Raw genomic sequence first — 49,973 nt, 5'->3', positions numbered from 1 at the left:
ACGGCCGCACCCGCGTCAGCCAGGGCTTCGGCGACTGCAGAGCCGATACCTCCCGCGGCACCAGTGACCAGCGCTGCGCGGCCGGACAAATCGAAATACCGGCTCACCTAGTAGCTCCTCGGCAGTTTGAGCGTGTGCGATCCCAGGTAGTTCAGGATCATTTCCTGGCTGACCGGCGCGATCTTCATCAGCCGGGCTTCGCGGAAGTAGCGGGCGACGTTGTACTCCTCGGCGTAGCCCATACCGCCGTGGGTTTGCAGGGCCCGGTCGGCGGCGGTGAACCCGGCATCGGCGCACAGGTACTTGGCGGTATTTGCCTCGCGCCCACAGGGTTTGCCGTTGTCGTAGAGCCAGGTAGCCTTGCGCAGCATCAACTCGGCCGCGTCCAGCCGGGCCAGCGAGTCGGCGAGCGGGAACTGGATGCCCTGGTTCATGCCGATCGGCCGGTTGAAGACTTCGCGCTCGTTGGCGTATTTCACCGCCCTGTCCAGCGCAACTCTGCCAATCCCGAGCGCCTCGGCGGCGATCAGCATCCGTTCCGGGTTCAGGCCGTCGAGAATGTAGTGAAAGCCCTTGCCTTCCTCGCCGACTCGGTCCTGGACCGGCACCTCGAGATTGTCGATGAACAGCTCGTTGGAGCTCACGGCGTTGCGCCCCATCTTGCGGATGGGCCGGATGTCGACCCGGCTGCGGTCGAGGTCGGCGAGGAACAACGTCATCCCGTCGGTCTTCTTGGCTACCTCGTCGTAGGTCCGTGTACGGGTCAGCAGCAGGATTTTCTCCGACTCCATCGCCTTGGAGATCCACACCTTCCGCCCGTTCACGACGTAGTGGTCGCCCCGGCGTTTGGCGAAGGTGGTGATGCGTGAGGTGTCCAGGCCGGCACCGGGTTCGGTCACCCCGAAGCAGACGTGCAGATCGCCGGTAGCGACGCGGGGCAGTGTGCGTGCCTTGAGGGCCTCGGAGCCATGCTTCACCACCGGCTGCATGCCGAAGATCGACAGGTGGATCGAGCTGGCGGCGTTCATTCCGCCGCCGGACTTGGCGACCTCCTCGGCCAGCAGGGAGGCTTCGGTGATGCCCAGGCCGTGACCGCCGTATTCGACCGGGATCGTCATCCCGAGCCAGCCACCGTCGGCGACGGCGCGGTAGAACTCGGTCGGGAACTCGTGCGCCTGGTCGCGCTCCATCCAGTAGTGATCGTCGAACTTGGACGCCAGTTCGGCCACCGACCTGCGGATCAGCTCCTGATCGTCGGTCAGCTCAAAATTCATTCCGCTGCCGGGCACCTCAGTCCGTATTGCCGCTCAACGATTTCGCGCTGGCTGCGAACTCCGCGAACGACGAGCCCGACCTCTCCTTATGGTGGCTGAGCGCCTGAATGGAAACGTCGTGCCCCTCAGCGGCCTTGCGCAGCGCGCCCACCGTGGCCTGTTCACGCGAGATGTGAGCGAACGGATCGAAGGAGTACCAGCGCATCGCGTTTTCGTGGGTCATCTTGTTGATCTCGTCGTCGGGCACGTTGTTCTCGGACAGGACGTCCCACAGCTCCTCGGGCGCGCCCGGCCACATCGAGTCGCTGTGCGGGTAGTCAGCCTCCCAGCAGATGTTGTCGACGCCGATCATCTTGCGCAGCGTGACGCCGACCGGGTCGCTGATGAAGCAGGTCAGGAAGTGGTCCCGGAACACCTCGGACGGCAGCTTGCCGCCGAAGTTCTGGTGTGTCCATGTCGAATGCATCTCATACGTGCGGTCCACCCGCTCCAGGAAATACGGGATCCACCCGGTGCCTCCTTCGGACAGCGCGATTTTCAGATCCGGGTACTCCTTGATCGGCTTCGACCACAGCAGATCCGCGGCAGCCTGGACAATGTTCATCGGCTGCAGCGTGATCATTACGTCCATCGGCGCATCCGGAGCGGTGATCGCCAGCCGGCCCGACGACCCGATGTGCACGTTGAGCACGGTGTTGGTGTCGCACAACGCCTTCCACAGTGGATTCCAGTACTCGTTGTGAAAACTCGGATAGCCCATCGCCGCCGGGTTCTCGGTGAACGTCAGCGCGTGCACGCCCTTCTTGGACACCCGCCGCACCTCGTCGGCGCACTTCTCGGCGTCCCAGATCACCGGCAGCGCCATCGGGATGAACCGCGCCGGGTAGGCTCCGCACCACTCGTCGATGTGCCAGTCGTTGTAGGCCTGCACCAACGCCAGCGAGAAGTCTTCATCCTCGGTGGCGAACAGTCGCCCGGCGAAACCCGGGAAAGACGGGAAGCAGATCGAGCCCAGAATGCCGCCGGCGTTCATGTCCTTGACCCGCTCGTCCACGTTGTAGCAGCCCTTGCGAATCTCGTCGAGGCCCTGCGGCTCCAGCCCGTATTCCTCCTTGGGACGACCGGCCACCGCGTTCAGCGCGACGTTCGGAATCACGGTGTCGCGGAATTGCCAGGTGTCCGAGCCGTCCGGGTTGTGCACGAGCCGGGGGGCATCGTCGATGTACCTCTTCGCCAAGTGGTTGTTGAACATGTTCGGCGGCTCGACGATGTGGTCGTCGACGCTGATGAGCGTCATGTCGTCCTTTTTCACTGGCCGTCCTCTCTCGGTGCGTCCTCTCTATGGAAATTATCTTCTCAGATCGCGAGAATCAACATCTTGCGGATACTGCAACCGCAGCACCGGCTTGGTCGGGCCACCGTCTCTGCGGCCTGTCGCCGCGTCGTTTCTGCAGGTGTTAGCGCCGGTATTGACCAATCCGCCGGTTCGTGGAAACGTATTGGCCGAATATGAGAATATGATTCTCCAAACTGAGGAGGCAGCTATGCGTCTGTCCCCGTTACCGGCGGACCAATGGGACGACGCCGCCCGGCACGCGGTGGCCGGGATGCTGCCCGAAGAGCGACGAAACCCGCGCGACGCCGGCAACCTGCTGGCCACGCTGGTGCACCATCCCGAACTGACCCGCGCCTTTCTCCGGTTCGGCGGCTACCTGCTGACCAGTTCCACGCTGCCGCCACGCGTCCGCGAGCAGGTCATCCTGCGGGTCGCACACCGGCGCGGCTGCGCCTACGAATGGGAACACCACGTCAAGATCGCCAGGTTGGCCGGACTTGCCGACGCCGACATCGCCGCCACCCAATCAGGTGATGCAACCGACGAGTTCGACCGCGTGGTGCTGGGCACCGTCGACGAACTCGACGAGAAATCCAACCTCTCGGATGCGACCTGGGCCGCTCTGGCCGAGCGGCTCGACGAACGACAACGGATGGACCTCATCTTTACGATCGGCGGCTACACCGCGCTCGCGATGGCGCTGAACACCTTCGGCGTCGAAGTCGAACACGAGAGGTAAACCAGTGGCACACTTCCCCAAGCCGGCTGCCGGCAGCTGGACGACGAACTATCCGGAACTCGGCACCGGGCCGGTCGACTACACGGACTCGATCGACCCGGTGTTCTTCGAAGCCGAGCGCGAGGCGATCTTCAGGCGGACTTGGCTCAACGTCGGTCGGGTCGAGCGGCTGCCGCGCACCGGCAGTTACTTCACCAGGGAACTGCCGTCGGCCGGTCCGGGTACGTCGTTGATCGTCGTCAAGACCAAGGACGGGTCCGTCAAAGCGTTCCACAACGTGTGTCGGCACCGCGGAAACAAGCTGGTGTGGAACGACTACCCGCACGAGGAAACATCCGGCACCTGCCGGCAGTTCACCTGCAAGTACCACGCCTGGCGCTACAGCCTCGACGGCGAACTGACCTTCATCCAGCAAGAGGATGAGTTCTTCGACGTCGACAAGACCCAGTACGGGCTGGTGCCGGTGCGCTGCGAGGCGTGGGAAGGGTTCATCTTCATCAACCTCGACCAGAACGCGCAGCCGTTGACGGATTACCTGGGCTCATTGGCCAAGGGCATCGAGGGCTACCCGTTCCACGAGATGACCGAGGTCTACTCCTACAAGGCCGAGGTCGGCAGCAACTGGAAGCTGTTCATCGACGCGTTCGCCGAGTTCTACCATGCCCCGGTACTGCACCAGGGGCAGTACACGAAGGAAGAAGCCGCCAAGATAATCAAGCACGGCTTCGAGGCGTTGCACTACGAGGTGGCCAGCCCGCACGGAATGATCTCCGTGTGGGGGGGTCAGGCCCCGCCCGCAGACCTGAACATGGTCAAGCCCATGGACCGGGTGCTCCGCAGCGGGCTGTTCGGCCCCTGGGACCGTCCCGACGTCATCCAGCAACTCGATTCGCTGCCGCCTGGCGTCAACCCGGCCGGAGCGTCGCAGTGGGGCATCGATTCGTTCCACTTCTTCCCCAACTTCATGCTGCTCATCTGGGCCCCCGGCTGGTACCTGACCTACCACTACTGGCCGACTGCCGTGGACAAGCACATCTTCGAGGGGACCTTGTATTTCGTTCCTCCGAAGAACGCCCGTGAACGGTTGGCCCAGGAGCTGGCGGCGGTGACGTTCAAGGAGTACGCGCTACAGGACGCCAATACGCTGGAAGCCACCCAAACCATGATCGGCACCAAAGTGGTCCGCGACTTCCTACTGTGTGACCAAGAAATCCTGCTGCGCAGCCTGCACAAGGTAGCCAGTGACTTTGTAAAAGATTGGACGAAGGAGAACAATGGCTCTGCCCGCTGAGTTCACCGATCTCGAGCCCCACCTGGATTGGGACCTCGCCACCGAACCCGAGCGTTACGCCAAGCGGCTCGCCTCGTCCATGGCTGAGATGCAGGCCTTTTACGACGCCGCGTTTCCACGGCTGGAAGACGTGATCGCCTATTGCGACAAGTTCCCCTTGGACGACCTGCCCGAGGACGCCCGGACGCTCATGCACATGATGCAGTCGCTGATCAACGTATCGTTCCCCATCGAGGCATGGAAGCAACCCAAGGTGCCCGACAGTGGCGCCACCTACCTCGACTGCATCCGGGAGCCGGTGATCTGAGACGTGTTGACACTCAAGGCGGCCGGACTGCTTGACGTCGACGCAGGCGAGATCGTCCGACCCGGAATCCTGCGGATCCAGGACGACCGCATCGCCGGCGTCGGCGGCGCACCCGACGGCGAGATCTTGGACCTGGGCGATCAGATCCTGCTGCCCGGGTTGATGGACATGGAGGTCAACCTCCTGATGGGCGGGCCCGGCGAAAAGCCCGGGCTGTCCCAAGTGCAGGACGACCCGCCGACGCGTGTCTTGCGCGCAGTGGGCAACGCACGGCGCACGTTGCGCGCCGGGTTCACCACGGTGCGCAACCTCGGGCTGTTCGTCAAGACCGGTGGATATCTGCTCGACGTCGCGCTGGGCAAGGCCATCGACGCCGGCTGGATCGACGGCCCGCGGGTGGTGCCGGCCGGGCACGCGATCACCCCGACCGGCGGGCACCTCGATCCCACGATGTTCGCTGCGTTCGCACCCCACGTGCTGGACCTGACGGTCGAGGAGGGCATCGCCAATGGCATCGATGAGATTCGCCGGGCGGTGCGGTATCAGATCAAGCACGGCGCCCAGCTGATCAAGGTCTGCTGCTCGGGTGGTGTCATGTCGATGACGGGTCCGCCTGGCGCGCAGCATTATTCGGACGACGAGCTGCGCGCGATCGTCGACGAGGCACACCGGCGCGGGTTGCGCGTCGCCGCGCACACGCACGGTGCCGATGCGGTAAGGCATGCGGTGGCAGCGGGGATCGACTGCATCGAGCACGGCTTCCTGGTCGACGACGACGCGATCGCGGCGATGGTCGAGCACGGCACATTCCTGGTCACCACTCGGCGCCTGACCGATGCGATGGACGTCTCCCATGCCCCACCCGAGCTGCAGGCCAAGGCCGCCGAGATGTTCCCTCGGGCACGCAAATCGGTGCTTGCCGCCTACGAAGCCGGTGTGAGGATCGCCGTCGGCACCGATGCTCCGGCGATCCCGCATGGCCGCAACGCCGACGAGCTTGTCACTCTGGTGGAGTTGGGCTTGCCACCACTGGCCGTGTTGCGGGCGGCGACAGTGACCGCAGCCGAGCTCATCGACGTCACCGACCGAGGCCGCCTCGCTGCGGGGTTATTGGCTGATGTCATCGGCGTTCCGGGAGACCCATTGCGGGACATCGCCGTTACCCAGAACGTGCGGTTCGTCATGAAGGGCGGCAAGGTTTATGGCGGCAAGAACTGACGACCTCGTCGAGATCCAGCAACTGCTGGCCCGGTATGCGGTCACCATTACCCAGCAAGACATCGACGGGCTGATCAACGTTTTCACACCCGACGGAACGTACAGCGCATTCGGCGACACCTATTCGCTGGACCGCTTTCCGGGGCTGGTGGAGGCCGCCCCGAAAGGGTTGTTCCTCACCGGGATTCCGGTGATCGAGTTGGCCGGGGACAGCGCAACCGGGACGCAGCCGCTGTGCTTCATCGACCACGCCACCCATGACATGCGCATCGGCTATTACAACGACACCTACCAGCGCACACCGAACGGCTGGCGGCTGAAAACCCGTGCGATGACGTTTATCCGGCGCAGCGGAGCGCACGACTCGGGCCGCCCCCACGCGATGGGGCGTCCACCTGCATGAAGGTCGATCAATTCCGGGCCGATCTGTGCACCTGGCTCGACGACCACGACCTGGCCCCCGGACCGGATCACTCCCTGGAAGGTCATATCCGCCAACTCGCCCGCGTGCACCGGGCGCTTTACGACGCCGATTGGATGCGGTACGGCTGGCCGGAGGAAGTCGGTGGATTGGGCGGGCCCGCAATGCTTCGCGCGATCGTCGGGGAAGAGGTCGTCGGCCGCGGTCTCGCCGAGCCCGGGCCGTACTCGATGGTCGAGGTCCTCGCACCCACGATGATCGATTACGCGCCCAAGGAGCTCGCCGCGGAAATGGTGCCACGGCTGCTGTCCGGTCGCGAGCAATGGTGTCAGGGCTTTTCCGAACCGGGATCCGGCAGCGACCTGGCATCGCTATCCACCCGCGCCGAACCGCGCAGCGATGACTGGATCGTCAACGGCCAGAAGGTCTGGACCAGCTTCGCGCAGTACTCGACCCGGTGTGTGCTGCTTACCCGCACCGCACCCGGCCGGTCAAGCCCCCATGAAGGCATCACCGCGTTCTTGGTCGACATGGACACCCCGGGCATCACCATCCGGCCGCTGCGCACGATGCACGGCGTCGACGAGTTCTGCGAAGTCTACTTCGATGACGTGGTGATCCCGGCAGGCCGGATACTCGGCAAGCCGGGAGATGGCTGGCGACTCGCGATGGACCTGTTGCCCTTTGAGCGGTCCACCTGTTTTTGGCAGCGGATCGCTTACCTCTACTCACGATTCGATCGGCTGATCGCCACTGAAAGCCGAGTGGACGACTCAGACTTCGACCTCGGGTCGGCCTATCTCGCGCTGCATACGGTGCGTTGCCGGTCGCGCGCCACCCAGCACCGGCTGGCCGAAGGTGAGCGGCTGGGTCCGGAGACCTCGATCGACAAGGTACTGCTGGCGACCGCCGAGCAACGACTGTATGAAACTGCCCGCGACCTCCTGCCCGGGGCGATCGAACTCGACGAGTCGCAATGGCGCACCGAGTACCTGTACTCGCGCGCGGCGACCATTTACGGCGGCACGGCCGAGATTCAGCGCAATATCATCGCGCGCCGGCTCCTGGATCTGGGCAAGGACTGAGCGTGGACACCGAGTCCTTGCACCTGCTCGAAGATGCGCTACGCAAGACAATGACCGCAGCGGCGGGTCGCGAACTCGATGCCGGGTTAGCCGGTCTGGGCTGGCTCGACATGCTCGGCGAAAAGGCCGACACCGCAATTCCGTTGGTATTCCGGCTGCTCGGTGAGACCGGCGCCCACGCGCCCGTGCTCAATGACGTCGTGCTTCATGCCGCCGGGCGTGAGCCTGGCGGTACCGTGCCGCTGCCGTTCGCGGGCGGTTCCTGGGTGATCTGGGAGCGCACCGACCGGGCGGGCTCGGCGCTGGGCGGGGAGCTGCCGGTACGGCGGGTGCCCGACGGCGACCCGGTACCGCTGGCCGCAGGACGGCGCGCGCTGGGCTGGTGGCTGGTCGGCACCGGCCGGGCGATGCTCTCACTGGCGCGCCAACACGCGCTCGACCGCGTTCAATTCGGCCGTCCTATCGCCTCCTTTCAGGCGATCCGGCACCGACTGGCCGAAACCCTGGTGGCCATCGAAGGCGCGGAGGCCACCCTGCTCGCCACCGCGGCCGAACCCGACGAAATCGGTTGCCTGCTGGCCAAGGCGGCGGCCGGCCGGGCCGCGCTCACCGCGGCCCGGCATTGCCAGCAGGTGCTCGGCGGGATCGGCTTCACCGCCGAGCATGCGCTGCACCGCCATGTAGAGCGCGCACTGGTGTTGGATGGAATGCTCGGCAGCGCACGGGAGCTGACCAAGGAGGCCGGTGCGATATTGCGGGCCAAGGGATCTGCACCGCGGCTGGCTCAACTCTGAACGGCGCGAGCGTGCGCAAACCCGGGAAATGTCCCGGCATGTCGGCCGGCGACACGCACGCTCGCGCGAGTTAGCGGGGCAATCCGAGGATTCGCTGAGCGATGATGTTGCGCTGGATTTCCGACGTGCCGCCGGCGATCGTGCCGGCGAAGCTGCGGAAGTAGCGATCGAACCAACTGGCATGGTGGACATCAAGATTCAGCGGCGTAACCGGACCCGTGACGTCGGGGTGGATGAGTCCGCCGCCGCCCGCGGCGTTCAGCGCGTGCTCGGAGGCGATCTGCACGGCCTCCGAACCCAGCAGCTTCAGCACCGACACGCCCGGCACGTCCTCCTCACCGCGCTCCGCTCGCGCCAGTGCGGCGGAGCCGAGCAGCCGAAGCGCCTCGAAATCCATGGCCAGCGTGGCATATTGGTCGCGCTCCAAGACGTCGGACGGCCGGAAGTCGGCGATCAGCTCCTCCAGTCGATCGGCATACCCGAGCCACAGCATTGTTCGTTCGTGTCCCAGCGAGCCGTTCGCCACCCGCCAGCCCTGATTCAGCTCGCCGACCAGATTCTCGGCGGGCACCCGTACATCGGTGAAGAACACCTCGTTGAAATCCACGTCCTCGCGATCACATGCCAGCGCGAACGGCCGCCGCACCACACCCGGGGTGTCGGTTGGAATCAGTAATACGCTGATGCCCTTGTGTTTTGGTGCGTCTGGATCGGTCCGCACGAAGGTGAGCAACACCTCGGCATCGTGGGCACCCGATGTCCACACCTTCTGTCCGTTGACGACGAAACGGTCAGCGTCGAGTACCGCGCGGGTACGCAACGACGCCAGATCCGAGCCCGCGCCGGGTTCGCTCATCCCCAGCGACGCCGTTATCTCGGCCCGCAGAATCGGCACCGCCCACTGCTGCTTCTGCTCTTCAGTTCCGAACGACAACAGCGATGCGGCGATAATGCCCAGGCCCTGCGGATTGAAGCTTTGATAGATCCGCCGCCGCGACAACTCCTCAAGGTGCACATATTGCTGTAACACCGTGGCGTTGCGCCCGCCGAACTCCGGCGGGTTGCCCGGTAGCAGCCAGCCGTGGTCGAACAACAGGCGCTGCCATCGGCGCGCCCAGTCCGGGATGTGGGAGGTCGAGCGGGGCCGCTCGGCGGCCTGCGCCTCGTCCGGCAGATGCTCTTCGAGAAACGCGACGAATTCGGAACGAAACGCCTCGACGTCGGCATCAAAGGTCAGTCGCACGGGCACTCCTCGGCGCGGTCACCTGAAGCTTCGCGTTTCGCTTCCGTCAACACAGGCAAGAGAATAGTATTCTCGTGATGAGAAAGTTACAATCTCAGATATGACGTCCCAGGAGGGGGTTCGACTCAGCAATGGCACGCCGTTCTCCGGTACAGTCCAATCATGTTCTCCCGTCACGGCAATCCGCTGAGCCGCCGGTGACCAGCCCCGGCGAGGAGCCGGCCTGGAAGCAGCGTGCGGTAGAGCGGTCGATCAAGACGGCAAAACTGCGCGCCGCGCAGCGCGTGCAACGCTTCCTCGACGCCGCCCAGGCCATCATCATCGAAAAGGGCAGTACCGACTTCACCGTCCAGGAGGTCGTCGACCGGTCGCGGCAGTCGCTGCGGAGCTTCTACCTGCAGTTTGACGGCAAACATGAACTGCTGCTGGCGCTGTTCGAAGACGCGTTGAGCCGGTCCGCCGACCAAATCCGCGCCGCCACTGCCAACCACTCCGATCCGCTGGAACGGTTGAAGGTGGCTGTCGAGTTGCTGTTCGAGGCGTCACGTCCGGATCCGACGGCGCAAAGGCCGCTGTTCACCGACTTCGCGCCCCGATTGCTAGTCTCGCACCCGGCCGAGGTCAAGGTGGCTCATACGCCGCTTCTGACGTTGCTGACCGAACTGATGGAAGAGGCCGGCGCCGCCGGGAAACTGCGCGCCGGTGTCAACCCCAAACGGGTAGCCGCCATGACCATGCAGACCGTCATGTTCATCGCGCAATCCAGCGGCGGGTCGGACGAAGCTACCGTCCACCCCATCACCGCCGACGAGGTGTGGGACTTCTGCTCGCACGGATTTGCTGGCTGAGAATTAGTTACCCTCTGGACCGACGGGGGGATTTGAGGGCCCCAACCAGCAACTGGAATACCCTGCGCTCCGCCGAGTGAAGGTCGCATGCAAGCGAATTCGTCGCATCGGCACCCGGCTCGTTTGTTCGCATACCGCACGATCAGCGTTCTCACGAGAACTATATTCTCCGCTACTGAGAGCATGAGATGGCAAAAATGGATTCCAGATTGACACTCTTGGCGGCCGATGACAGAGTTCAGATGCGACAGGACCCAAGGTCCCGCGAGAACGTGGTTCCGGCGAGAGGCGATACCCGTGACAGTCAGCGCTGCCAGTGACGTCTACTACGACCCGTACAACGTCGAACTCAATGCCGATCCCTACACCATGTTTCGCCGGTTGCGTGAGGAAGCGCCGCTGTACTACAACTCCGAGCACGACTTCTATGCGCTGAGCCGGTTCGCAGACGTCGACGACGCGCTGGTCGACCACGAAAGGTTCAGCTCGGCACGCGGGGCGATCCTGGAGCTGATCAAAGGCAATATCGAAATCCCCTCCGGCGTCCTCATTTTCGAGGACCCACCGGTCCACGACATTCATCGCAAACTGCTCGCCCGGATGTTCACGCCACGCAAGATCAACGAGCTGGAAACCAAGATCCGGGACTACTGTGTTCGCTGTCTGGATCCGCTGATCGGCGCGGACGGGTTCGACTTCGTCGGCGATCTCGGCGCGCAGATGCCGATGCGGGTGATCGGCATGCTGCTGGGTATCCCCGAGCACGATCAGGAAACCATCCGGGATCGCTCCAATGCCACCATGCGCACCGAGGTCGGCAAACCGATGGAAATCGCGTCGGACGGCTTCGACACCGGCGAGGCATTCGCACAATACATCGACTGGCGCGCCGAGCACCCGTCCGACGACATCATGACCGAGTTGCTCAACGTCGAGTTCGAGGATGCGACCGGCACCATCCGGCGACTGACCCGCGACGAACTGCTGATCTATGTCAACGTGGTGGCAGGGGCGGGCAATGAGACCACCACCCGGCTGATCGGCTGGACCGGCAAGGTGCTGGCCGAGCATCCAGAGCAGCGCCGGCAACTGGTCGAAGACAATACGAAGATTGCGCGGGCGATCGAGGAACTGCTGCGCTACGAGCCGCCGGCTCCGCATGTTGCACGGTACGTCACCCGCGACGTCGAGTACTACGGCCAGACTGTGCCCGAAGGCAGCGTGATGATGATGCTGATCGGGGCCGCCAACCGCGACCACCGCCAATTCCCGCCCGACGGCGATGTTTTCGACATTCACCGCGAGGCCCGCCAGCACCTGTCTTTCAGCGTCGGCACACACTACTGCCTCGGATCGGCCTTGGCTCGACTGGAGGGACGGATCGCGTTGGAGGAGGTCTTGAAGCGCTTCCCCGAGTGGGACATCGACCTCACCAAAGCCAGGTTGTCTCCGACCTCTACGGTGCGGGGATGGGAATCGATGCCGGCTGTCATCCGGTGAACCGCAGCAGATTCGAGTTCAAAAGGAAATGAGGTAACCATGGCGGGACGAGTCGAAGACAGGGTCGCGTTGATCACCGGCGCGGCGCGCGGTCAGGGCCGCAGCCACGCGGTCCGATTGGCGCAGGAGGGTGCCGACATCATTGCGGTCGACATCTGTAAGCCGATCGAGAGTGTCCGGATTCCGCTGTCCACTCCAGAGGATCTGGCCGAGACCGCCGATCTTGTCAAGGGCCATAACCGCCGCATCTTCACCGCCGAGGTCGACGTGCGTGACTACGACGCACTGAAAGCCGCAGTCGACACCGGCGTCGAGCAACTGGGCCGGCTGGACATCATCGTTGCCAACGCCGGCATCGGCAACGGTGGGGCGACGCTGGACAAGACCAGTGAGCGCGACTGGACCGACATGATCGACGTCAACCTCGCCGGTGTGTGGAAGACCGTGAAAGCGGGTGTGCCGCATATGCTGGCCGGTGGGCGCGGCGGTTCGATCATCCTGACCAGTTCGGTGGGCGGACTGAAAGCCTATCCCCACACCGGACACTATGTGGCGGCCAAACATGGCGTGGTCGGGTTGATGCGCACCTTCGCGGTCGAGTTGGGCCAGCACATGATTCGGGTCAACTCGGTGCATCCCACCAACGTCAACACACCGTTGTTCATGAACGAGCCCACGATGAAGCTGTTCCGCCCCGATCTGGAGAACCCCGGTCCCGATGACCTCAAGGTGGTCGCGCAGATGATGCACACGCTGCCGGTTGGCTGGGTGGAGCCGGAGGACATCAGCAACGCGGTGTTGTTCCTGGCGTCCGACGAGTCCCGCTACATCACCGGCGTCACCCTTCCCGTCGATGCCGGCAGCTGCCTGAAGTAACTACGCTCGGCTCATGGACGGTTTCGAAGGACAGGGCGCGGTCATCACCGGCGGTGCGAGCGGGATCGGTTTGGCCACCGCCCGCGAGCTGGCCCGCCGCGGAGCGGGCGTCGTGCTGGGCGACATCGAAGAGCCGGCGCTCGACCGGGCCGTCACGGACCTGCGCGCCGAGGGACTCGACGCACACGGCGTTGTGTGCGACGTCCGACGCCTCGACGAGGTTGGTCGCCTCGCCGATGAGGCGTTCCGGCTCCTCGGGGGGGTGCACGTGGTATTCAACAACGCCGGGATCGCTGTGTCCGGACCGATCGCACAGATGACGCACGACGACTGGCGGTGGGTGATCGATGTCGATCTGTGGGGCGCGATTCATGGTGTCGAGATCTTCTTGCCCAGGCTTTTGCAGCAGGGTGAGGGCGGCCACCTGCTGTTCACCTCGTCTTTCGCCGGCCTGGTGGCCAACGTCGGCCTGGCGCCGTATTCCGTTGCCAAGTACGGCGTCGTCGCGCTTGCCGAGGCGCTTGCCCGCGAGGTCAAGGCGGACGGCATCGGAGTGTCGGTGCTCTGCCCGATGCTCGTCGCAACCAATATCGGCGACTCCGAGCGCAACCGCGCTGTTGACTACGGCCCACCCAGGCAGGCGGTTTCGGGTGACGCTACCGCGGGCGAGAACGTTATCCTCGACGTCGGTGCCGTCGCCGGCCTGACGGTCGAGGCGATACTCGCCAACCGGCTCTACATCCTGCCACACCAAGCCTCGCGCGCCTCGATCCGCCGAAGGTTCGAGCGTATCGACCGCGCCTTCGACGACCAGGCCGCCGGAGGGTGGGACTACTAACCAAGCTACCCGGTGGCCGTGAATTTCCCGACGTATGCGTCGGCGAACCTGGCAATGCCGTCGAGTGCTTCGCGGGTGCGTTGCCAGGGCGCCACAATGAGCCGGTCGATACCGGCATCGGCGGCACGCTGGACATCCTCGGCCGAGGAGATCGGCACGGCGGTGGTGATTTGCGGTCTGCCGCTGCGCGCGTGATCGGCCCACAGCCCGCTGAGGACGCGCATCGAATCCGGTATCCGCTCCAGGGTGTGGTTCATCGGCAACCAGCCGTCGCCGAATCGGGCCACCCGGCGCAGTGCTGCGTTGCCGTCACCGCCGATGTGCAGCGGTGGGCCACCCGGTTGCACGGGTTTGGGTTCGAAAGCGACTGCGCCGAAGTCGAAGAACCGGCCATGGTGTTCGACCGTCGGCTCGGTCCACAGCGCGCGGCACACCTGCAGTGCCTCATCGACCCGCGCACCGCGGCTGTCGAAGTCCAGCCCGATCGCGTCCCATTCCTCACGCAGCCAGCTCGCCCCGACGCCGAAGTCGAACCGGCCGGACGACACGATATCGAGGGTGGCCGCGGCGCGTGCACTGACGAATGGATGTCGCAGACCGATGTTGTAGACATAGGTGCCGAGCCGGATACTGCCGGTCTGGGCTGCCAGAAACGACAGGTAGTTCAGTGCGTCGAACACCGGTGTCTGCGGTGGGATCGGGGGATGGCTGTCACCGTGATGCGGACTGCCGCTCATCGCGGTCGGCAACACCAAATGCTCGGGCAGCCAGACCGACTCGAAGCCCAAACCCTCGGCCCGCTTGGTCAGATCTGGCCATAGTCCGGGGTGGGCGCGGGCCAGCGGTATACCGAACTTCATTGTGTCTTGACCTTTCTCGCCCCGCCGGGTGCGCTACCGATGACTCCGTCGGCTGCCAGTTCGGCGATGTCGTGGTCGGTCAGCCCGAGTTCGGTGAGCAGCTCATGGTTGTGTTGCCCGAGTAACGGCGCGGGTTGCCGGTGGAATCGCTGCGGGCCGGCGGAGAACCGCGCCGGTACGGTGCTGTGGGCAGCGGGGCGGTTCACCGGGTGCTCGACGTCTTCGAAGAAACCGCGGAAGGCCAGTTGCGGCAGCTCGGTTTGCCGGTGCGGCTGCATGACTTTCGCCACCGGGACGCCGGCGTCCCATAGGGCTTGGATGATCTCGTCACCGCTGCGTCGCTCACACCAGGCGTTGAGCTGCTCATCGATCAGCTCATGGTGCTGCCGCCGGCCGGCCATGCCGGACAGGGCTTGATCCGTCGCCCATTGGGGTTGGCCGAGTGCCTCGACCAGACCCGCCCACTGTTCGTCGGTCGCCACCGCGATGGCCACCCAGCTGTCCAGGCGACCGAATTCGTCAACGTCGGTGGTGCGGTAGAGGTTCTGCGGCGCGGCCGTCGGTCCGCGGTTGCCGGCCCGCTCCAACAGAGCGCCGTACGCGCTGTACTCGATCACCTGCTCGGCGGCAATGCTGAGCGCGGCATCGATCATGGCGGCTTCCACCAGTACGCCCCGGCCGGTGCGGCGTCGATGTTCCAGCGCGAGCAACAGTGCGTTGACCGCATGGATGCCCGCATTCGGGTCACCAACGGTGTATGGCTCGTAGGGGTTGCGGTCGGGATAACCGGTCAGCCAGCTCAATCCGGATGCGGCCTCGATGACGTAGGCGAACGCGGGATTGTCACGCCACGGGCCATCCAGCCCGAACCCGGGCATCCGCAACAGGATCGCATCAGGGCGGATGGCCCGGACGGTCTGGAAGTCCACGCCGATCTGGTCGAGCACCCGGGGGGTGAAGTTCTCCACGATCACGTCTGAAGTCGCGATGAACCGGTGCAACAGGTCTCGCCCGGTCGAGGTCTGCAAGTCCAGCGTTAGGCCTTTCTTGTTGGTGTTCAGCGCCGAAAAGATCGGTGAGCGCTCCCACCACTGGTCTTCGGTGATCGGCACGCCGGCGATCAGCCGGGTGCCGTCCGGCTTGCGAGTCGACTCGACGTGGATGACCTCCGCGCCCAGTAGCGCCAGGAAATGCGTGCAGCACGGCCCCGCCCAGAAGGTTGTCATGTCCAGCACCCGTAGACCGTTGAGCGGAAGCTGTTGGGCGGTACCACTGCCCGGGATCGACCGCCGCGCGGGCGGCGGGGACCGGCGGTAGTGCGCGGTGTGCTCACCCAGCCGCGGCGCCGGCTGCGGCGGTCGAAGTTGCGCCGGCCCCATGCGGTAGGGATGGGCGGGCTGGCAGAACCCGTCGCGAGGATTCGATACGAACGACCCACGCTGGCCGAAGTGGCCCAAGCCGGTGATGTTGGCGCCGTTGGCCACCGGCGCGTTGGGAATACGGAATGCGGTGGCGAGGTCGAGGATCTCCTCAACCGTCTGGCTCTTCACCCACGCATAGAGCTCGTCGGCCTTTTCGTTGGCCTGCTCGGTGATCGAGAGTGGCGATTCCTCGTCGATCCAGTCCTGGTGTCCGGTCATCGCGCACAGATCGAACCACTGTTGGGCGGTTCCGCAGCCGACATCCACCAGGCCGTCTTTGGCTTGGGCGATTCCCGGAATGGTGACCTTGCGGGTATCCCGCCATCGCCGGCCGAGTATCTGAAAGTAGCTGACCGGGTAATAGGTGAGACCCAGGATTTGGGTTTCCAGCATGGACAGGTCGATGAGCTGGCCACCGCACCGGTGGAACGCCAGCGTCAGTGCGCTCGCGTATGCTCCGGCGAGGTACTCGCCGACTTGTCCGCCGACGAACACCGGGGCCCGGTCGGGTGCTCCGCGGCCGAGCCCGACGATTCCACCCGACCATGCCTGCAGGGTGAATTCGGTCGCCGGCCGATCTCGCCACGGGCCCGTCAGCCCAAACGGCGTGACCGCGGTGACAACCAGGTGCGGATGAGCACGGTGAATCTCGGCGGGTGCGAAGGCATCCGCAATCGTCGAGCCCCGCGACCACACCGCCGCATCCGCGGAGGCCAACAGTCCGTTCACGAACGCGGCGTCGGCCCCGGGCTCCGCAACCACGCTGTGCTTGGAGCAGGCAAGAAAGCTGAACAATGCTCCGTCCTCGCGGGTCTCGATGGCCGCACCCGACGCGGACCACCTGCGCAACGGATCGCCCTGCGATGACTCGACTTTGATTATGCGTGCCCCACCATCTGCCAGCAATTTGGTGCAATAGGCACCGGCGATGCCGCAGGAAAGGTCGACGACTGTGTAGCCGTCAAGCGGCTCCACCGGCTACCCCTTCTTCTTGCGGCTGGACTTACTCAGCCGGAACTCGGGCGGGAACCTGCTGTCATTGTCCTTCACCGCGTCATTGAGGCCGCGGTCAATCGCCTCGCCCATCTCCAGATCGTCGTCGTCGTGGTGGATGTGACTGCCCATCGATTCGAAGAACGCGCTCAGCAGGCTGCCCATATACTCGCCCTGGAACTGCTTGACCGTCTCGAAGAAGACTTTCTGCATGAAGATGGTGTCGGTGGGGCGGTTCTGCGCACATGCCGACGCGTATTTATCCACCTCGGTCTCGAGCTGATCACGTGGCACGACCTTGTTCAGGAAGTTGCATTGGTACATCTCGTCAGCGGTGAAAGGTCTTCCGGTGAAGACCATTTCCTGAAACTTTCGTAGCCCCATCGTCTGGACCCACGTCCACATCCGCGGGCCCCAGCCGTAATACCGGAACGATGGGTGCCCGAACAGCGCGTCGTCGGACGAGATCACCAGGTCGGCATCGGCGGCCTGGTAGAAATGCCAACCGTAGCAGTATCCCTTGGCCTCGACGATGCTGATCTTCTTCAGCTCTTGAAGAGGACGGTTACCGGCCTGCGAATTCGCGTACCACGCACTGATCGTCGCGCCGTGCCGAAAGGACCCCTTGGGTGGGTAGCGGATGCCAGACAAATCCTCGTCTTCCAGCCGGAGCTCGGCGAGCCGGAAAGCAGGGGAATCCGCGCCTTCCATGAACTCGGGGAGGTCGGCGCCGCTACCGAGGTCGTCGCCGACGCCGCGGATCACCACCACCTTGACGTCGTCGTCGACTGTGGCACCGCGCAATAGGTCGGCGTAGCGAAGCCGCGCTGCCGCGGTGGGCGCATTGAGGAACTCCGGCCGGTTGAAGGTGATCGTTGCGATCTTGGTCTTCGGGTCCTTTGCGTAAAGGATGATCTCTTCCGGCGGGGGGCGGTTGTCAGGCATGGACGACGTCCTCCCACGAGGGACTCGAGGTGAGAATTTCTGGGCCGTCGGCAGTGATCAAGACTGCCTCCCGGCCGAACACCGCACCAACGCGCCGTTCCCAGACGTAGCCGGTAACCGCGAGCACCATCCCCTCCTCCAGCTGCTCCTCGGCGGCGCTTGCGGGCAGGTGTGCAGATACCACCGGCGGATCGAAGCCCATGCCCAACCCGCGCGCCACCGGCATCGGCGGCAGCGGCTCCCCTGCGGCGTGATAGGCGGACAGCAGGTCGGCGGCCGGTGTTCCCGGCTGGCAGGCGTCGTAGAGCCTGCGCCACAACAACTTCCACCGCCGATACAGATCGGCGGCCCCGTCAGGTTCACCGACCGGCCAGGTGCGCCCGACCTCGCCGGTGTAGCCGCCGGCGAGTACGCCGGCGGAGAAGGCCACCAAATCGCCGGGCCGCACCTTGCCGTCGTCGGGGCCGCGCCGCCACGGGTGCTCCCGCGACGTCACCCAGGCGGCGTCCTGGGTCGACGGGGTGCTCACCCCGCCGGCGGCCATGGCCTCCAGCAAGACACCGGCCAAGACTTTCTCGCTGACACCGGGGCGCAGCTCGGCGACCGCCGCGGCCAGCCCGGTCTCGGCCACTCCGATGGCGGCACGGAGCGCGGCCACCTCCTCGGGAATCTTGATGCGCCGGGCGGCCCGCATGGCCAACTCGCCGTCGACCAGCTCGGCGTTGGGAAAGGCCATCGGCAGCAACTGGGCGAACGCCGGGGAAAGCCCGTCGGTGCCAACGCGTTTCGCGGTCGCTGCACCTTCGATACCTTGTAGCACCGAAATGACGGTCATCGGATTCCACGCTAGGCCATACAAATTCTCGTGCGGAATGTCCTCCTCGGGAATCCCCTCATCCCACGTGCTCATCAGGTGGATCGCGCCGGTTTCCGCGACGACGACACAAGTCGGCCCGAACGGCCGTGTGCCGGCCACCCACAGTTGCGGCGCCCCGGCCACGTAACGAACGTTGGCCTGGCGCCCCAGCACCAGGATGTCGAGATCGTGTGCGGCCATCTGGGCCAGGGCGCGAACACGACGTCCCGAGCGCAGTGCGCGGTCGTCGGGCAGGACCTCAGTGGCCATAAGGGTCATAGGGGTAGTCGGTCAACGGGATCCAACCCTCCTCGGTGATGACGATGATCTCTTCGCTGCGGTAGCCGCCGGTACCGTCCTCCCACACCACCGGCTCCAGGACCAGCACCATCCCCGGCTCGAAGACGAAGTTCTCGTCGAACTGGTCGCCGAGATCGGTTCCGATCATGGGTGTTTCGGCGGCGTTGACGCCGATGCCATGACCCAGGTAGAAGTGCGGCAGCCATGGCCGGCTGCCGCCGTTGGCTTTCGTTGCTACTCTGCCCAGTTCGGCGGCAGTGACACCGGACCGCGTCACGTCGAGCACCGCGGTCATGATCTCGTACCACCGCGCAAACTGCGCCTGCTGGCGCGGTGTCGGCTCTCGTCCCACCACCCAGGTGCGGCCGAAATCCGAGCAATAGCCGGCGTAGGTGATGCTGACGTCGGTCCACAGCACATCGCCGGCAGCCAGTTCGCGCTCGGTCGTCAACAACGGCAACGCCAAATCGCCGTGGGTGGTCCAAACACCGTCGGCCTTGCTCGGCGGCATCACCTGCCAGATCGGTTCGAGCATGCTGGCCAGAGCGCCCAGTTCGAATGCCCGGCGCACAAAGCTCGCCGACAAGTCGGTTTGGCGGATCCCGGGCGCCAGCGCCGCTTGCACGTCGACCATCGCCTGGTCGGTGATCCGGCACGCGGTGCGGATGCAGGCCAACTCATCGGCAGTTTTGACGACCTTGGCGGCGCCGATCACCTGAACCGCATCAACCGGCCGGCCGGTGGGAAACAACTGCTGATGGGCGCGGCGCATGGCTCCGGTGAATTCGTCCACCGCGACGGTTGCTCCGGACGGAATCAAATCGCCGAGTATGCCCGCGAAGTTCTGCACACCCTCGTCGAATTCCAGATACACCGGGCCATGCAGATGGCCGGCGGGCAACCCGGACTCCGATGCCGTGCCCTCACGGAACGGCAGGAACAGGTGCGGCGACGGGTCGTCGGCGAGCACCACCGCCACCGGGTGCTCGACATAGGACAACCCGGCATCACCCAGCGGCCAGCTCACCCCGGTGGCGTACACCACGTTGCTGTTACCGAGCAGGATCAACACGTCGACGCCGCGGTCAGCCATCGCGGAACGCAGCCGCGAACCGGTCTGTGCACGCATCCGCTGGAGGTCTGGTGTCTCCGGGATATCAAGTACTGCAAGCGATGTCGTCACGTCAAAGGCCCAAGAAATTGGTGATGTTGCCGCTGACGACCTGCACGGCAGATCCGGGTCCGACAGCGTCAACGACCGCAGCCAACGACTTCTCGGAATAGCCGTAGGTGCTTTCGTTGTGCGGGTAGTCGGACGACCACATCACCTTGTTGACACCGATCCGGTCGATCAGCTGCAGGCCCAGTGGATCGACCATGAACGACGCGCTCATGTGGTTGTCCCAGTAGTGGCGCACGTCATGCTCGATGGGCCGGTTGAACATGTGCCGGTACGACGCCAGTAGGTGTTCGGCGTCCTGCAGGACCCATGGGACCCAGGCGATCCCGCCCTCGAACCAACCGATCCGCAGCCGCGGGTGCCGATCGAGGATGCCGGAAAAGATGTACTTGGAGAACACCTCCCGGAACCCGTCGACGTTGATCATCATGCCTACGACCACACTGTTGAACTGGCACGGACTCTTGGGAGGCGTCTCGCCGATGTGGTGGGTGACCGGCAGGCCGGCATCTTCGATCTCGTCCCACACCGGGGTCATGGCATCACTGCCGTAGTCGATGACGTTGCCGTCGTCGTCCTTACCGGGGTTCAGCGGCATCAAAAACGTCTTGAGCCCCAACGACTTCAGCTCGGCAAGCGTTCGCCGGGTGCCTTGTGGGTCCCACCAGTTGATCAGCCCGGCCCCGTAGAAGTGGCCACCGGAGCGCTCCTGCAGCTCGGCGATGTACTCGTTGTAGATACGGAATGCGAGCTCGCGTAGTTCCTTGTCCGGGTAGTGGAAAAGTGCCAGCACCGCGTTGGGGAACGCCAGTTCCCGCTCGACGCCGTCCGCGCGTAACTCCTCGATGCGTGCCTCGATGTTTGAGCTTGCGGCGCCCGGCAGATCGTCGTATTGCATCAGTACCGCGCTGAAATCGCCCGGCAGGAACGACTGTCCCTTGCGACCGAGTTGATAGGCGCCTTCCTCGTACCAGATCCGCGGCGCCTTGTCCTTGAGGTTGTCCGGGAAACGCTCGTAGAAAATGTCCTCGGCCAGCGAAATGTGGTTGTCGGCAGAGAAAACCACCGTGCCTTCCGGCAGGCCGACGCTGCCGATGTCGGCGTGGCCCCGGCGATCCTTCGGTGCGCCGTACCCTTCGGGCGGGTAGAGCGAGACGGTGGACTGACTGGACATCGTTATCCTCCAATCGGATTAAGAGTACTCACCAGGTCACCGGTAGCTCGTAGACGCCGTAGGCGAGGCGGTCGTGTTTGAACGGGACGTCCTCGATCGGCACGGCGAGCTTCAGGGTCGGGATGCGACGGAGCAGTGTGTGGTAGACGATTTGCAGCTCGGCGCGAGCCAACTGCTGACCGACGCACTGGTGCCTGCCGTAGCCGAACGCGACGTGTTGGCCGGCCCCGGATCGGTGCAGATACATGCGCTCGGGTTCGTCAAAGGCGCTGGGATCCCAGTCGGCGGGCGCCAGGTCGATGATGATGCCCTCACCGGCGCAGATGGTCTCACCGGCGATCGCGATGTCCTCGATGGCGACCCGGCGCTGCCCGTTTTGGATGATGGACAGGTAGCGCATCAGTTCCTCGACCGCGTTCGCGATGACTTTCGGGTCGTCGGCATCGCGCAGCACCGCCAACTGCCCGGGGTGTTGCAGCAGCGCCAGCACGCCGAGGCCGATCATGTTTCCGGTGGTCTCGTGCCCGGCGATCAGCAGCCCGGTCCCCAACTGGGTGGCTTCCCGGACACTGAGTTCTCCGGCCTTGACCCGCTCGGCCAGGTCCGTCACCGCGTCCTCGGCGGGGCTTTCCATTTTGGCCTCGAGCAGTCGCGCGAGGTACTTCGACAGCCCGCTCGCGCCCTTGGCGGTGTCCTCGGCCGTCGCGTACCGGGCGACCCCGATATTGGCGTGGTGCTGGAAGAACTCGGCTTCCTCGTACGGCACGCCCAGCAACTGGCTGATCACCAGAGACGGTATCGGCAACGCGAGTGCGGTGACGATGTCGGCCGGTTGTGGTCCGGCCAGTATCGCGTCGATGTGCTCGTCGGTAATCTGCTGGATCACCGGCCGCGGGCCCTCCACCCGCTTGAAGGTGAACGGCTTCGACAGCATCCGCCGGAACCGGGTGTGTTCCTCGCCGTCGGAGGTGAAGACCGAGCGCGGACGCCTGTGCACCGTCGACAACATGCCTTCGTTCCAATGCGGGAAGCCGGCGCGCCGGTCGTCGACGCTGACGCGCGAATCGGAAAACAGCGCCCGCACTTCTTCGTACCCGGTGATCAGCCACGGTGTGCTGCCGTCCCAGATCCGCACTCTGGACAGCGGTTTGGATTTCGCAAGTGCTAGCACGTCGGGCGGCGGCGCGAACGGGCAGCCACCATCTCTGGCCATCGGGTATTCCGGGATGTCGGCGGCAACCTCGATCGCGGTCAGGGCGTCGGACACGTCACTCCTCGATGTGGATGGCTTGCGCTGGGCAGCCCGCGGCGGCGGTGCGGGCGTTGTCGAACTGCTCGGCCGGTGGGGTGGCGTTGAGCAGCACGACGACGCCATCCTCGTCGCGTTGGTCGAACACCTCGGGTGCGCGCATCACGCAGTTGCCCGAGGAAGCGCATTTGTCTTGGTCGACAGTTACTTTCATATTCAGCTTCTTTCGCTGACCGGTGCCAGCCACAGCCCCACGATCGCGTCGATGAGGCCGGAGCCGGCGGCTTGCCAGGAGGCGCGGCGTACCGATGACCCGGCGACCAGCGCGCGTTCCCGATCGGCGCAGGTATGCATCAACAGGTTGCGGGCCATCAGGTTGCGCTCCACCCGAACGTCGACCGGCAGCTCCGGAAGGCAGCGGTTGATCCCGTCGATCACCTCAACCAGTGACGGGGATGTGAGCGCGTCCTTGACCACGATGTTGTGGTAGGCCGGGTCGGTCATCACCTGCGCGGCGAACCGGGCGTACCAGGTGGGGTTGCCGAGGGCAGCGAGGTGCTCGGTCAGCGGACAGACCAGGCATGCCACCCAGTCGCGCATCTCGGTCGAGTCGCCAATGTCGGCCACCATCTCCTCGCGCAGCCGCTCGATGGGCACCCGGTGTTTGTGCTCGATAGCCCGCACCAGATCGGTCTTGGTGCCGAAGTGATAGCCGACCGCCGCATTGTTGCCCTGCCCGGCGGCCTCGCTGACCTGCCTGTTGGACACCGCGAAAACCCCGTGCTCGGCGAACAGCCGCTCGGCCGCGGCGAGTATCGCCTCCTGCGTGGTGCTGGCCCGTTCGCTTCGCGCGGCCCGCGCTGTGGTCACGCCGCTTAGTCAACCCCTCGAACGAGTGTTAAGTCAAGCGATTGATTTAATTCTTTGGAGGCGTGCGGCGCCGGATGGGCTTGCCGGCCGTGGTCCCCCCGTCAACCCGCAACACCGTCCCGGTGACATAGCGGGAACGGTCGCCGGCGAGGTAGAGCGCGGCCTCGGCCACGTCCTCGGGCTTCCCCTCCCGCTGCAACGGCCGGTCAGCGCGCATCTGCTCGCGGATCGCCTGTTCGAAGCGTTCGAGCTCTTCGGGCGACTTGCCAGACGTCGACGAAGCCAGCATCGGCGTGGGGATATTCCCCGGGGCGATGCAGTTCACCCGGATGTCGTAGTACGCCAATTCGATTGCGGCGGACTTGCTGAACTGGATCACCGCGGCCTTGGAGGCACGGTACGTCATCACCCCGGCACCAGCTTGGATCCCACCGATCGACGACAGGTTGATGATCGAACCACCGCCACTGGTCGCCATCCGGCGCGCGGCGTCTCGGGTGCCGGCCATCACCCCGAGGACGTTGACCGCCATCACCCGCTGGAAGTCGGCGAGGTCGTCCTCGAGGAAACTGCGATGCATCCTGCTGGAGATGCCGGCGTTGTTGACCATGACGTCGAGGCCACCGAACTGCTGCACCGTGAACGACACCAATTCGCTGACCTGCCCGGGGTCCGCCGTGTCGGCCTGCCGAAAGACCGCCCGGGAACCGAGGTTTCCGGCGAGTGCGCTACCCCGGTCGGGATCGATGTCACCGATGACCACCCGGGCGCCCTCGGTCGCAAACTTCTCCACGATGCCGGCACCGATCCCCGATCCGCCGCCGGTGACGATCGCGACCTTGCCGGTTAACTCGTTGACCACATCGAAGAGTTAATCGGCGCGATCGCGGTTAAGTCAAGTGATTGATTTATCGGTGGTCGTCGCTCCCGGCGATCCGACCGGATTCCTTTACTGAGGAATCTTGGTGCGTGATACGTTCACCGCGGTAGGACCGTTCGAAGGAGCCGTTTTGAAACTCAACCGATTTGGCACGGCGCTGGGAGTCATGGCCACCGGTGCCCTGGTGTTGTCTGCGTGCGGCAGTAACAACAACGCGAATCAAGGCCAAGCGCCGTCGGGGTCGTCGGCGAACGTGACTTGCGGCGGGCAGAAGACGCTGAAGGCCAGCGGGTCGACAGCCCAGGCCAATGCGATGGCCCGCTTTGTCAATGCCTTCCAAAAGGCGTGCCCCGATCAAGACTTGAACTACACCGCCAATGGTTCGGGCGCAGGGATCAACGAATTCGTGGGCAAGCAAACCGATTTCGGGGGCTCGGATGTGCCGCTGAGCACCGAGGAAGCCGGCAAAGCGCAGGAGCGGTGCGGCTCACCCGCCTGGAACCTGCCGACGGTGTTCGGGCCGATCGCGGTCACCTACAACGTCAAGGGCGCGGACAAGCTGGTTCTGGATGGCTCGACTACCGCGAAAATCTTCAACGGCACCATCACCTCTTGGGACGACGCGGCGATCAAGGCGCTGAACACCGGCGCCAACCTGCCCGCTGAGCCGATCCATGTGGTGTTCCGCAGTGATCAGTCCGGGACCACGGCCAACTTCCAGGAATACCTCGACGCTGCTTCGGATGGCGCGTGGGGTAAGGGCGGCGGAAAGACGTTCAACGGCGGTGTCGGTGAGGGCGCCAAGGGCAACGACGGCACCTCGGCAGCGGTCAAGGGCACCGAAGGGTCGATCACGTACAACGAGTGGTCGTTTGCCCAGGCGCAGAAGTTGAACATGGCCCAGATCGTCACGTCGGCCGGCTCCCAACCGGTGTCGATCAGCGCCGACTCGGTCGGCAAGACGATCTCCGGGGCCACGGTGAAAGGGCAGGGCCACGACCTGGTGCTCGACACCGACTCGTTCTACAAGCCGACGCAACCCGGTTCCTACCCGATCGTGCTGGCCACCTATGAGATTGTCTGCTCGAAGTATCCCGACCCCCAGGTCGGTACGGCTGTGAAGGCGTTCCTGCAAGCGGCGATCGGCCCCGGCCAGAATGGCTTGGCGGACAACGGGTATATCCCGATTCCCGACAAGTTCAAGTCGAAATTGTCGGACTCGGTCAACGCTATCTCCTGATCTCCAGGCCCCATGGCCCGACGATCGCTAACCCGGTCAGATCCGACCGGAACAACACCCGGGTTAGCGGCGACTGATGTGAGTGCCGTGCGGCGCGGCGACCGGCTGTTCAAGTCGGTCGCCATCGCCGCCGGTTCGACGATCGTGATCGCGATCGTGCTGATCGCGCTATTCCTGTTGGTCAAGGCCGTCCCGTCGCTGCGGGCTGACCACGCGAATTTCTTTACCAGCGCCCAATTCGATACCACCGACCCGGAGAACCTGGCATTCGGTATCCGCGACCTGTTCATGGTCACGGTGCTGAGTTCAGTATTCGCGTTGGCGTTGGCCGTCCCGGTCGCGGTCGGCATCGCAGTGTTTCTCACCCACTATGCGCCCGCATCGTTGTCGCGTCCGTTTGGTGCGATAGTCGACCTGCTGGCCGCGGTGCCCTCGATCGTCTTCGGACTCTGGGGGATCTTCGTGCTGGCGCCGCAGCTCGAGCCGATCGCAAAATTCCTCAATCACAACCTGGGATGGTTGTTTTTGTTCGACAAGGGCGACGTCTCGTTGGCCGGCGGCGGCAACATCTTCACGGCCGGCATCGTGCTCGCGGCGATGATCCTGCCGATCATCTCGTCGGTATCGCGAGAGGTTTTCCGGCAGACCCCACTTATTCAGATGGAAGCAGCCCAGGCACTTGGCGCAACGAAGTGGGAAGTGGTGCGGATGACCGTGCTGCCGTTCGGCCGCAGTGGCGTCATCGCGGCTGCGATGTTGGGGTTGGGCCGTGCCCTGGGTGAAACCGTCGCAATGTTGGTCATCATCCGTGCCGCCGCCCGACCGGGGAATTGGTCGCTGTTCGACGGCGGTTATACGTTTGCATCCAAGATCGCCTCCGCGGCAAACGAATTCACCGAACCACTCCCGACGGGCGCCTATATTTCCGCGGGATTCGTGCTGTTCGTCCTGACGTTCATCGTCAACGCGGCAGCTCGTGCGATCGCCGGTGGGAAGGTCAACGGATGAACTCCCCCACGCTCAGCCGACCGATCAAGGCAACGGAGTCGCGCCACATCAGCATCGGGCGGCGGGTCAAGAACCGCGTCGCGGCAATGCTTTTCCTCATCTCGTTCGTTATCGCGATGATACCGCTGGCCTGGCTGCTCTGGGTGGTGGCCAAAAGAGGCTGGTATGCCATCACTCAGCCGGAGTGGTGGAGCCACTCGTTGCAGGGCGTGATGCCCGAGCAGTTCGCCGGCGGCGTGTATCACGCGCTGTACGGGACACTGGTGCAGGCCGGGGCGGCCACCATCCTTTCCGTGCCGCTCGGAATTATGACCGCGGTGTACTTGGCGGAATATGGTTCCGATCGGCTGGCGCGGGTGACCACCTTCATGGTCGATGTGCTCGCCGGGGTGCCCTCGATCGTGGCGACGCTGTTCGTCTTCGCTTTGTGGATCGCGACCCTGGGATTCGAGCAGAGCGGTTTCGCCGTGTCGCTGGCATTGGTCTTGCTGATGTTGCCGATCGTGGTGCGCTCATGCGAGGAAATGCTCAAGTTGGTACCCGACGAATTGCGAGAAGCCAGCTATGCGTTGGGCATTGCGAAATGGAAAACGATCATGCGGGTCGTCATCCCAACCGCGCTGCCGGGAATCATCTCCGGTGTCTTTTTGTCGATCGCCCGCATCATCGGCGAAACCGCGCCGGTGCTGGTGCTGGTCGGATACAGCCGTTCGATCAACTACGACATCTTCAGCGGCAACATGGCCACGTTGCCGCTGTTGATCTACACCGAACTCAGCAATCCCGAACACGCCGGCTTCCTGCGGGTGTGGGGTGCGGCGCTGACGCTGATCATCGTGGTGGCCGTCGCCAACCTGATCGCGGCCGCCGCGACCCGCTTCTTGGCGGTTCGGCGTGGGTAACTCAACTCGGCGGTAGCTTGACCACCCTGTTGTTGCCGCGGTCCGCGACGTAGACGTTCCCGTCGTTGTCCACCGTCACAGATAACGGGGTGTTGAGGTCGGTGAACGGCAGCACGGTAGAGCTGGTGGCCCCGGCCGCCAACTTCACCACCTTGTTCTTGTCGTGTTCGGTGACGTAGACGTTGCCGGCGCTGTCCACCGCGATGCCCCACGGCACGCTGACACCGGTGAACGGCAGCTCCGTCTGCTGATTGGACCCCGCCGCCAACCTCAGCACCCGGTTGTTGTCGGTGTCGGTCACATAGACGTTGCCGTCCTTGTCCACCGCCACCCCATCCGGGTCGTTGAGGCCGTTGAACGGCAGATCGGTCTGGGTGTTCGAGCCGGCCGGCAATTTCACCACCCGGTTGCTGCCCCGGTCGGCGACATACACGCTGCCGGAGGTATCCACTGCTATCCCCTCGGGGTAATTAAGGCCGTTGAACGGCAGCTCGGTCTGGTCGTTCGATCCGGCCGTCAACTTCACCACCCGGTTGTTGAAGTCGCTGACGTACATGGTGCCGGCGCTGTCGATCGCGAGTCCCTGCGGCTGGTAAAGACCGTTGAAGGGCTGCACCGCCGGTGTGTTCGACCCGGCCGGCAACTTCACCACCCGGCCGTACATACCCTCGCTGGCGACGTACACGTTGCCGTCGGCGTCGAGCGCCACCGCGCCTGGAGAGAGCCGGAAGTCGAGGCCGTTGAACGGCAGCACACTTTGTCCGGACGCCGAGGTCGACGGGCCCGACGGCCGAGTCACCAGGTATCCGACGGCGGCGACGACCGCGATGACCACGAGCACGGCAGCGCCGATCAGAAGCTGACGCTTACGTTTGTCGTCGGGAGGCCCGGGTGCTTTGCGGAAGTCCGGTGGGCCGGCAGGACCGGCCGCGGGCGCGCGCACGGGCTGGCTACGCCAACTGCCGCCGGCTACCCCGGGCGGCGGCGTCGGTGCCCGCTGGGTCCACGGCACCGAGCCGGTGCCGGGCACAACGAATTGGTCCCGGACGCCCGTCAGGCCCGGATCGACGACCGGGGACCGCAGGGTTGCTTCCTCGCCGTGGCGCAGCATCGTAGCGGCCCGGTTCTGCTCGGATGCGGTCAGCGCGTCGTGGGCGGCGCTGGCCAGCTCACCGGCACTGCGATAGCGGTCGTCGGGATTTTTGGCCATCCCCCGGGCGATCACCTCATCCAAGGCCGCCGGAACCTTCCCGGGTCGTAGCTGGCTGGGCCGCGGCGGCGGCTCGGTCAGGTGCGCACCCACCAGCCTTTCCATGCTCTGGGCCCGATAGGGCGGCGACCCGGTCAAACACTCGGCCAACACACAGGCCAGCGAATAGATGTCGGCCCGATAGGTCACCTCATCGCTGCCGAACCGCTCCGGGGCCATGTACTTGTAGGTTCCCATCGCGGTCCCGGTCTGGGTCAGCCCCGGATCGGTAGCCGCGCGGGCGATACCGAAATCCACCAGATAGGCGAAATCGTCAGCGGTGATCAGAATATTCTCCGGCTTGACGTCGCGGTGCGTCACACCGGCGGCGTGCGCGGCGTCCAACGCGGCCGCGATCTGGCGCACGATGACCACCGCCCGCGGCGGGTCCATCGCCCCGTGCCGTTTCAACAGCGTGGCCAAGTCGGTGCCGTCGATCAGGCGCATCTCGACATAGAACTGCCCGTCGATCTCGCCGTAATCATGGATCGGCACCACGTGCGGCTCGGTCAGCCGCCCGGCGGTGTCGGCCTCACGTTGCATCCGCGCCCGAAACACCGGATTGGCGGAGAATTGCTCGGAAATCAGCTTCAACGCCACCACCCGGCGCTTACGGGTGTCCTCGGCCTCATAAACCTCGCCCATCCCGCCGCGACCCAGCAGCCGAATCAACTGATAGGGCCCAAACCGCGAACCGACCCGCGAACCTGGCCCGCTAACCACCGTCGACGCTCCCTTCGCCTGGTCAGGAGATAGCGTTCACTGCCGTCCCCAGTTTGTCTTGGAACGACTTCGGCATCGGGATGGATCCGTACTGGTCCAAGCTGTCTTGGCCCGGACCAATTGCGGCCTGCATAAACGCTTTTACCGCCGGGCCGGTCGCGGGATCCGGATACTTCGAGCAAACGATCTCATAGGTTGCCAGCACGATCGGGTAGGCCCCGGCTTGTGTCGGCTTGTAGAACGACGACGTGTCCAGCACCAGGTCGTTGCCCTGGCCCGCGAACTTGGCCCCGGCGATGGTCTTGCCGACCGAGTCTTTGGTGATCGACACCGGATCCGGACCCGCCGACGTGATGATCTGGGCCATGCTCAACTGCTTGCCTACCGCGAACGACCACTCGTTGTAGGCGATTGCTCCGTCGGTGCTCTTCAAGACCCCTGACGTGCCATTATTTCCGGCCGCACCCTGGCCGACACCGCCGTTGAACGTCTCCCCGTCGCCCTTACCCCACGCACCGTTGGATGCCCCGTCGAGGTATTTCTGGAAGTTGGCCGTGGTACCGGACTTGTCGCTGCGGAAGACGACCTGAATGGGCGTCGAGGGCAGGGCGGTGCCTTTGTTGAGCCCCGTGATCGCCGGATCGTTCCACACGGTGATGCCACCGTTGAAGATCTTGGCCGCCGTGGGCCCGTCCAGGTTCAGCGAACTCACGCCGTTGACGTTGTAGGTGACCGCGATCGGGCCGAACACCGTCGGCAGGTCCCACGCCTCCGAACCGCACCGCGACCTGGCGCTATCGGGCTGACCCTTGGCCGGATCCAACGGCACGTCGGAGCCCGCCAGATCGGTCTGGTTCGCGACAAACTGCTCCACCCCTTTGCCGGAGCCGATTGCGGCGTAGTCCAGCGTGTGGCCCGGGCACGCCCGGATGTAGGCATAGACAAATTGTTCTATCGCGTTTTCCTGCGCGGTCGAGCCGCTGGCATGAAGTCCTTTCTTGCCGCCGCAATCCACTGACCCGCTGGACGACGACGAGTTTGAATTGCCACCGCATGCCGATAACACCAGTGCGCCGGCGGCCAGCACACTCAGCGCCGCGCGAGATCGGTTGAACATCACGGAACTCCTCTGACGAGTCAGGGGGACGAAGAACGCCGAGCTTACCGCGAACCCGCAATCCTTCGAAGATGAACGCGGCACGAACGATCAGGCGCTTATCGCTATTCGGCTGCGACGAGCTGCGGTGTCAGCCGGCCACCAGCTTCACCACCCTGTCGTTGCCGCGGTCGGCGACATAGACATTCCCGTCTTTGTCGACTGTCACATCCAACGGAGTGTTGAGGCCGGTGAACGGCAACTCGGTCGAGTTGTTCGCGCCGGCGACCAGCTTCGCCACCTTGTTCTTGTCGTGTTCGGTGACGTAAACGTTGCTCTTGCTATCCACCGCAATGCCCCAGGGCACGCTGATACCGGTGAAGGGCAGCACGGTCTGGGTGTTCGACCCGGCCGCCAACTCCAGCACCCTGTTGTTGTCGGTGTCGGTGACATAGACGTTGCCGCCCTGGTCCACCGCCACCCCGTCCGGGTTGTTGAGGCCATCGAACGGCAGGTCAGTCGGGGCGCTCGAGCCGGCCGCCAGCTTCACTACCCGGTCGTTGCCCCGGTCGGCCACGTATACGGCGCCGGAGGTATCCACCGCTACCCCCTCGGGGTAATTGAGGCCATTGAACGGCAGGTCGGTCTGGTCATTCGACCCGGCCGTCAACTTCACCACCCGGTTGTTGAAGTCGGTGACGTACACGGTGCCGGCGCCGTCGATCGCGAGTCCCTGCGGCTGGTAAAGCCCGTTGAACGGCAGCTCCGTCGGCTTGGTCGACCCAACCGGCAACTTCAGCACCCGCCCGTACATGCCCTGACTGGCGACGTACACGTTGCCATCGCCATCCACCGCCACCGCGCCCGGGGAGAGCCGGTAGTCGATGCCGCCGAACGTCAGCACCGTTTGCCCGGACGCCGGCGTCGACGGGCCCGACGGCCCTGTGACCAGATATCCGACGGCGACGACGACCGCGATGACCACGAGTGCCGCCGCGCCGATGATGATCCGCCGCTTGCGTTGGTCATCGCTGCGCCCGCGCGCGGAGGGTGGCGGGCGGAAATCCGGCGGGCCCGAGGCCGGCGGTGGGGGTCCGGGTTGGCGGCGCCAGCCGGCCTGCTGACCGGTGGGTGGCGCCGTTGGCACCGGCTGGGTGGCGCCCGACGGCACGGGACGAGCCATCGTTTGAGGACCGCCTTCCCACGCCGGGGAAGGGGCCCGGAGGGTTTCCGGCCCTGAATCGGCGATGCCGCCGGGCGTGGTTGACCTATCGCCTTGGCGCAGGATCCTGGTGGACTGGTGCTGCTCGGGCTCGGTCAGCGCGTCGTGGGCGGCGGTTGCCAGATCCCCGGCGCTGCGATAGCGGTCGTCGGGGTTTTTGGCCATCCCCCGGGCGATCACCTCATCCAAGGCTGCCGGAACCCTGCCGGGCCGCAGTTCGCTGGGCCGCGGGCTGGGTTGCGTCAGATGTGCGGCGATCAACCGTTCGATGGTCTCGCCCCGATACGGCGGCGACCCGGTCAAACACTCGGCCAGCACACAGGCCAGCGAATAGATATCGGCGCGGTAGGTGACCTCATCGCTGCTGAACCGCTCCGGGGCCATGTAGTTGTAGGTTCCCATCGCGGTCCCGGTCTGGGTCAGCCCCGGGTCGGCGGCCGCGCGGGCGATACCGAAGTCGACCAAATACGCGAAGTCGTCGCCGGTGATCAGGATGTTTTCCGGTTTGACGTCGCGATGTGTCACTCCGCTCGTGTGCGCGGCGTCCAACGCGGCGGCGATCTGGCGCACGATGGCCACCGCACGCGGTGGGTTCAACGGCCCAGAACGTTTCAACAGCGTGGACAAGTCGGTGCCGTCGATCAGGCGCATCTCCAGATAGAGCAGGCCGTCGATCTCGCCGTAGTCATGGATCGGCACCACATGCGGTTCGGTCAACCGCCCCGCGGCATCGGCCTCGCGTTGCATTCGCGCCCGAAACACCGAGTTGCCGGAGAATTGCTCCGAGATCAGCTTCAACGCCACCACCCGGTGTTTGCGGGTGTCCTCGGCCTCATAGACCTCGCCCATCCCGCCACGGCCCAGCAGCCGCATCAGTCGATAGGGCCCGAACTGCGACCCTTCGCGATCGCTCACCCTCGACGCTCCCTTCACCCGACCACCTGACGCCCATAGCGCCGCCGCGCCGAGGCCATTGGGTACCAGATTAACCACCGGGACCGCGATCACACGCTGATCTGGTCGGCATAAGGAAGTAGCATGGCTTCTCGGCATCGTCGACCCACGCAGGAGCAGTAGCGGAAAACGGCAGAAGACCAAAGGACCTAACGAACCCCTGAAGGACGACGTGAAGATTCGTACGCTGTTGGCCGTCGCGCCGTTCGTCGTGGCCACAGCAGCCTGCGGTTCGACCTCGACAGGTGGTTTATCCAGCGGGGGTGTGGTTGCCACGGTGCCTGCGACGTCGCAGGTGATGTTGTCGGAGACCGGCAGCACGCTGCTTTATCCGCTGTTCAGCGCGTGGGCTGCGGCCTATCACGAGAAGCACCCGAACGTCACGATCAGTACCCAGGGCAGCGGGTCGGGTGCCGGGATCTCCCAAGCAGCCGCCGGCGCGGTCGACATCGGCGCCTCCGACGCGTACCTGTCCGAGGGCGACGTAACCGCCTACAAGGGACTGATGAACATCGCGCTGGCCGTTTCGGCTCAGCAGATCAACTACAACCTGCCCGGTGTCCATCAGCACCTCAAGCTGAACGGCAAGGTGCTGGCCGCGATGTATCGGGGCATCGTCAAAACCTGGAACGACCCGCAGATCGCCGGCCTCAACCCCGGTGTGAAGCTGCCCGGCACTCCGGTAGTCCCGCTGCACCGCTCCGACGGGTCCGGTGACACCTTCTTGTTCACCCAGTATCTGTCCAAGCAAGACCCCGACGGCTGGGGCAAGTCACCGGGCTTCGGCACCACCGTCGCGTTTCCCGCGGTGCCGGGCGCGCTGGGCGAGAACGGCAACGGCGGCATGGTGACCGGCTGCGCCGACACCCCCGGCTGTGTCGCCTACATCGGCATCAGCTTCCTCGACCAGGCCAGCCAGAAGGGACTGGGCGAAGCTCAACTGGGCAACTCCGCCGGCAAATACCTGCTGCCCGAGGCCCAAAGCATCAAGGCCGCGGCCGCCGGCTTCGCCTCGAAAACCCCCGCGAACCAAGCGATCTCGCTGATCAACGGGCCCGCTGCGGACGGGTACCCGATCATCAACTACGAGTACGCCATCGTCAACAGCAGCCAGAAGGATGCCGCCACCGCGCAGACGATCCAGGCGTTTTTGCACTGGGCGATCACCGACGGCAACCAGCCCTCGTTCCTGGACAAGGTTCACTTCCAGCCGCTGGGCAACGACGTGGTGAAGTCGTCCGACGCCCAGATCTCCAAGATCAGCGGCAAATAGAGCTAAATAAGTACCGTTGACTCAATCCACGGCCCAGGATGCGCCGGGCGGCACGACCATCCCCCGGCGCATCCTGGGCGGTATCCGCGACCTGAGCCGCGAGGGCCTCGCCGTTCGTTGGCTGGGCGGGGTGGGTGCGGTGATTCCGCTGCTGGCGCTGGTGTTCGTGCTGGTGACGCTGATTCTCGAGGCGCTGCCGGCGATTCGGCTCAACGGGCTGCACTTCTTCACCGCCACTGCGTGGGACCCGGGTAACACCTACGGCGATTCCATCGTCACCGACGGCGTCGAACACCCGGTTAACGTCTACTACGGGGCGTTGCCGCTGATCGTCGGGACCGTTGCGACCTCCGCGATCGCCCTGATCATCGCCGTGCCGGTGTCCATCGGAGCGGCGTTGGTGATCGCGGAACGGTTGCCGAAACGTCTTGCCTCGGCCATCGGGATGGTGCTCGAACTGCTCGCCGGCATCCCCAGTGTCATCGTCGGCTTGTGGGGAGCGATGACGTTCGGGCCGGTCATCGCACACGACGTCGCTCCCTTGATCGCCCGCAATGCTCCCGACGTGCCGTTGCTCAACTACTTTCGTGGCGACACCGGCAACGGCGAGGGCATGTTGGTGTCGGGTCTGGTGCTGGCGGTGATGGTCATCCCCATCATCGCCAGCACCACCCGCGACCTGATCCGGCAGGTGCCGCTGCTGCCGCGCGAGGGCGCGATCGCGTTGGGCATGTCCGAGTGGGAGTGCGCGCGCAAGGTCACCCTGCCATGGGTGGCGCGGGGCATCGTCGGCGCCGTGGTGCTGGGACTCGGACGTGCGCTGGGAGAGACGATGGCCGTCGCCATGGTCTCCGGCGCTGTTCTGGGTGCGATGCCCACCACCATCTACTCGACCATGACCACCATCGCGGCCACCGTTGTGTCACAACTGGATTCCGCGCTGACCGATTTCACCGGCTTCGCGGTGAAGACACTCGCCGAGGTGAGCCTGGTGCTGATGGTGATCACGTTGCTGACGAATGTGGCCGCCCGTGCGCTGGTGCGTCGGGTGTCGGGAACCGCGCTCCCGGTGGGACGAGGTGTGTGAAATGACCGAGTCGACACCCACGCGACGGCGGTCGACTGCCACCCGGCGCAAGATCGTCAACGCGCTGGCCTGGGCCGCATGCATCGGCTGTCTGGTGGTGGTGGTCGGCCCGACGTTGTGGATGCTGATCGGAATCGTCGCCCGTGCGGCACCGGTATTCCACTGGAGTGTGCTGGTGCAGAACACCCAGGGCAACGGAGGCGGCTTGCGCAACGCGATCATCGGCACGACGGTCGTGGGGGCCGGGGTCATGCTGGTCGGTGGCACGGTAAGCGTGCTGACCGGCATCTATCTGTCCGAATTCGCCGGTGGCAGAACGCAGTCCGTTCTGCGCGGCGCGTACGAGGTGCTTTCCGGTATCCCGTCCATCGTGCTCGGCTACGTCGGCTATCTGGCGCTCGTGGTGCGCTTCCACTGGGGGTTCTCCCTGGCGGCCGGGGTGTTGACGCTGTCGGTGATGAGCATTCCGTACATCGCCAAAGCCACCGAGTCCGCGCTCGGTCAGGTGCCGACGTCGTACCGGGAGGGGGCGGAAGCCCTGGGGCTGCCGCTGGGTTGGACGCTACGCAAGATCGTGCTGAAGTCTGCAGTACCCGGGATCGTCACCGGCATGCTGGTGGCGCTCGCGCTGGCCATCGGCGAGACAGCCCCGATGCTGTACACCGCGGGCTGGTCGAATGCCGCTCCGACCGGACAACTCACCAACTCACCGGTCGGTTACCTGACCTATCCGATCTGGACGTTCTACAACCTGCCGTCGAAGAGCGCCCGCGATCTGTCCTATGACGCAGCCTTATTGCTGATCGTGTTCGTGCTGCTGCTGATCATCTTGGGACGGGTGATCACCTGGTTGTCCCGGCGGCATTCGGAATAGCGCGGGCAAGTGACCGGCCGCCTCGATCACCAGCACCGGGGCCGAGATCCGTTCGTACACAAGATTGCTCGATGTCGCCGATGGCGGCGTCCTCCCAGGCGCCGGGTGCGGTGCTGGATTCGTAGCGTCGCGGGTCCAGCGCATACGACGGCTACCGGGGTGACGAGCGTGCCTATGGACGTGCCGGCGGAGCCATCGGCCCGGCAATGGTTTTCGGCTTCCGCGCTGGACATTTGGCGGCGACCGGCCAGCCGGTGGACTACTGATTTAACCGGTCAACTCCATCTCCTGCGCCAGCGTCCAGGCAGTTTGCGCCAGCCCCCGATAGTGGTCGCGGTAGCTGGCCGCGCGGGAATCCGCGGCGTTCCCGTCAAGTCCGCGCCGATAGACGCCGGCCGCGATCGATGCCAACCGGAACATGGAGAACACGACGAAGACGTCGAGCGAGTCCGGCACCTCCCGGCCCACGTGCCGGCAGTAGCTGGCGACGAAGGCGTCCTCATCGGGGATACCGGTACCGGCCAGGTCCTCGCCCGCTACTCCACCTCGGCCGCTGAGGTCGTCGGGCAGGTGGTAGGTCAGGCAGGTGTAGGCCAGGTCGGCCAGCGGATGGCCGATGGTCGCGAGTTCCCAGTCCAGCACCGCGACCACGCGCGGCTCGGTCGGATGGATCAGGACATTGCCCAACCGGTAGTCGCCATGCGCGATGCACGCCAGCTCGTCGTCGAGTGGCAAATGCTCGGGCAGCCACGCCGCCAGCAGGTCCATCGCCGGCATGTCCTCCACACGTGCCGCATGCCATTGCCTGGTCCAAAACGCGACCTGCCGCTGCAGGTAACCCTCGGGCTTGCCGAATCCCTCGAGGCCAACCGCGCGCCAATCCACCCGATGCAGCGCCGCCAGCACGCGGGCGAGATCCTCATAGATCGCGGCACGGTGCTCGGGCGTGCATTCGCGCATGACCCGGTCGGGAAAGATCCGCCCCGGAACGTAGTCCATGACGAAGAATGTTGTGCCGATTACTGATTCGTCGTCACAAATCAGCCGCATGCGGGGCACCGGTACGTCGGTGTCGGCCAGGGCCGCCATCACCCGGTATTCGCGCTCCACCTCGTGCGCTCGGGGCAGCAGCCTGCCGGGAGGCTTCTTGCGCAGCACGTACGCACCATCGGGGGTGCGTAGGTGAAAGGTCGGATTGCTCTGGCCGCCCTGAAACTGACGGACTTCCATCCCGGTGCCGAACCCCGGCAACCGTGCGCCCAGATAGCGTTGCAGCGCGGCTTCGTCGAACCGGTGGGCGGGCAGGACTCCTACCAGCTCCGCCATGCCCTCCGTCATGCGGCTTTTATAGCACTGGATGAGGAGCGCCATATGTGCGCCCCGGATGATCGTGCTCGACACGACTGGTGCTGGTCTGTTCAAGGGGCGCCGATCATCCGCTTCAAGAGCCGTGCCGCGGGTTGATCACGGCGGGCGGCGTCGGGGGGTAATAATCACATCAGCCACAGGAGCCTCTGGATCGAGCGCTGCACAATCTGCCCGCCTCACAGCGACAAGTTAAGGCGCGCAGGCGTTGTCGCTCAGAGCGTTCAGGGGGCTGCGCCCCGGTGTAGGTGAATGAAAATCGCGTGCTAGTGCGGTTCGGTGCGTGGTTGCGTTCGCCGTGGTCCCGGGTTGACGCTTAAGAGGTGTTTCGGCGACCCCGTCCCGCCTTGTTGCCGGCGAGCACGCCTCTAGAGCGTGGGGCTGGAGGGCATTCCCTTGCGGTTATACGAGGGATGTGGTTTGTTGCCTGTGAGCACGCGAGTGAGACTTCTGTTTCAAATAAGCCCTCTCCGAAACACTCTCCATCACAACCGATTTGAGTGTGGAAGGCGATGAACTGTCATGGAAGTGATTCATCCGCGATGTGCGGGCATCGACGTGTCGAAAAGGGACGCCAAGGTGTGCGTGCGGATCCAAGGCCGCGGTCGTAAAGCTACGTCGTCGACGGTGACCACGTGGACATCGATGACCGGCAGCATTCTGGCGTTGCGGCAGCATCTGATCGCAGAACAGGTGACGTGCGTGGTGATCGAGTCGACCGCAGCGTACTGGAAGCCGTTCTATTTTCTGTTCGACGACGCGCTGAACGTGATGCTGGTCAACGCCCGCCACGTCCGCAACGTGCCCGGACGCAAGACCGACGTCTCCGATGCGGCCTGGCTGGCTGAGCTGGGCGCTCACGGGCTGGTTCACGCCTCGTTCGTGCCGCCCGAACCGATTCGGGCGTTGCGGGATCTGACCCGGGCCCGCACCACCATTGCCCAGGCCCGCACCAAAGAGATTGGGCGGCTGGAGACGCTGCTGGAAGACACTGGGATCAAACTGTCGTCGGTGGCCTGCGAGATCACCGGGGTTTCGGGGCGGGCGATGCTCGAAGCGCTCATTGCTGGCCAACGCGACCCGGCCGTGCTGGCTGATCTGGCTAAACGAGGACTACGCAAGAAGATTCCCGCACTGACCGAGGCGCTGCAGGGACGGTTCAACGACCACCACGCGTTCATGGTGCGGCTGTATCTGGACCGGATCGACGCCCACGAGGCCGACATCGCCCGCCTGGATGCCCGCATCGAGGAAGCGGTCGCCCCCTTTCAGGCCGTCCGCGAACTCCTGATGAGCATCCCGGGCTGGTCACACGTCGTCGCCGATGTGTTCATCGCCGAAACCGGCGCCGAGATGAGCGTGTTCCCCACCGCCGAGCACCTGGCGTCTTGGGCAGGCGTCACGCCCGGCAGCAACGAATCAGCCGGCCGGATCAAATCGGCAAAAACCCTGCCCGGCAACCGCCACCTCAAAGCCGCCCTCGGGGTGGCCGCCCTGTCAGCGTCGCGCAGCACCAACACCTACTTCGGCGCCCGCTTCCGACGCATCGCCGGCCGCCGACCAGCCGGACCCGGAACCAAGAAGTCGCGCCGCCAGTCCGCCGCCGGGCAGACCGCCGTCGTTGCCCTCGAACACAAGATGCTCACCTGTGCCTGGCACATGCTTGTCAACGGCGCCTTCTACCAAGACCCCGGCGCCGACTACTACACCCGACACCACCCCACAAAAACCAAAGCCAGAGCAATCAAACAACTGCAGGCCCTCGGATACAACGTCACACTCGAACCCCGCACCCAAGCCGCCTAACACCAGTGCAGAGACCGCTCACCAGCTCCTGATCACCTTGAATTTTCGAGTGAGGCGGACAGAACGAACACCCCCGCCACCGAGTGACGCGTGAGGCTGATGTGACCAGTCGCCGTCAGCTAAATGCGCTGGTGATGGCCGCCATGTCGAAGTAGTCGCGCCACGCCGCGCTCTGGCCGTTGTGCACCTCGACGACGCCCATCACCGGCAGCGGTATTTCGCCGCCGTCTTTGCGACGCATCACATCGGTACGTTCGTTCATCACCGTCGTGCCGTCGCTGATCTGCCGGTGCACCCGAAAGTCGATACCGTCGAACGCGGCGAGAAATCCCGCGATGAATTCCCTGATCGCCTCTCGTCCCCGTACGGGCTCCATTGGAATGTTGTGGTAGACAGCATCTTCAGCAAAGTACTTGGCCATCTCATCCGGGTTGGGGGATGCCCATAGCTTGCAGAATTCGGCGATTAGTTCATCGGCAGAACGTGTCATGTAGCTATGACCTCCCTATAGTCAGCTGAACGTGACGACGACTTTGTCGGCGGCACCGGGCGTGCCGGCAATCCGCAACGCATTATCCACATCCTCGAACGGGATTTTATGGCTCACGATCACGGCGTACTTTTCCCAGTTAGCGATGATGTCCTTGGTCACGTCGAAGATTTCGTTCGGGTAGCCCATCGACCCGACGATGGTGATTTCGTTGCTCATGATGTTGAGGAAGTCGACGGGTACCTGTTCCTTGTGTACCGCGACCACCGCGAGCTTGGCCCCCGGCTTTGCAGCCGTCAAAGCCGTGTTGATCACCGCTGGTGCGCCTGCGGCGTCCAGATAGATGTCGGTGGCCGCCTTTCCGGGGAACATCGACTCGCCTGCGCCGTGCAGTTCGATCAGGCGTTGGGCAACGTCTTCGTCGGTGGAGTTGATCACCGCATCGGCGCCGACTTTGAGGGCTTTGGCCAGCCGCGACGGAATCAGGTCGACAACGACGACGTGGCTCACGCCGAGTGATTTGAAAGCGATCGTCGCTCCGAGCCCGATCGGACCCGCACCGACCACCACGGCCGTGTCGGAGGGCCTCGGCGCGAGTTGATTCACTCCGTGTCGCGCGACGGCCATGGGTTCGTTCAGTGCCGCGACTTCGAAAGGGAGGTAGTCGGGGATTACCTCAAGGCTTTTGCCGCGGACCGCGTCCTCGACGAGCAGGTATTCGGCGAGCGCTCCGGTCGCACCGCCGTTGCCGATAATGCCGCTCGGCGCGACCATCGGATTGATCACGACATGATCGCCGACGACGATGCCCGCCACCTCGGCACCGACTTCGACGACCTCCCCGGCGGGCTCATGGCCGAGCGGCATCTGACCTTGCCGCGGCGGCAATCCGCCCAGCGAGATGTATAACGCGTCCGACCCGCAGATCCCGCAGGCCCGCACCCTCACCAGGACGTCCGCCGGGCCGATCGTAGGCGTGGGCACCTCGAGGACCCGGGTCTCCCCCGGCCCGCTAACCATCGAGATTTTCATGTCAGCGCTGCGCCAGGGCTTGGGCCAGGTCAATGGTGCCGGTGCGGATTGCCGCGATGACGCCGCCGTCGACCAGCAAGTCGGTCCCGGTGATGAAGGCGGATGCGGGTCCGAGGAGAAACTCGGTGGCGGCGGCGATGTCGTCGGGCGTGCCGATACGGCGCAGGCCGGCGTTGTCGACCATGGCTTGCATGAGCCCGCCGGATTCTCCGCTCAATTCCAGCCTGCCCATCGCGGTGGAGATGACGCCCGGGCTGATGCTGTTGATCCGGGCGCCCCGCTCGCCCCAGGCCACCGCCGCGGCGGCTACCCGGATCTGGTTGGCCCGCTTGGCGAATGGATACGCGAGTCGGCTATCCGTGATCGACGAGCAGGCCTCGAGACTCAGGAGCTGATCGCTGGGCGTGCCGGCCAGCTGGCGCTCCACCTCGGGGTCGAGCGCCGGTTGCAGGTGGCCGGCCATGCTGGCGATGACGACAGCGGCGCCGCCCGGCTCGATGACCCGGCCGAACTCGTCGATACTGAGCGCGACGCCGAGCAGGTCGACGGCCATCACCGCGTCCGCGGACGCCTGTTGCGGCGAAAGCCCTGCCGTGTGCACCACGGCAGTCACCGGTCCTACTGCGGCGGCCGCATCCGCCACAGCCGCAACCGAACTGCGGGAGGTGACGTCGACCTCCTGGGTGAGGACCCGATGGCCGTCGGCGCTCAGCGCCTCGGACGCGCTGTCCAAACAACTTCGGTTGATATCGGCCAGCACGATCACCCGGCCGGCACCGACGCGGCGGGCGATCGACAAGCCCATGCCGCCGGCTCCGACGATGACCAAAACCTCTAGGTGCGCCATGGATCTCGTCAGCGTAAAGGCTCGATGAATCGTCGAGTCAGCCGAAGCAACTGAGACCGTAGCGCCTCATCGTCGACATCAGCGACAAGTGGATGCATGACCCCGACGGCGATGGCGCCCGACAACATCGCCGCTGTCACGCGGGCGTCGTCGCCGGCGTCGGCGACCAGGACGCTGTACAGACGCTGGATGAACTGCTGGAAGGGCTGGTGTTCGGCGAGCAACCGGACCACGACGGGATCAAATTGCAGGGTGCTGGCCACGCCGCGGCGTCTAACGGCCAGCTCGATGACGCCGTCGAGCAGCAGTTCGCGTGCCCGGGATGGGTGGTCCTCGGCCTCCGCGGCCGCCAACGCCTCCTCGAGGCCGCCCAATTCGCGTTCGGTGAGCGCGATGACGATCTCTTCCTTCGTTTTGAACTGGTGGTAGACGGCGGCTTTCGTCACGCCGATGGCGTCGGCGATCATCTGTAGCGACGTGCCGCCCACACCGTGCTCACCGATCAGTGTCAGCGCGGAATCCAGGATGCGCGTCTGCGCGGCACTGCGCTGGATGGATCGGAATTGGCTACCGGCCCGCGTTGGCACCACACGACGAGGATAGCCGATCGGCTATTGACCGTGTCCTAGCCGATCGGCTAGCCTCGCTACGATGTCGACGATCGCTGCGGCACCGCACTCGACGCCGACGGTGAGCCTGCGCGGACAGCTGATCTGCCTGTGGCTGACTCCAGTCGTCAGCGTGGTGCTATTGATCGCGTTCGTGTCGTTTCCCGGTTTCTTTCCGCCGATGTCACCGGAGATGACGGCAGACCAGGTCGCTGCGTTCTACGCGCACAACGCCACGATGATCCGGTTCAGCATGATCACCTCCAACCTGTTCGGCATCATGCTGATCCCGCTGTTCGCATTGATCGTCGTCCAGATGAAGCGCATGGCCACCCCCAACCAGGTGCTCGCCTACTGCTACCTGACCGCAGCCGTCAGCGGTGCGACACTGTTCGCTCTCGCCGATATCTTCTGGCTGGTGGCAGCGTTTCGGCCGGAACGCAATCCTCAGTTGATCATGCTGCTCAACGATCTGGCCTGGATCACGTTCGTCGCGCCGGTCGGCATGCTCGTGGTGCAGAATCTCTGCCTCGCACTTGCCGTCTACCTCGATGCGCGGTCGCAGCCGGTCTTTCCGCGGTGGGTCGGCGCGTTCAGCATCGCCACGGCCGCGGCGATGACACCGGCCGCGTGCGCGGCCATCTTCCGAAGCGGGCCGCTGGCCTGGAACGGACTGGTGTCGTTTTGGCTGCGGATCGGCGCCTTCGCACTGTATGTCGTCGTGATGTTCGTTGTGCTGCGAGCAGCGATCAGGCAACAGGCCGTCGAAGAAGCCAGGTAATGACCGAGACGACGGCGTCGCGGAGCAACATCGACCTGCGGATCTGCTTCTGGGTTGTCCCGATCTTCTACAGCCTGTTCGGGCTGATTTTCGTTCCGCTCACCCGAGTGATGCCGCCGCCGCGGCCGGATGTGACCGCCGATCAAATGGTCAACTTCCTGCATCAGCATGCGCTGACCATCCAGATCGGTTTTGCGCTGTTGATGATCGTCATCGGATTCGCCGGTGTGTCCAACGGCATCGTCACCTACGAGATCAAGCGGATGTCGGTCAGCCCGGCGTTTGCCTACGCCTACCTGGGCGCCTTGGCGGTCGGTGCACTACCCGGATGCCTGATGGCGGCGATCTCGTTCCTGGCGGCCGTGTTTCGCCCGGACCGCGATCCGCAAATCGTCGCACTGTTGTATGACGTGACGTTCCTGTCGTTCGTCGGATCGCTGGGGTGTTTCTCCGCGGCATATTTGGTGTTCGCGATCGCCATCCTGCGGGACAGGAACGCTGTCTTTCCCAAATGGCTCGGATACATATCGATTTGGCAGATCGTCACCGAGTTGCTCGCCGCGCCGGTGTTCATCTTCAGGTCCGGTCCGCTGGCCTGGAACGGTTCGATCAGCTTCTGGATGGGTACCGCGGTCTTCGGTTTCTGGGAAGTGTGCGTGATCGTGCTGCTGAAAATGGCGGTTGAACGTCAGCCACTCGGCCAGTTGGTCCAGGACTGATGACGGATACGACCGCGACGAAACGCGCAACCCACCTTCCCGGCGACGGCAGCATGTGGGTTTTCGTGCTCGGCGACCTCATCATCTTTGGCGCCTACTTCGTCATCTTCATGGTTTACCGCACTCAGGAGCGCGCCCTTTTTCTTGCGTCGCAGCAGCATCTGAGCCTCAACATCGGTGCGGTCAACACGTTGGTGTTGATCGCCAGCTCGTGGTTCGTCGCACGGGGTGTCGAAGCGGCTCGGGCAACCGATCACGCTCGGGCCGTGCGGCTTACCGTAACCGGCGGCGCGTGCGGTGTGTTGTTCATGGTGATCAAGGCCTATGAGTGGTCGTCGAAGGTCAGCCAGGGCTTCACATTTGGGCACAACGACTTCTTCATGTTCTATTACCTGCTGACCGGCGTGCACTTGTTCCACGTGCTGCTCGGGCTGGTGATACTGGCCGTCGTAGTCGTTGACCTTCGCAACCCCAGGCTTCGGCGAGCGTCACTGGCCGAAGCGGGCGCCACCTATTGGCACATGGTGGATCTGCTATGGATCGTCATCTTCGCACTGCTCTACATAATGAGGTAACGCAGTGACCACGTTCAAGAGCACTGCCAGCGCGCGACTCACCTTTGTGTGGCTGATTCTGTCGGCGATCACCGTCGTTGCTTGGTGGCTCGGCCCCGGGCACGCGCGCGCGGCGATGGCTGCCGACGTCTCAATCACCGTCGCCGTGCTGGCCATGGCATTGGTCAAGGTGCGCTTGGTCATTCAGCACTTCATGGAAGTGCGCACCGCTCCCCGGTGGCTGCGTCTTTTCACCGACATCTGGATCGTCGTTCTGTGGGGCGCGGTCATGGCGATTTACCTCTGGTGAGCAGCTGTTCGGCAGCCGAGTACGGATCGTCGCGACCGTCGGCGACCGACTCGGCCAGCCGGTCGAGGTCGGGGTGGGTGCGCAGCAGGGTTTGCGCCAGCGACAGGATTTGCGCCCGCGCGCGAGCCACCCGGCGAGCGCGACTGTCGGCGCGGTGATGGGCGTCGATCGCCTCCATCAACTCCGCCAGGCCCTCGCCCTGCGCGGCGATCAGGCTGACGATCGGCGCCGTGGTCTCGGCGCGCAGGTCGCGGATGGTCTGCTCGGCGCCGTCCCGGTCGGCCTTGTTGACCACGACGATGTCGGCGACTTCCAGCAGGCCGGCTTTGGCGGCCTGCACCGCGTCGCCGGCTCCCGGGTTGAGGAGTACGACGGTCGGGTCCGCGACCGCCGCGATCTCGATTTCGGACTGCCCAACGCCGACTGTTTCCAGCAGCACCACGTCATACGCCAGCGCGCCGAGCAGCCGGATCGCCGCGGGAACCGCCGCGGCAAGCCCGCCCAGATGTCCCCGGGTCGCCAGCGAACGGATCAACACCTCGGAGTCGTTGATGTGCCTGGCCATTCGGATCCGGTCGCCGAGCAGGGCACCACCGCTGAACGGTGACGACGGGTCGACGGCCAGCACGGCCACCCGCAGATCGCGCTGCCGGTACGTCCCCACCAGAGCGGCGATCGTCGTCGATTTGCCCGCGCCGGGCGGCCCGGTGATGCCGACAACCCGTACCGACGACGGATCGAGGATTTCCAGCACCTCGCCACGGCGCTCACCCTCGACCAGGCTGAGTAACCGACCGGCCGCCCGCTGCGATCCGTTGCGCGCGGATACAATCAGATCACCGATGGTCATCTGACGAATCCTATGGCTCCAGCGTCGCTGCGCTAGTTCTTGCCGGCGGTCAGCTTGGTGACGATCGTGCGGAAATCCTCGGTCTGGAACGACTGGTTCTCGGCGGTCAACGCGAAGTCCAGGGTGGCCAGCACCGCCCGCTCGAGATGCACGTTGAGCACGCGTTTGGTGCTCTCCACCGCCTGCTGAGGCAGTTCCAGGATCCGCTTGGCGCAGGCCACCGCCTCGGCAACCGGATCGGCGGCGATGTGGTTGGCAAGCCCGAGTTCGACCGCCCGCCCGGCGGGAATCCGGACACCGGTCAGCGCGTACTCCTTGGCCAGCAGCAAACTGATGTGCAGCGGCCAGGTCAGTGGTCCGCCGTCGGCGGCCACCAGCCCCACTTGCACGTGCGGGTCGGCCAGGTAGGCGTCTTCGGCGATATAAACGATGTCGCTCAGTGCGACCAGGCTGCAGCCGAGTCCGACCGCCGGCCCATTGACGGCCGCCACCACCGGAATTCGGCACCGGGTCATTCCCAGCACGATCTCTCGCCCGTCCGCGATGGTCTTGGCACGAAGGTCCGCGTCGCCGGCCAATTCGGCGAGGTAGTGAAAGTCCCCGCCGGCCGAGAACGCCCGGCCGCTGCCGGTGAGCACCGCCGCTCGCGCCGTCCGATCGTCGCTCAACCGCTGCCATAGCCGCGCCAGCCCGTTGTGCAGGTCATCGTTGACCGCGTTGAGCGCGTCGGGGCGGTTCAGCGTGATGATCCGCAACGGCCCGTCGGCGCGGACATCGATTTCGGTCGGCATGTCGTACACGTCAGACTCCTAATCCCAGGATCCGTGCGGCGATGATGTTCTTCTGGATTTGCGATGTCCCGCCCATGACGCTTTGCGCACGGCTGTACAGGTAGGCGCTGAGCAGGTCGGGATCCTCGGTCCCGCCGACGGCCAGCGCGGCGTGACCGACCGACTGCTCGACCCAGGTCATCAGCAGCTTGTCCAGCGAGCCGTCCGAGCCGTGCGACATACCGTCGAGCTGTTCGGACAGCCGCCGCCGGACGTGATGAGTCAGCATCTCGGCTTGCACTGCGGCCCAGGCCACTTCAGTAGACGTTGGGCCGTCGGTGCGGGCAGCAAGCTGCCGAACCAGCTTGCCGTATCTGGCCGCGTAGCCCAACGTGGAGGGTTCGCGTTCGTGCCCGACCACCGTCATGGCAATCGCCCACCCGTCACCGGGAGCGCCGACCATCTGATCGGCCGGCACCGTCGCACCGTCGAAGAACACCTGGCCGAACTCCGTCGTGACGCCATTCATCATGCGCAACGGACGTTGTTCCACACCGGGCTGTTTCATCGAGATCACGAACGCCGACAGGCCGCGGTGGCGTTTGGTGTCCGGATCGGTGCGGGCCAGCAACAAACACCAATCGGCGATGTCGGAGTAGCTGGTCCAAATCTTGTGTCCGTGCACGGCGTAACTGTCGCCGTCGCGGGTGGCGGTGGTTTTCAGCGACGCGAGATCCGAGCCCGCGCCGGGTTCGCTGAAGCCCTGGCACCACCGCTCGGTGCCGTTGATCATGCCCGGCAGGAAGCGCCGCTGCAGCTCCTGGCTGCCGTGCCGGCCCAGGCCCACAACGAGATACCCCAGACTCGGGCGGGGCGGTGCGCCGGCGCGGGCCAGTTCTTCGTCGAGGATGACGTCGTAGACCGGCGGCAGTTCCTGCCCGCCGTACTCGCGCGGCCACGACAACCCGAAGAAGCCGCCCTCATATAGCGCACGATGCCACTCGCCCTGCCGGACCCAGTACTCGTCACCGGCGCCTTCAAACTCCTTGGCGTGCACCGAAAGCCAGGACCGTAACCGCTCCCGGAACGTCGCTTCCTCGGGTGAATCACGAAAATCCAATGTCGATCTCCTCCAGCTTCACGGGCCACAGCTCGGTGGATGTCAGGGCACGCCGCAGGAACACATGCGCCAGGCACTCCCAGGTGTTGCCGATACCGCCGTGCACCTGCACGGCGGTCTCGCATACGGTTCGCGCGGCCCGCGCGCAGTAGATCTTGGCGACCCGGGCTGCCCGAATCGCCTCGCTCGGGCCGAGTTCGTCCACCGCCCAGGCGGCATGCCGAAGCACGCTCACCGAACCCTCGATCAGGGCCAGGCTTTCGGCCAGCAGGTGGGCGACGGCTTGATAGGAGCCGATCGGATTGCCGTACTGCTCACGGATTTTCGCGTAGTCACAGGCCAGGCTGTGCGCGCCGCGCGCGGTCCCGACCAGGTCGGCCGACGTGGTGGCCAGTGCCAGCGCCAGCCATCGTGCGGCGGCATCGTCGGACACCTGACCGGCGGTGACGGCTGCGCCGAGCAACTCGGCGTTGGCTCTGGTCAGATCCGCCCCCGCGCGGAGCGCGCCCACATCGGCGGCCATCACCGTCGTGTCATGCAGACTCAGAGCGCGCCGGCATCCCCGTGCGTCGATCGCATGATCACCGTATGCGATCGTCGCCCCCGCGACGTCGGTGCCTACGTGGCGGGCCAGCTCGTCGGCCAGCACCGGGCCCAGAAACGGCGCGTCCACCAATCCGCGGCCGAATTCCTCGGCGACGATCGCCACTTCGACCCCGGAGGCTCCGTCGCAGCGCAGCGATCGCCAGCCCGTCGCGGCAATCTGCTTATCCAGCCGTGTGATTCGGGCGTCGTCATCGAGCGCCTGAACCGAGCCGGGGCCCAAGTCATCGGCGAGTTTGGCAGCAGCGTCGCGTAGTTGTTGTTGTTCAGCGCTCAGACGTACATCCATAGCTCTCCTTTAGCTCTCGGCGCAAAAGCTTCCCGGAAGGGAGCCGAGGGATATCGGGCACGAACACGATTCGGCTCAGCCGCTTGTAGGACGCGAGCCGATCAGCCACTCGCGCGCTGAGTTCGCCGGCATCGACGCGAGCCCGGGTAGCGACGGCCGCAACGACCGCTTCTCCGCCCCGCCCGTCGGGCACGCCGAACACCGCACAGTCTTCGACCGCCGGATGACTGTGCAGCACGGCCTCGATTTCGGCCGGCGCGACCTGAAAGCCGCGGACTTTGATCATTTCTTTGGATCGGTCGGTGATCCGCAGCCAGCCGTCGCCGTCGAGGTAGCCGACGTCGCCGGTGCGGTACCAGCTGTCGCAGAACGCTTCTCGCGTGGCCGTGCACGGCAGATAACCGGCCATCAGCGACTCCGACCGTGCTTGAATCTCGCCGACCTCGCCCGGGCCGATCGGCTCACCACTGTCCGATGACACCACCCGCACCTGCACGCCGGGCACCGGGCGTCCGACCGAGTCGAGCCGGCTGCCGTCTAGTGGGTTGCAGGCGATGACCGGTAATTCCGTGGTGCCGTAGGCCGGCACCCAGCCGACCCCGGTGCGTCGGGTGACGGTCTGGGCGACACCTTCGCTGACCGGCGTTGCGCCCCACATGATGAACCGCAGCGACGAGAGGTCGTAGGACTCCAGCCGCGGGTGCGCCGCCAGGGTCAGTGCGATCGGCGCCACCGCCATCTCGACGGTGATCCGGTCGGCGTCGATGTGGGCCAGCATCGCGTCGACGTCGAATCGGCGATGCAGCCGCATCCAGACCCCGGTCTCCAGTGCCGTGACGATGTTCAGCAGGCCGAGGATGTGCGAAGGAGGCGTGGCGATCTGGATTCGGTCGGCCGACGTCAACTGCAAGGCGTCGCGCCAGTGCACGACGGCGGCGTGTATCGACGCGTGGGTGTGCCGGACGGCTTTCGGCAACCCGGTCGTACCCGAGCTGAACACCAGCAACGCATCGGCATCCGGCGGCGGCGACCCGAACAGCGGCTCGCCGGGACTAATCGGCTCGTCCAGATGCAACATCGGAATCAGCTCCGCCAGGACCGGATGATCCCCGACGGCGTGGCCCGGATCGGTCAGCGCCAGCGCATGCTCGACCTCCGCGCGCTTCCAGGCGGGGCTGATCAGCACCACGGTGGCGGCCAGCCGCCAGATGGCAAGCAGCGCGACGATGAATTCCGGCCGGGTGGACGCCATCAGCGCGACCCGCTCACCTGCCCTCACGCCCCGTTTGCTCAGAGCGGATGCCAGCCCGTCGGCCAGCGCGTCGAGCTGCGCCAGGTTGTAGCGCCGCTCCTCGAAGACAAGCGCCGCGGGCTCGGTGAAATCCGATGAGAACATCTGAGAAGATCCTATCGCTTTGAGAGAATACTATTCTCTATACTGAAGAACGCAAGTACTGCGCGCGTGCGGAAGGGGTGGCCAATTGGCGGAGTTCCACGCGTTTCACCAGGCGACGGTGGCCCGGATCATCAAGGAGACCGCCGATGCCCGCACCTTCGTGCTCGCCCCACATGACCAGCCGTTCCGCTATCGCGCCGGGCAGTTCTGCACATTTCGGGTGACCGTGGACGGCGCGGAGTTGTATCGGTCGTATTCGATGTCCAGCGCCCCGGAGACCGACACCGAGCTGATGACCACCGTCAAA

Annotated in this window: 49 protein-coding genes and 1 pseudogene; 23 read left to right on the top strand and 27 right to left on the bottom strand. The window is 64.9% G+C overall.

Annotation, left to right across the window (positions count from 1 at the left end):
• The 3 genes and pseudogenes from ACRDTL_RS04345 to ACRDTL_RS04335 form a co-directional block, all read right to left on the bottom strand.
• Window positions 1-107: pseudogene (locus tag ACRDTL_RS04345) on the bottom strand (3-oxoacyl-ACP reductase); the annotation flags it as partial.
• Complete coding sequence (locus ACRDTL_RS04340; RefSeq protein WP_431505484.1) at window positions 108-1,274, bottom strand: acyl-CoA dehydrogenase family protein; 1,167 nt, start codon at window positions 1,272-1,274, stop codon at window positions 108-110. It lies immediately after the preceding pseudogene.
• Between the two features lie 16 nt (window positions 1,275-1,290).
• Window positions 1,291-2,586: an amidohydrolase family protein gene (locus ACRDTL_RS04335; protein WP_431505483.1), complete on the bottom strand. Its 1,296-nt coding sequence runs from the start codon at window positions 2,584-2,586 to the stop codon at window positions 1,291-1,293.
• A 232-nt stretch (window positions 2,587-2,818) separates the two neighbouring features.
• Here ACRDTL_RS04335 and ACRDTL_RS04330 point away from each other — a divergent pair, with 232 nt between their 5' ends.
• From ACRDTL_RS04330 to ACRDTL_RS04300, 7 genes are read left to right on the top strand one after another with little or no spacing between them, the layout of a single operon-like run.
• Complete coding sequence (locus ACRDTL_RS04330) at window positions 2,819-3,349, top strand: carboxymuconolactone decarboxylase family protein (protein WP_431505482.1); 531 nt, start codon at window positions 2,819-2,821, stop codon at window positions 3,347-3,349.
• A gap of 4 nt (window positions 3,350-3,353) precedes the next feature.
• The gene (locus ACRDTL_RS04325; protein ID WP_431505481.1) at window positions 3,354-4,640 is read left to right on the top strand and encodes an aromatic ring-hydroxylating oxygenase subunit alpha; all 1,287 of its coding nucleotides are present in this window, start codon (window positions 3,354-3,356) and stop codon (window positions 4,638-4,640) included.
• Window positions 4,624-4,947 carry a hypothetical protein gene (locus ACRDTL_RS04320; protein WP_431505480.1) on the top strand — a complete coding sequence of 108 codons (324 nt, stop codon included), beginning with the start codon at window positions 4,624-4,626 and terminating at the stop codon, window positions 4,945-4,947. Before ACRDTL_RS04325 ends, ACRDTL_RS04320 begins: the two co-directional genes overlap by 17 nt.
• A gap of 3 nt (window positions 4,948-4,950) precedes the next feature.
• Entirely contained in the window at window positions 4,951-6,165 is a 1,215-nt protein-coding gene (locus tag ACRDTL_RS04315; RefSeq protein ID WP_431505479.1) for a metal-dependent hydrolase family protein, read from the top strand.
• Window positions 6,149-6,568 (top strand): nuclear transport factor 2 family protein, encoded by a 420-nt coding sequence (locus ACRDTL_RS04310; RefSeq protein WP_431505478.1) that lies wholly within the window; start codon window positions 6,149-6,151, stop codon window positions 6,566-6,568. The genes ACRDTL_RS04315 and ACRDTL_RS04310 overlap by 17 nt, the downstream gene beginning before the upstream one ends.
• A complete protein-coding gene (locus tag ACRDTL_RS04305) occupies window positions 6,565-7,671 on the top strand; it encodes an acyl-CoA dehydrogenase family protein (protein WP_431505477.1) in 1,107 nt (368 codons plus the stop codon). Before ACRDTL_RS04310 ends, ACRDTL_RS04305 begins: the two co-directional genes overlap by 4 nt.
• A 50-nt stretch (window positions 7,672-7,721) precedes the next feature.
• Window positions 7,722-8,465: an acyl-CoA dehydrogenase family protein gene (locus ACRDTL_RS04300; protein WP_431505491.1), complete on the top strand. Its 744-nt coding sequence runs from the start codon at window positions 7,722-7,724 to the stop codon at window positions 8,463-8,465.
• Window positions 8,466-8,535: 70 nt separating this feature from the next.
• On the opposite strand, the gene ACRDTL_RS04295 is transcribed toward ACRDTL_RS04300, so the two are convergent.
• Entirely contained in the window at window positions 8,536-9,708 is a 1,173-nt protein-coding gene (locus tag ACRDTL_RS04295; RefSeq protein ID WP_431505476.1) for an acyl-CoA dehydrogenase family protein, read from the bottom strand.
• Between the two features lie 131 nt (window positions 9,709-9,839).
• Between ACRDTL_RS04295 and ACRDTL_RS04290 the strand changes: the two genes are divergently transcribed.
• The 4 genes from ACRDTL_RS04290 to ACRDTL_RS04275 all read left to right on the top strand — a co-directional run bounded on the left by ACRDTL_RS04290 (window position 9,840) and on the right by ACRDTL_RS04275 (window position 13,770).
• Window positions 9,840-10,556 carry a TetR/AcrR family transcriptional regulator gene (locus ACRDTL_RS04290; RefSeq protein ID WP_431505475.1) on the top strand — a complete coding sequence of 239 codons (717 nt, stop codon included), beginning with the start codon at window positions 9,840-9,842 and terminating at the stop codon, window positions 10,554-10,556.
• Window positions 10,557-10,853: 297 nt separating this feature from the next.
• Entirely contained in the window at window positions 10,854-12,056 is a 1,203-nt protein-coding gene (locus ACRDTL_RS04285; protein ID WP_431505474.1) for a cytochrome P450, read from the top strand.
• A gap of 39 nt (window positions 12,057-12,095) precedes the next feature.
• Window positions 12,096-12,932, top strand: a complete 837-nt coding sequence (locus ACRDTL_RS04280) for a mycofactocin-coupled SDR family oxidoreductase (protein ID WP_431505473.1) — start codon at window positions 12,096-12,098, stop codon at window positions 12,930-12,932.
• A 13-nt stretch (window positions 12,933-12,945) separates the two neighbouring features.
• Entirely contained in the window at window positions 12,946-13,770 is an 825-nt protein-coding gene (locus ACRDTL_RS04275) for an SDR family NAD(P)-dependent oxidoreductase (RefSeq protein WP_431505472.1), read from the top strand.
• A gap of 5 nt (window positions 13,771-13,775) precedes the next feature.
• On the opposite strand, the gene ACRDTL_RS04270 is transcribed toward ACRDTL_RS04275, so the two are convergent.
• The 10 genes from ACRDTL_RS04270 to ACRDTL_RS04225 form a co-directional block, all read right to left on the bottom strand.
• On the bottom strand, window positions 13,776-14,630 hold the full coding sequence (locus ACRDTL_RS04270) for a TIGR03619 family F420-dependent LLM class oxidoreductase (RefSeq protein WP_431505471.1): 855 nt from the start codon (window positions 14,628-14,630) through the stop codon (window positions 13,776-13,778).
• Window positions 14,627-17,026, bottom strand: coding sequence for a CoA transferase (locus tag ACRDTL_RS04265; protein ID WP_431505470.1), 2,400 nt, complete (start codon window positions 17,024-17,026; stop codon window positions 14,627-14,629). The genes ACRDTL_RS04270 and ACRDTL_RS04265 overlap by 4 nt, the downstream gene beginning before the upstream one ends.
• Before the next feature lie 3 nt (window positions 17,027-17,029).
• Entirely contained in the window at window positions 17,030-17,989 is a 960-nt protein-coding gene (locus ACRDTL_RS04260; protein ID WP_431505469.1) for an enoyl-CoA hydratase/isomerase family protein, read from the bottom strand.
• A complete protein-coding gene (locus ACRDTL_RS04255; protein ID WP_431505468.1) occupies window positions 17,982-19,115 on the bottom strand; it encodes a M24 family metallopeptidase in 1,134 nt (377 codons plus the stop codon). The genes ACRDTL_RS04260 and ACRDTL_RS04255 overlap by 8 nt, the downstream gene beginning before the upstream one ends.
• Complete coding sequence (locus ACRDTL_RS04250) at window positions 19,105-20,274, bottom strand: M24 family metallopeptidase (RefSeq protein WP_431505490.1); 1,170 nt, start codon at window positions 20,272-20,274, stop codon at window positions 19,105-19,107. Before ACRDTL_RS04250 ends, ACRDTL_RS04255 begins: the two co-directional genes overlap by 11 nt.
• 55 nt (window positions 20,275-20,329) lie before the next feature.
• Window positions 20,330-21,391 carry an amidohydrolase family protein gene (locus tag ACRDTL_RS04245; RefSeq protein WP_431505489.1) on the bottom strand — a complete coding sequence of 354 codons (1,062 nt, stop codon included), beginning with the start codon at window positions 21,389-21,391 and terminating at the stop codon, window positions 20,330-20,332.
• A gap of 136 nt (window positions 21,392-21,527) precedes the next feature.
• The gene (locus ACRDTL_RS04240; RefSeq protein WP_431505467.1) at window positions 21,528-22,766 is read right to left on the bottom strand and encodes a cytochrome P450; all 1,239 of its coding nucleotides are present in this window, start codon (window positions 22,764-22,766) and stop codon (window positions 21,528-21,530) included.
• A gap of 1 nt (window position 22,767) precedes the next feature.
• On the bottom strand, window positions 22,768-22,962 hold the full coding sequence (locus tag ACRDTL_RS04235; protein WP_431505466.1) for a ferredoxin: 195 nt from the start codon (window positions 22,960-22,962) through the stop codon (window positions 22,768-22,770).
• A 2-nt stretch (window positions 22,963-22,964) separates the two neighbouring features.
• A complete protein-coding gene (locus ACRDTL_RS04230; protein ID WP_431505465.1) occupies window positions 22,965-23,618 on the bottom strand; it encodes a TetR family transcriptional regulator in 654 nt (217 codons plus the stop codon).
• Between the two features lie 46 nt (window positions 23,619-23,664).
• Window positions 23,665-24,480 carry an SDR family NAD(P)-dependent oxidoreductase gene (locus tag ACRDTL_RS04225; RefSeq protein WP_431505464.1) on the bottom strand — a complete coding sequence of 272 codons (816 nt, stop codon included), beginning with the start codon at window positions 24,478-24,480 and terminating at the stop codon, window positions 23,665-23,667.
• A 148-nt stretch (window positions 24,481-24,628) separates the two neighbouring features.
• On the opposite strand from ACRDTL_RS04225, the gene pstS (ACRDTL_RS04220) reads away from it, so the two are divergent.
• Genes pstS (ACRDTL_RS04220) through pstA (ACRDTL_RS04210) form a run of 3 tightly spaced genes read left to right on the top strand, consistent with a single transcriptional unit; the run spans window position 24,629 to window position 27,648 of the window.
• Window positions 24,629-25,738, top strand: coding sequence for a phosphate ABC transporter substrate-binding protein PstS (gene pstS / locus ACRDTL_RS04220; RefSeq protein ID WP_431505488.1), 1,110 nt, complete (start codon window positions 24,629-24,631; stop codon window positions 25,736-25,738).
• Between the two features lie 12 nt (window positions 25,739-25,750).
• On the top strand, window positions 25,751-26,746 hold the full coding sequence (pstC, locus tag ACRDTL_RS04215) for a phosphate ABC transporter permease subunit PstC (RefSeq protein ID WP_431505463.1): 996 nt from the start codon (window positions 25,751-25,753) through the stop codon (window positions 26,744-26,746).
• Complete coding sequence (gene pstA, locus ACRDTL_RS04210; RefSeq protein WP_431505462.1) at window positions 26,743-27,648, top strand: phosphate ABC transporter permease PstA; 906 nt, start codon at window positions 26,743-26,745, stop codon at window positions 27,646-27,648. Before pstC (ACRDTL_RS04215) ends, pstA (ACRDTL_RS04210) begins: the two co-directional genes overlap by 4 nt.
• A gap of 1 nt (window position 27,649) precedes the next feature.
• Here the strand turns inward: pstA (ACRDTL_RS04210) and ACRDTL_RS04205 are convergent, their stop codons facing one another.
• From ACRDTL_RS04205 to ACRDTL_RS04195, 3 genes are all read right to left on the bottom strand, one after another.
• Complete coding sequence (locus ACRDTL_RS04205; RefSeq protein ID WP_431505461.1) at window positions 27,650-29,620, bottom strand: serine/threonine-protein kinase PknD; 1,971 nt, start codon at window positions 29,618-29,620, stop codon at window positions 27,650-27,652.
• 22 nt (window positions 29,621-29,642) lie between these two features.
• A complete protein-coding gene (gene pstS, locus ACRDTL_RS04200; protein ID WP_431505460.1) occupies window positions 29,643-30,740 on the bottom strand; it encodes a phosphate ABC transporter substrate-binding protein PstS in 1,098 nt (365 codons plus the stop codon).
• Window positions 30,741-30,867: 127 nt separating this feature from the next.
• Window positions 30,868-32,811, bottom strand: a complete 1,944-nt coding sequence (locus ACRDTL_RS04195; protein ID WP_431505487.1) for a serine/threonine-protein kinase PknD — start codon at window positions 32,809-32,811, stop codon at window positions 30,868-30,870.
• A gap of 253 nt (window positions 32,812-33,064) precedes the next feature.
• Here ACRDTL_RS04195 and pstS (ACRDTL_RS04190) point away from each other — a divergent pair, with 253 nt between their 5' ends.
• The 3 genes from pstS (ACRDTL_RS04190) (at window position 33,065) to pstA (ACRDTL_RS04180) (ending at window position 36,126) form a co-directional block, all read left to right on the top strand.
• Window positions 33,065-34,165 carry a phosphate ABC transporter substrate-binding protein PstS gene (pstS, locus tag ACRDTL_RS04190; RefSeq protein WP_431505459.1) on the top strand — a complete coding sequence of 367 codons (1,101 nt, stop codon included), beginning with the start codon at window positions 33,065-33,067 and terminating at the stop codon, window positions 34,163-34,165.
• Window positions 34,166-34,235: 70 nt separating this feature from the next.
• Complete coding sequence (gene pstC, locus ACRDTL_RS04185; protein WP_431505486.1) at window positions 34,236-35,252, top strand: phosphate ABC transporter permease subunit PstC; 1,017 nt, start codon at window positions 34,236-34,238, stop codon at window positions 35,250-35,252.
• Between the two features lies 1 nt (window position 35,253).
• Entirely contained in the window at window positions 35,254-36,126 is an 873-nt protein-coding gene (gene pstA, locus ACRDTL_RS04180) for a phosphate ABC transporter permease PstA (protein ID WP_431505458.1), read from the top strand.
• 267 nt (window positions 36,127-36,393) lie between these two features.
• Here the strand turns inward: pstA (ACRDTL_RS04180) and ACRDTL_RS04175 are convergent, their stop codons facing one another.
• Window positions 36,394-37,464: a phosphotransferase family protein gene (locus ACRDTL_RS04175; protein WP_431505457.1), complete on the bottom strand. Its 1,071-nt coding sequence runs from the start codon at window positions 37,462-37,464 to the stop codon at window positions 36,394-36,396.
• Window positions 37,465-38,013: 549 nt separating this feature from the next.
• On the opposite strand from ACRDTL_RS04175, the gene ACRDTL_RS04170 reads away from it, so the two are divergent.
• A complete protein-coding gene (locus tag ACRDTL_RS04170; RefSeq protein ID WP_431505456.1) occupies window positions 38,014-39,297 on the top strand; it encodes an IS110 family transposase in 1,284 nt (427 codons plus the stop codon).
• Window positions 39,298-39,412: 115 nt separating this feature from the next.
• On the opposite strand, the gene ACRDTL_RS04165 is transcribed toward ACRDTL_RS04170, so the two are convergent.
• Genes ACRDTL_RS04165 through ACRDTL_RS04150 form a run of 4 tightly spaced genes read right to left on the bottom strand, consistent with a single transcriptional unit; the run spans window position 39,413 to window position 42,274 of the window.
• A complete protein-coding gene (locus ACRDTL_RS04165) occupies window positions 39,413-39,787 on the bottom strand; it encodes a nuclear transport factor 2 family protein (RefSeq protein ID WP_431505455.1) in 375 nt (124 codons plus the stop codon).
• A 21-nt stretch (window positions 39,788-39,808) separates the two neighbouring features.
• Window positions 39,809-40,819 carry a zinc-dependent alcohol dehydrogenase gene (locus tag ACRDTL_RS04160; RefSeq protein ID WP_431505454.1) on the bottom strand — a complete coding sequence of 337 codons (1,011 nt, stop codon included), beginning with the start codon at window positions 40,817-40,819 and terminating at the stop codon, window positions 39,809-39,811.
• Between the two features lies 1 nt (window position 40,820).
• The gene (locus tag ACRDTL_RS04155; RefSeq protein ID WP_431505453.1) at window positions 40,821-41,666 is read right to left on the bottom strand and encodes an SDR family oxidoreductase; all 846 of its coding nucleotides are present in this window, start codon (window positions 41,664-41,666) and stop codon (window positions 40,821-40,823) included.
• An 8-nt stretch (window positions 41,667-41,674) separates the two neighbouring features.
• Entirely contained in the window at window positions 41,675-42,274 is a 600-nt protein-coding gene (locus tag ACRDTL_RS04150; RefSeq protein WP_431505485.1) for a TetR/AcrR family transcriptional regulator, read from the bottom strand.
• Window positions 42,275-42,317: 43 nt separating this feature from the next.
• Between ACRDTL_RS04150 and ACRDTL_RS04145 the strand changes: the two genes are divergently transcribed.
• The 4 genes from ACRDTL_RS04145 to ACRDTL_RS04130 are packed head-to-tail and all read left to right on the top strand — an operon-like array spanning window position 42,318 to window position 44,638.
• Window positions 42,318-43,055 (top strand): hypothetical protein, encoded by a 738-nt coding sequence (locus ACRDTL_RS04145; RefSeq protein ID WP_431505452.1) that lies wholly within the window; start codon window positions 42,318-42,320, stop codon window positions 43,053-43,055.
• The gene (locus ACRDTL_RS04140) at window positions 43,055-43,774 is read left to right on the top strand and encodes a hypothetical protein (RefSeq protein ID WP_431505451.1); all 720 of its coding nucleotides are present in this window, start codon (window positions 43,055-43,057) and stop codon (window positions 43,772-43,774) included. Before ACRDTL_RS04145 ends, ACRDTL_RS04140 begins: the two co-directional genes overlap by 1 nt.
• Window positions 43,774-44,349: a cytochrome c oxidase subunit 3 family protein gene (locus ACRDTL_RS04135; protein ID WP_431505450.1), complete on the top strand. Its 576-nt coding sequence runs from the start codon at window positions 43,774-43,776 to the stop codon at window positions 44,347-44,349. The genes ACRDTL_RS04140 and ACRDTL_RS04135 overlap by 1 nt, the downstream gene beginning before the upstream one ends.
• A 4-nt stretch (window positions 44,350-44,353) precedes the next feature.
• Complete coding sequence (locus ACRDTL_RS04130) at window positions 44,354-44,638, top strand: cytochrome C oxidase subunit IV family protein (RefSeq protein WP_431505449.1); 285 nt, start codon at window positions 44,354-44,356, stop codon at window positions 44,636-44,638.
• Here the strand turns inward: ACRDTL_RS04130 and meaB are convergent.
• Genes meaB through ACRDTL_RS04105 form a run of 5 tightly spaced genes read right to left on the bottom strand, consistent with a single transcriptional unit; the run spans window position 44,616 to window position 49,666 of the window.
• Complete coding sequence (gene meaB, locus ACRDTL_RS04125) at window positions 44,616-45,488, bottom strand: methylmalonyl Co-A mutase-associated GTPase MeaB (RefSeq protein ID WP_431505448.1); 873 nt, start codon at window positions 45,486-45,488, stop codon at window positions 44,616-44,618. The genes ACRDTL_RS04130 and meaB overlap by 23 nt on opposite strands.
• A gap of 32 nt (window positions 45,489-45,520) precedes the next feature.
• Complete coding sequence (locus ACRDTL_RS04120; protein WP_431505447.1) at window positions 45,521-46,288, bottom strand: enoyl-CoA hydratase/isomerase family protein; 768 nt, start codon at window positions 46,286-46,288, stop codon at window positions 45,521-45,523.
• 1 nt (window position 46,289) lies between these two features.
• Entirely contained in the window at window positions 46,290-47,378 is a 1,089-nt protein-coding gene (locus tag ACRDTL_RS04115; protein WP_431505446.1) for an acyl-CoA dehydrogenase family protein, read from the bottom strand.
• A complete protein-coding gene (locus tag ACRDTL_RS04110) occupies window positions 47,365-48,270 on the bottom strand; it encodes an acyl-CoA dehydrogenase family protein (RefSeq protein ID WP_431505445.1) in 906 nt (301 codons plus the stop codon). The genes ACRDTL_RS04115 and ACRDTL_RS04110 overlap by 14 nt, the downstream gene beginning before the upstream one ends.
• Window positions 48,248-49,666: a class I adenylate-forming enzyme family protein gene (locus tag ACRDTL_RS04105; protein WP_431505444.1), complete on the bottom strand. Its 1,419-nt coding sequence runs from the start codon at window positions 49,664-49,666 to the stop codon at window positions 48,248-48,250. The genes ACRDTL_RS04110 and ACRDTL_RS04105 overlap by 23 nt, the downstream gene beginning before the upstream one ends.
• A gap of 85 nt (window positions 49,667-49,751) precedes the next feature.
• Here ACRDTL_RS04105 and ACRDTL_RS04100 point away from each other — a divergent pair.
• Window positions 49,752-49,973, top strand: a 222-nt coding sequence (locus ACRDTL_RS04100; protein ID WP_431505443.1) for an FAD-binding oxidoreductase, incomplete at its 3' end; no start/stop codon positions are given.

Source organism: Mycobacterium sp., from assembly GCF_050700595.1.
In the GTDB taxonomy this organism is placed as follows: Bacteria; Actinomycetota; Actinomycetes; order Mycobacteriales; family Mycobacteriaceae; genus Mycobacterium.
Note: the sequence above shows the minus strand (reverse complement) of the source record. Positions and strands in the feature narration are given on the sequence as shown.

Coding starts and splice junctions, on each gene's coding strand:
- ACRDTL_RS04340 (WP_431505484.1), bottom strand. CDS start 1,274: ATGAATTTTGAGCTGACCGACGATCAGGAGCTGATCCGCAGGTCGGTG.
- ACRDTL_RS04330 (WP_431505482.1), top strand. CDS start 2,819: ATGCGTCTGTCCCCGTTACCGGCGGACCAATGGGACGACGCCGCCCGG.
- ACRDTL_RS04320 (WP_431505480.1), top strand. CDS start 4,624: ATGGCTCTGCCCGCTGAGTTCACCGATCTCGAGCCCCACCTGGATTGG.
- ACRDTL_RS04310 (WP_431505478.1), top strand. CDS start 6,149: ATGGCGGCAAGAACTGACGACCTCGTCGAGATCCAGCAACTGCTGGCC.
- ACRDTL_RS04305 (WP_431505477.1), top strand. CDS start 6,565: ATGAAGGTCGATCAATTCCGGGCCGATCTGTGCACCTGGCTCGACGAC.
- ACRDTL_RS04300 (WP_431505491.1), top strand. CDS start 7,722: ATGACCGCAGCGGCGGGTCGCGAACTCGATGCCGGGTTAGCCGGTCTG.
- ACRDTL_RS04290 (WP_431505475.1), top strand. CDS start 9,840: ATGGCACGCCGTTCTCCGGTACAGTCCAATCATGTTCTCCCGTCACGG.
- ACRDTL_RS04280 (WP_431505473.1), top strand. CDS start 12,096: ATGGCGGGACGAGTCGAAGACAGGGTCGCGTTGATCACCGGCGCGGCG.
- ACRDTL_RS04275 (WP_431505472.1), top strand. CDS start 12,946: ATGGACGGTTTCGAAGGACAGGGCGCGGTCATCACCGGCGGTGCGAGC.
- ACRDTL_RS04270 (WP_431505471.1), bottom strand. CDS start 14,630: ATGAAGTTCGGTATACCGCTGGCCCGCGCCCACCCCGGACTATGGCCA.
- ACRDTL_RS04260 (WP_431505469.1), bottom strand. CDS start 17,989: ATGCCTGACAACCGCCCCCCGCCGGAAGAGATCATCCTTTACGCAAAG.
- ACRDTL_RS04255 (WP_431505468.1), bottom strand. CDS start 19,115: ATGGCCACTGAGGTCCTGCCCGACGACCGCGCACTGCGCTCGGGACGT.
- ACRDTL_RS04250 (WP_431505490.1), bottom strand. CDS start 20,274: ATGCGTGCACAGACCGGTTCGCGGCTGCGTTCCGCGATGGCTGACCGC.
- ACRDTL_RS04235 (WP_431505466.1), bottom strand. CDS start 22,962: ATGAAAGTAACTGTCGACCAAGACAAATGCGCTTCCTCGGGCAACTGC.
- pstC (WP_431505463.1), top strand. CDS start 25,751: ATGGCCCGACGATCGCTAACCCGGTCAGATCCGACCGGAACAACACCC.
- pstA (WP_431505462.1), top strand. CDS start 26,743: ATGAACTCCCCCACGCTCAGCCGACCGATCAAGGCAACGGAGTCGCGC.
- ACRDTL_RS04195 (WP_431505487.1), bottom strand. CDS start 32,811: ATGCGGCTGCTGGGCCGTGGCGGGATGGGCGAGGTCTATGAGGCCGAG.
- pstA (WP_431505458.1), top strand. CDS start 35,254: ATGACCGAGTCGACACCCACGCGACGGCGGTCGACTGCCACCCGGCGC.
- ACRDTL_RS04175 (WP_431505457.1), bottom strand. CDS start 37,464: ATGACGGAGGGCATGGCGGAGCTGGTAGGAGTCCTGCCCGCCCACCGG.
- ACRDTL_RS04170 (WP_431505456.1), top strand. CDS start 38,014: ATGGAAGTGATTCATCCGCGATGTGCGGGCATCGACGTGTCGAAAAGG.
- ACRDTL_RS04165 (WP_431505455.1), bottom strand. CDS start 39,787: ATGACACGTTCTGCCGATGAACTAATCGCCGAATTCTGCAAGCTATGG.
- ACRDTL_RS04160 (WP_431505454.1), bottom strand. CDS start 40,819: ATGAAAATCTCGATGGTTAGCGGGCCGGGGGAGACCCGGGTCCTCGAG.
- ACRDTL_RS04155 (WP_431505453.1), bottom strand. CDS start 41,666: ATGGCGCACCTAGAGGTTTTGGTCATCGTCGGAGCCGGCGGCATGGGC.
- ACRDTL_RS04145 (WP_431505452.1), top strand. CDS start 42,318: ATGTCGACGATCGCTGCGGCACCGCACTCGACGCCGACGGTGAGCCTG.
- ACRDTL_RS04140 (WP_431505451.1), top strand. CDS start 43,055: ATGACCGAGACGACGGCGTCGCGGAGCAACATCGACCTGCGGATCTGC.
- ACRDTL_RS04135 (WP_431505450.1), top strand. CDS start 43,774: ATGACGGATACGACCGCGACGAAACGCGCAACCCACCTTCCCGGCGAC.
- meaB (WP_431505448.1), bottom strand. CDS start 45,488: ATGACCATCGGTGATCTGATTGTATCCGCGCGCAACGGATCGCAGCGG.
- ACRDTL_RS04110 (WP_431505445.1), bottom strand. CDS start 48,270: ATGGATGTACGTCTGAGCGCTGAACAACAACAACTACGCGACGCTGCT.
- ACRDTL_RS04105 (WP_431505444.1), bottom strand. CDS start 49,666: ATGTTCTCATCGGATTTCACCGAGCCCGCGGCGCTTGTCTTCGAGGAG.